We start from the raw sequence: 57,671 nt of genomic DNA, 5'->3' as shown, positions 1-57,671 counted from the left end.
TTTTAACTTAGCTTCTTTGTCCGAACCGGTCTTTTCTTTCATTTTTCTTCTGTGTTTATATGATTTACCAATTATATACTGGCGTAGATTTTTTTAGTGTTCGTAAAAATACTCCTTTTTTTTGAAGTCGCAATAGTTGATTTTTTAACAAAATGGGTTTTAGTATGGTGGTGTGATATCCTCTCAATGTTTCTTGTATAACGTTGTTAGCATAGGTTTTTATTTACAAATACATTTTTTAAAAAGATGTAAAGACGCAAAGCTGTAAACGAATATTTTTGCGCTCTTGCGTCTTTGTGTGAATGAACTAAAATTTAATTTAATGACATTGGCTTCTTTCACCTAGAAAATCATTTTGGAAATTCATGTTTATTAAGAGAACTTATTGTATTGAATTTTTTATTCTAATATATAAGTATACCCAATGCTTTCTATTTATAATTAATCAACAAATAAAGCTTTGAGTTCTGTTGCTTCATGTGGATTCATTTTTCCAGCCAGTACTAAACTCAATTGTTTTCTTCTCAAAGCAGCAGCATATCGGAGTTTCTCTAATTCGGTTTGAGGTTCGATCGGCGGAACATCTACAGGTCTTCCAGTGTCATCTACTGCTACAAATGTATAGATAGCTTCGTTGGCCTTAGTTCTATTTCCGGATTGTCTGTCTTCCACCCAGACGTCCAGATAAATTTCCATGGAACTCTTAAATGCCCGGGACACTTTTGCTTCTATAATTACAACGCTTCCAAGAGGAATAGATTTGTTGAAAGCAACATGGTTTACAGATGCTGTTACTCCTATGCGGCGCGAATGCCTTCCTGCAGCAATACTCGCTGCGCGGTCCATTCTGGCTAATAGTTCCCCACCGAATAAGTTATTCAAAGGATTGGTTTCGCTCGGTAAAACCAAATCGGTTAATATAGTTAAGGATTCAGAAGGGTGTTTTGCCGTCATATTTTATTTTAGATAATTAGTAAGCGATTTTTGTTTGTATTATATTTTTAGTTGAGTTATTTTTTACAGTTGACATTGCTATTGTAATTGTCATTGAATTTTGAAATTGTCTTAGTTCAGCCAATAAACTGCCATAACCGTAGGTATAAAATATAGGACAATAGTTCTGGCGCCATCATAATCTTTTGCCAGACGCTGTCCAAAAAGTAACATAATAAGAGTGATGCTGGAAAAAATTGCTCCGTATAAACCATATACTCTGCCGCTGTTAACAGCAAGTTCTATGGCTCCAACTGTGCATAAGACACCAGAAATTAATTCCAATATCAGAACATTCAGTAAAGCAAGTGGCACTTGATTACGTAAAGGAGTTTCTGCAAAATGTTCTTTGAGCCAGTCTAAATTTTCTTTCCAATGAAATAATTTGTCTTGGGAAGATTGTAAAAAAGTGATGGCTAAAAAAACTAATAATAAGATTGAGGCAATATTATTCATATGTAGATATTTATTGTTTTTTAATTGGTCGTATGTAATTTGAATAGCTGTTATTGGTCTTTCTTGCCAATTTTGTTCATGCCCATTTCATGGAGCTTTATTTTTTATGAATTAAACGTGTAAGTTTTATAGATAAATCTGTTAAAATTATTTTCGCATTTCCATTGCGTTCGATATGATACATAGCATCTGATATTTCTTTAAAAATGTCATTAATGTTATTGCCGTTTACAAAAGGAGCAAAATTTTCCAACTTGAATTTTGCAGCTTTGGTTTCTATATAGACAAGTTCTTTGGCTTCATAATTAAGCAGCAGAGCCTGACGGAACATTTCAATACAGAACTGCAAAAACTTTTTTTGAGTCTCTCTTCCTAGTGCGGCTATCTGTTCACTCCATTCGATCAAGTCCTGTATGGCAGCGGCATTTCCTTTGGCTTTGAATGCAGCCCGAACCCAGGTGACAAACCATTGTTCAAAAGGCGAAGCTTCATCATCTGCATTTAATAAGTGAAGTGCTTTGTTATAATTTCCCTGTGCCTGGTGCGCAATTTTTTGAGCAGTTTTTGGGTCTAATTCTTTTTTTTCGACAAGAGTATTTGCAATTAGCTGCTCGCTTAAACCATTAAAATGTGTTATCTGGCAGCGGGAACGAATTGTCTGAATTATATCTTCTTCATTTTCAGAAATGAGAAGAAAAACTGTTTTCTCTGGTGGTTCTTCTAATAATTTGAGGAGTTTATTGGATGCGGCGATATTCATTTTATCGGCCATCCAGATAATCATTATTTTATAACCGCCTTCATAGGATTTTAAGGACAGGGACTTTAAAATTTCCTGCGCATCGTCTACACGAATTTCGCCCTGCTTATTTTGAACACCTAATTTGTCATACCAATCAAATAAGCCGCCGTAAGGATTTTCTAAAATAAATTCCCTCCAATCCGAAATGAAATCGATACTTTTTGGTTTTTGTTTAACCTCTTCAGTAGTAACTGTAGGATAAATAAAATGCAGATCTGGATGGGTAATTTTTTCAAATTTGACTATACAGGATTCATTCGGACCTTGCTGGGAATTACATAATACATATTGAGCATATGCGATTGCCATTGGTAAAGTACCGCTGCCTTCGGGGCCAACAAACAATTGAGCATGAGGAATTCTGCCTGCATCGACACTTTTGATTAAGTGATTTTTAATGTATTCCTGTCCTAAAATTTTAGAGAATTGCATGTAGCAAAGATAAAAGAAAATGATAGTTTCAAAAATTTTCTATTACAAAGTTTAGAACTTGTTATTGCATAAATTATAAGTCTGTTTGAATTTTTTATATAATTGAAACGTATTCACGATGTGTTTTTTCAACTAATATTTGTTGATAACTTTTGAATTTCTTTTTTTCGAAATAATTAATTATGATTTCTTTAATTGTTTTAATAAGTAAAAACGTTCTTTTTGTTTTAAATTTTACTATTTTTAATTTTTTTAAATATCCAATATTTTCCGATAAAGTGCTGGTTATATAGGATATAATGTAAAAAACAGGTTGATTTTACATTAAAATATTCTAGATTTTATTTTTCAGGACTTGCAAATTCAATTTAATTGTATATTTTTGTTTTATTAATTAAAAAACCAAGATATGAAAGGGAAAATTATTTTTTTCAGTATTTTTATGTTAGCAGTAAGCTCATCAAAATGTATTGCACAGGCAAAACCTAACTTGCCTCAAAGTATTATTAGTACAAGTGCATCGATACGTACTTACAATGATGATAAAACATTGAAAGCGTTGTCAAAAGGTGAATTGGTAGAATTATACATTGAGCGTATGAAAGTGATTGTGAGAATACTGCCTAAAATTGGCTTAGCAACTAAGCCAGGTGTAACTATGACAGATTTAGGTATTCCAGATACAGCTGACAACAAAAAAGCTTTAGATTTAGATAAAGAAGCAACACAGACTTATTTAGATATTTCCGTTGATTATCTAAGAAAAATGCTCCCTTTTTGTGATAAAGGACAGCTAGTTAATGCAATTTTGTTCTATGAACAGACATTAAAATCATTACGAGATTTAGAAGGACAATAAAATATAAATTTTTAGAAAATTTATATTTTCTAAGTTCGATCTCAAACTCTTTTATGAGTAAATAATCTCTCCTACAGAGAAAAAATATTAATATCCCCCAAGCCTATGAAAACTAAATTTTTACTTATTTGGGTTTTTTTTACAGTTGTTAGCAATGTAAATGCTCAACAAGAAAAAGGAATTTTTGGATCAAGCAATTGGTTAAATAACTGGACAGAATTCAAACCTGCAAAAGCTGATTATGGTGAGGCAACTCAAATCCTTGCTGGTAATATTACAGTAAATACAAGATTAACAAAAAAGGATGTATACATTATCCAAGGTAATGTATATGTTACAAATAATGCTGTACTTACTATAGATCCGGGTACTATAATTATTGGTGATTCTGATTCTAGAGGAACTTTGATTATTACTAAAGGTTCTCAAATTGTTGCAGAAGGTCTAGAAACAGATCCTATTGTTTTTACTTCTAACAAAACTGCTAAAAAAGCAGGGGACTGGGGAGGTATCGTTATTCTTGGCGATGCCCCAATTAATAAATTCGGACTTTATTCTTCAATAAACTATGATGATTTAGATCCTGCATTGACAACTTATGGCGGTAGTAATCCTGCAAGTTCGTCAGGAGTATTGAAATTTGTCAGAGTAGAATATGCTGGAAAAAAAGCTAGAGGTGCTGAAAACTTTGATGCAATTTTGCTTGGAGGTATTGGAAATAAAACAATCTTGGAAAACATTATGGTAAGTTATGCTGCTGGTGAAGCTTTTGATGTATTAGGCGGCGAGCCTGCAATGTCTAAATTGGTTTCATACAGATGCAACGGTTCTGATTTTAAATTTTCACTAGGAACACAGGCTAAGATTGACAATTCATTAGCTATAAGATCTTCTTATGTAAGTAATAGCGGCGGCTCACGCTGTTTAGATATTTCTTCGTATGTTAAAAAAGAAGATGCCGATTTTACTAAAAAACAAACATCAGTTACTGCTACAAACCTTACTTTAGCAAATGATAGTGATGATATTGATACAGACGTAAAAGCAGGATTAGTAAAAGAAGCTGTTTTAGTAGCTGAGAATACTACACTGGTTTTAAGAAAAAGCGTAATATCTGGTTTTAAACCGGCTATAATATTGGATTCTAAAATCGATATTAATGAAAAAAATCTTAAAAAGATTAGAATCGAAGAAATGTATTTTAATTTCTGCAGCGGAAATATATTTTCAGCAGGCTCTTTAAATAATGAAGATTTGGAGAGTTATTATGGAGCTAATGCTTTCTTTAATTTGTATTCTAAAACTTCTAATATTGAAACATTTAATGATTTTGCAAATCCTAGAAGACCAGATTTTAGACTAGCACTTACTAAGTTTACTGCTTCTACAAAATAAAACTAAACTTCGTATTAAATATAAAAATGAAAGTTAGACCTCAAATAATTATAGGTTTAGCTTTCATTTTATTACATAAATAAATCATTTCAATTGTTTGCAGATCCTATTATATAGAATAAACAAATTGGTTGATCTCTTTTTATTACTGAGTAGAAAATTGGATTTTATCCCCAATGAAATGCAATAAATATCGACCTATGAATAGAAAACCTACTTTTTTATTTTTTTCTAATATATTTTTATTTTTTTTAATGTTGATGGCAGTTCCTTCAACACTAGGATTATTTGCACAAACAATTTCTCCTCAAAAATTGCCTTTTGATAAAATTTGTGCTGGAGGTCCTCATCCGACAGACCCAGCTAAGGTGTTTAATGAATATCAGGCACAATTCAAAATTGCTGGTTTTGATCCAAGTGAAACTTTTGCCGTTGAGTTATCAGATCAAAACGGTTCATTTGCAACTCCTACAGCTACTATTCCCTTGGAATCTTTAGCAGGAACTCCTCCTGATACTTCAACGGATAAAACATTGACTTTTGCTATTCCTACTAATTTATCTGGGTCTGATAAATATCAGCTAAGAATTAAGAGCAGTTCAGGTGTAGTAAGTACTAGTTTTACAATATATGGTACTGTCAGCACCAAATCATTTTCTGCCTATTTTAAATCTTATAACGGAGCTTTTTTTATCAATGACAAGAAAAATTCTGTTAGTTTCTGCAGCGGCGGAAGTGTTACATTAACAGTTTATAATCCGGATCCAAGTACTCCGAGTTCATCACCTGCTAATTATCAGCATTTAAAATACAACTGGTATAAAGATGATGTTTTGATTCCAGGCCAATCGTCCAGTTCAATAATTGTAAATGGACCTGGTCTTTATTTTGCAAAATTAAATTATGGCCCATGTTCTGACGATAATTACAGATCACAGGGTATTAATGTTATAAGTTCTGCTGGAAGTGGCGGTGCTTTAATCTCATCAAGTAAAGGAAACCCTTTCTGTTCTTCCGAGACTACAATTTTAATCGCCTCTTATGGTAATTCTTATGTTTGGAGAAAAGATGGTGTCGTTATTCCTGGTGCTGCAGATCAAACATATACGACGAATGTTCCTGGAATATATACTTGCGATATTGATTTTGGAGGCTGTAATGATACCGCTAAAATCGATTTAAAAGCAGTTGGTGCAATTAATGCCAATAGTAGTATTGTTGCTGAAGGAGAAACATTGTCTGTTGATCAGGGAAATACATTAATAGTGACAACTACAACTAATGTTTCAAATCCGGTTTATCAATGGTATTTTAATGACAGTCCTATTCCTGGTGCTGTGCAAAGTGCTTTGGATATAACTCTTGCTGGAAATTATAAATTGACCTTATCTGGATGTGTATTCTCTTTTAAAGTAAAATATAGTTCTGTAATAAATTATAATGTGCCTAAGATTTCAAATGTTGTTAGTCCTAATAATGACGGTAATAATGATAGTTGGATTGTACCAGATATTTATAGCAATACAAATACCCATGTAACGATTTTGAGTTCTTTGGGCGAAATTGTATTTGAAACCGATAACTACGATAATTATAACGGCTGGCCTCAATCTGATATTGAATTCAAGAATTTCAATCCTGTTTTTTATTATATAATTGCTCCAAATGGCGATTCAGCCAAAAAGGGTTCGATAACTCTTCTTAAATAATATGAAAAAAATTTTACTAAGCGTTTTCTTTTTTTGCTGTTCTATTCATGTTTTCTATGCACAACAAGAAGACGGTGTTGTATCTTATGTTATTCCACCAGGAAACTCTTTAAAATTTAATTCGTTCATAATTAATCCGACTTTTAGTTTTGTAAGACAGCAGAGTACCTACATTACTTTGTTTAACAAAACCCAGTGGGCTGGATTTGAAAATGCGCCCAAAACGTATCTGCTTAATTATTCTGGACGTTTCAGTGAGAATCAAGGAGTTGGATTAGGAATTTTTCAGCAGTCTCAAGGAGTACTTAGCACTACAGGTCTTGTTGCCAATTTTGCACAAAATATACTTTTGCAGGAAGATAGTAATTTGACTTTTGGTATTAATTTGAGTGCTTATAAAAGCGGTTTAGACAAAGGAAAAGTTATCTCTAATTTTGCAGATCCTTCTTTAGATAATATTCCTTCCAATACTTTATTGACCATTAATCCGGGGATAAATTATGGTTCTACATTTTTTGATTTTGGAGTTTCATTTACCAATTTGGTTACTTATAATTTTAAGTCTGGTATTTTAAAAGACGATCCAAACAAAGGCGTTGAAGGACATGTGATGTATACCGGTTACCTTGATTCTTACGGTTTTTTTGACAAAAGTAAATTTTCGGCCTTAATCAAGACTGAAGTTAATAAAGAAAAAACAGTCTTTTCTGGTTCAGCTATGTTTACCATTCCAAGAGGAATTTGGGCTCAGGCAGGTTATAATTCTGTATTAGGAGCGACTGCTGGAGTTGGGCTTAATATTACCTCAAAAATAGCTCTTGAATATTCGTACGGTATGGGTCTAGGAGATATTTCACAATTAGGAGGTTCTCATATTATTGTCCTAGCTTATAAATTCAAGAATAAGAATTTTGATTATGGTGATGATGAAGAAGAAAGCGGTTTAATTGAACCAGCTCCTGTTCAAAAGAAGATTGCTGCTGCACCAACTACAAATACGAAAACAGCTGCTAATGCTAAAGCAGCTCAGCAGGCTAAAATCGCCGCAGCAAATAAAGCTAAATTAGATGCTGCTGCAAAAGCTAAGGCTGATGCAGCAACGCTGGCAAAAGCTAAATCTGATGCTCTGGCTCTGCAGCGTAAAGCTAAATTAGATGCAGATGCCAAAGCCAAAGCTGATGCGGCGGCATTGGCAGTTAAGAAACCAGAACTTACAGCTAAGGAAAAACTAGATGCTAATAATAAAGCGAAAGCAGATGCAGCGGTAAAAGCGGCAGCTGAAAACAAAGCCAAATTAGCTGCTGAAACTAAAGTAAAAGCCGATGCAGATGCAGCTGCAAAACTTGCAGCTGATAATAAAGCTAAAGCAGCAACCAAATTAGCTGCTGAAACTAAAGTAAAAGCGGATGCTGATGCAGCGGCAAAAGTGGCAGCAGAGAAAAAAGCGAAAGCCGATGCAGCTAAAATTGCTGCAGATGCAAAAGCGAAAGCTGATGCTGCAGTTAAGCTTGCTACAGAGAATAAAGCCAAAGAAGAGGCGGCTGCCAAATTAGCTGCTGATACTAAAATAAAAGCGGATGCTGATGTCGCAGCTGCTAAACTTGCCGCAGATAATAAAGCCAAAGCCGATGCTGCCGCTTCCAAATTAGCTGCAGAAGTAAAAGCGAAAGCTGATGCCGAAGCTGCTGCTAAACTTGCCGCAGATAATAAAGCCAAAGCCGATGCTGTCGCTGCCAAATTAGCTGCAGAAGTAAAAGCGAAAGCTGATGCCGAAGCTGCTGCTAAACTTGCCGCAGATAATAAAGCCAAAGCCGATGCTGTCGCTGCCAAATTAGCTGCAGAAGTAAAAGCGAAAGCTGATGCCGAAGCTGCTGCTAAACTTGCCGCAGATAATAAAGCCAAAGCCGATGCTGCCGCTGCCAAATTAGCTGCAGAAGTAAAAGCGAAAGCTGATGCCGAAGCTGTTGCTAAACTTGCCGCAGATAATAAAGCCAAAGCCGATGCTGTCGCTGCCAAATTAGCTGCAGAAGCAAAAGCGAAAGCTGATGCCGAAGCTGCTAAACTTGCTGCAGATAATAAAGCCAAAGCCGATGCAGAAACTGCCAAATTAGCTGCAGAAGCAAAAGCGAAAGCTGATGCCGAAGCTGCTAAACTTGCCGCAGATAATAAAGCCAAAGCCGACGCAGAAGCTTCCAAATTAGCTGCAGAAGCAAAAGCAAAAGCTGATGCCGAAGCTGCTGCTAAACTTGCCGCAGATAATAAAGCCAAAGCCGATGCTGCCGCTGCCAAATTAGCTGCAGAAGCAAAAGCGAAAGCCGATGCCGAAGCTGCTGCTAAACTTGCCGCAGATAATAAAGCCAAAGCCGACGCAGAAGCTTCCAAATTAGCTGCAGAAGCAAAAGCAAAAGCTGATGCCGAAGCTGCTGCTAAACTTGCCGCAGATAATAAAGCCAAAGCCGATGCTGTCGCTGCCAAATTAGCTGCAGAAGCAAAAGCGAAAGCCGATGCCGAAGCTGCTGCTAAACTTGCCGCAGATAATAAAGCCAAAGCCGATGCAGAAACTGCCAAATTAGCTGCAGAAGCAAAAGCAAAAGCTGATGCCGAAGCTGCTGCTAAACTTGCCGCAGATAATAAAGCCAAAGCCGAAGCTGCCGCTGCCAAATTAGCTGCAGAAGCAAAAGCAAAAGCTGATGCCGAAGCTGCTGCTAAACTTGCCGCAGATAATAAAGCCAAAGCCGATGCTGCCGCTGCCAAATTAGCTGCAGAAGCAAAAGCGAAAGCCGATGCCGAAGCTGCTGCTAAACTTGTCGCAGATAATAAAGCCAAAGCCGACGCAGAAGCTGCCAAATTAGCTGCAGAAGCAAAAGCGAAAGCTGATGCCGAAGCTGCTGCTAAACTTGCCGCAGATAATAAAGCCAAAGCCGATGCTGCCGCTGCCAAATTAGCTGCAGAAGTAAAAGCGAAAGCCGATGCCGATGCCGCCGCTGCTAAACTTGCTGCTGACGCCAAGGCTAAAGTGATTGCTGACGCCGCCGCCGCCAAATTAGCTGCAGAGAATAAAGCCAAAGCCGATGCTCAGGCTGAGCAGGAAAAAGCTGAAGCTGCTGCTGCTGCAAAACTTGCAGTTGAGGCATTAGCAAAAGCTAAGGCAGATGCTATGCCTAAAGATGAATATGGTAAATCAATGGATTATCTGGCAACTACTCTTGAAGATTCGAAAAGGAAACAGCAGCAATTGCTGAGCCGTTTGGACGCATCTGTAGTCAACAAAGAAAAAGCATTGAAGGATATGAGAGAGGAAAACGATTTAAGTGATAAAGGAATCGTTAAAACAGCTGTTGAGTTCAAAAGTACAGCTGGTGAAAATGCTGAGTTGGAATCCATTAAATCTCAAATTGCGGAATTGAATAAAGTGCGGGTTGATAATTTGGCTGAGTTCAATAGACTTTACAATGAAAGACTTAAAAAGACATCTAAAAATGATCTTATTAATCAAAATTATTTGAAGACTATCGAAAATTTAAAGGCCGAACAAGTTAAGGCGGAACAGTCTAATGCAGCTTTAATTTCCACATTAGAAAAAATTAAAGTGGAAACTGAAATTGAGAAAAAACGTAGAATCAAACGTGCGATTACTACAAATGATCAGGATCGTTTAGCTCAGGATATAGCTACTTTGAAACAGATAAAAGCGACTACTAAAGTAAGCAGTGTTCCGTTGAAAGCTGAAGATTTTGATTTTGGAGATAATCAGGCAAATATGCAGATTATTAAAAACAATAAAAATTTGGAAAGCGGTTATTATATGATATTAGCTGTACATGGAGATGTCGCAAAAAGAGATGCATTTGTCACCAAGACTGTTGCAGCTGGACAGTCAAATGTGAACTTCTTCTATGATGTAAATACCAGCAGATATTTTATATACACCGACAAGTTTGATAATATTCAAGAAGCAACGGAAGCATTGGGTGCAAAAGGTAATAAACCATACAATGGAAAAATGGTAATTGTTAAAATTGAAAAATAATTTTATCAAGATTTATTTGGGATAAAATAATTAACTTTTCTATTTGATTTTATTTTAAAATGTTTACTTTTATTTTTTTTAAGACAGTATTTGTAATATAAATCACAAAAAAACTGTTGTATTAAAAAGTAAAAAAAATTTAAATTTGCTTAAATTAATGATATTGCACCTGTTTTTTATTACAAAACAATGTAAAATCATAAAAATTTAGTTAAAAAACAACATTTAATTGAAATTTTCTAAGCATCATTTTTTATTCAACTGCCCTATTGAATTTGAATTGATGCTTAGAGATAAATTTACATAAACATGAAAAAACCTACTTTTTCTGAAATTGGTCATTGGTTGTTATCATTGATTAAAAATTTGTTTTATAGTAGTTCTTTTAGAAACTCTTCTAAAGATAATGACTTGTTTTATTTGAGGATTTTTACTCCTCTAGAGATCGCATTTTTAGCTCGAAAAAAAATCATAGTAGGTTTGATTTTTTTTATTTTTTTACAGACTTCAAATGTTTTTGCACAAAATCTTAAATCCTTTACTCCTCCCAGGTTTGATAAAAAATTAAAGGGAGATATGTTGCTTATTGGAAATAATATATTGAATAGAAACGAAAGAAGAGGAGAAAGACCTAATAATTCTTATAATGGAAGTGGTTATAATTCCGATTTCAGCATGGAGTATGTCAATGTTGATACTGACGGAGGAAAAAATTTTAGTTCAAGTACTGCAAAATTGACAATACCTAAACCTGATTGTTATAAAATAGTATACGCTGGTTTATATTGGGGTGCGGTTTTGCAACAAAATGACCGAAGCAATATTGAAAAGGTCAGACTTAAATTACCAAATGCAACTACTTATAATGAGATTACAGGCAGTATAGTTTATGATGCAAATACTACCCCTATCGGTGGAGATAATAATAAACCTTATGCATGTTATGCAGATATTACGAGTTTAATTACGAGTTTGACTAATGCTCAAGGAGATTATACAGTTGCGAATGTTATTTCAAGTACAGGCGGGAATGGTGGTACTGGTCTTTCTGCAGGTTGGTCGATTTTTGTAGTTTATGAAGATCCAACATTACCATCTAAATATATAACTACTTTCGATGGGTTTAGCGGTATTGGAGGTGCAACAACCTTAGATATTCCAATTTCGGGTTTTAAAACGATTCCTACTGGACCTGTAAAAGTTAAGTTTGCTTTTGCTGCTCTTGAAGGGGATCAACCAATTGCCGGTGATTATTTAAAGATTAATGGGACTTCAATTAATGCTGTTAATTCTGCGAATACTGAGATTCGTTCTGCAACAAATTTTTTTAACAGTAGTGTTACTTATATAAATCCTTCCACAGGAATAACCGAAAATTTTCTTGACAGAACACCCACAAGTACTAATACTTTAGGATATGATGCAGGTATTTTAAATATTAATAACCCTAGTAATGTTATTATAGCCAATAATGCAACTAATGCGACTATAACACTTGGAAGTACTCAAGATGTTTATTTTTATTATTTCAATGCTTTTGCAGTCGATATAATTGAACCAAAAATTGTATTAACTAAAGAAGTTTTTGATAATTCTTCTCCTCGTAAGAATGTCGGGAATCAGAATGTTACTTTAGGACAGCAATTAAATTATGTTATAGGTTTCCAAAATATTGGTAATGATCCTGCTCAAAATTTTACAATTAAGGATGTTCTCCCAATTAATATTAATTTTAATTATCCGACAGATATAGTTTCTTTACCGCCTGATATTGTTGTTGGCGGTATTACATATAAAGTAACTCATACTTATAATGCGGCTACTCGTACGATTATATTTACTGTACCAAAACAGTATGTTGAAATAAGTGACCCTCGTTATACAATAGAATTAAAAGTTAAAGTAGTTAATTCTTGTAATGAGTTGAGTGATGCTTGTTCAAATATTGTTAAAAACTCTGCTTATGCAACTTATACAGGAAAAGACAATCCATCTCAAATTACAGATGACCCTAGTTTATCTTCTTTCACAACCTGTAATATAGGATTGCCTGAAGCAACAAATTTTTTAGTCGGAGTAGATGCTTGTAAATTTACTAAGAGTGAAATTTTGTGTGGTAATAGTGTTGATATTAAAGCGGCCAGTGGGTATACTAGCTATAAGTGGTCAACTAGTCCATTTGATAATAATGGTGTTACAACTGGTACTATTTTGGGCAACAGCCAAACGCTTACAGTTACTAATCCAGGCAAATATTATGTATATGATACCGCTGCGGCCCCATGTTTGTCAATAACAGAGGAAGTAACTGTTTCTCGTTTTGGGACAATAGCAACCAATCCTGTAATTCCGTTTGCAGATGAAATTGTTACTTGTGTAAGCGGAGGTGCTGGAAAACAATTGCCAAATATATTTTTGTGCGGTGCCAATGCTACTAGAGCAATTAATACAAATATTTCAGATGGTTCAACAATTGTCTGGGAGAAATTAGACGAAACAAGCTGTACGGCAGTAACTGATAAGAATTGTGCTAACGAAAGCAGTACTTGTAAATGGGACTCAGTTGGAACAGGACCTAGTTATACTGCAAATGCTTCAGGTCAATTTAGATTAACTCTAAGTTATCCGGGAAATTGTTTCAACCGTTTTTATTTTAATGTTTATAAAAATGCATTGAATCCTACTGAAACGCATTCGGATATTATTTGTAATACCAAAGGGAACATTACAATAGGAGGTATTCCGCTCACGGATTATGAATATAGTATTAGCAGTGCTAATGGTACGACAGCTTCTATTCCTTACCAAAGCGGTAATAGCTTTACCATAAATACTGCAGGATTGTATACTGTTTTTATTAGACAAAAAGGAGTAACTTCAAATCCTTGTATTTTTGAGATAAAAAATATTCAAATCAGACAAAGGAATTTTACTGTAGATCAGTTTGTAAATAGTCCTTTATGTTATGGTGAGAAAGGAAGTATAAAGGTAGCTGCAAATGACGTAAGAGGACCCTATACCTATGAGATTTTTAAAAATGGAACTTCATTAAATAAAGTAACTACTGCAAATTCTGATTTTACTTTCACAGGTTTAGACTCAGGCGCATATTCATATACTGTTACAACGGCTGATGGCTGTACATATACTCAATATTATGTCGCAGTCGCAGAATCTGCTGGTGAGATGAAAGCTACTCCGTCTATAAAAATTCCTTTAACAGACTGTAACAATGGGGTTATTAAGATTGATGCGCAACAAGATAGAAATTACTCTAATACCTTTTCTTATTTTGTAAACGGTTCTGCAGCTTTTCAAACTTCAAATGAAATTCAAGTTACTTCTCCGGGTTTATATAAAATTCGAGTAGTAGGGCTAAATAACTGTGAAATAACAGTAACGCAACAAGTTGATTTATTGAAAAAGCCAACTTATACTGTTACGAATACGAATACAAATTGTTATGACGATAAAGCTAAAATCAGCATTGCTTTAAATGGCAGCAGTGCTGGTTATAAAGTAGAATATAGTATAGATAATGGAGCTACTTATGTTCAAGGAACTGCTACTGGTATTGAGTTCCTAAATTTATATGCTGGACAGTATAAGGTTCTGGTTCGTTTTAGTGTTACGTATCCAATATCAAATTATCCATATACTGAAACTGTTGTTTGCCCTCTTGATCCAGTTCAGACAATTAATATTAGTGGTCCGACTTCGGCTGTTACTGCTTCTGCTGGTGTTGGTGAATTGGCTGGTTGCGGTTCTTTAGTAGGTGGTCAGCCAACAGGACTTTTACGTATTACTAACGTAGAAGGAGGTACTGCTCCTTATCAGTATAGTTATGACGGAGGGAACACTTGGGAAAATGTAAGTCAGAAATATGTTATAGCCGGTACATATAATTTAGCAGTCAAAGATGCTTTAGGATGTGTATTTAAAATACCATATTCAGTAACTCTTGATCCAAAACCAGCCGATCCGGATATTCAAAATAATATTGACACTATCTATAATTGCGATGGCAGTGCTACAGCTACTGTAATTGTAAATAATCCGACTGTATCAGGAGGAACTACATATACTTATGAGTATTATTTGAAAACTGGAACAAACCCGCCGGTACCTAATTCACCGTTAAACAATAATGTTTTTACAAATGTACCTTCTGGTGATCATACCGTAATTGTAAAATATAATGTTCAGACAGTATCCAGTTACAGTAATCTGTTACAGGAGGATTTCGGTAAAGGGGATGATACAACATCGCCAGGAATAAATGGCGCTTATTGCTGGGAAAAGCAGGACGGTAACACAATCGCCTTTGCTGATTGCAGACGTACACCTGAAGATTGGAATCCTTGGTTATTGAACGATGGAGATTATGTTGTTACAAAAGCTTTACTGCCAGATCATGCTAATGATTTCAATTGGTATTTGCCAAAAGACCATACAGCTGTATTAAATAATACTCCAGCTATTACAGATGGAAGATTTTTAGCCGTTAATATTGGTAAAACTATTCCTCTTGGAGCTGTTTTATATCAAAAAACAATTAACGACATTATACCAAATCAAGAGATTAACGTGTCATTGTACATGACTAATTTATTGAAAATTACTAATGATCTGCCTTCACCTCAATTGAGAGTTCAATTGGTAAAAGGAACAACTGTAATTGCTTCTCAAGCTATGCCAAGTATCCCAAGAGATGAAATCTGGCATTCGAGTACAGATTTGGCTGGAGGGTCTATTTTGACATTAAATCCTGGTAATAATACTTCTTTAGAATTTCAAATTATTTCCAATAGTCAGGTTGTTGATGGAAATGATTTAGCTGTTGACGATATTCATGTATATCAAGTTCCAAAAGCATGCGGAAATGAAAGATCAGTTCCAGTTAAAGTTGATGGTGGTAAAGCGTTTAAAGCTTCGTTACCAACTTTTACTGATGCAATATGTTTTGGGCAGGCTAATGGAACAATCACTCTTGCTGCCGAAAATTTCAGTGCATCAGGATATCAATATTCAGTTGATGGAGCTGCTTTTCAGTCAACTGCTCTTTCTTCTTTAGTATTAACTGGATTTGGCGTTGGCACGCATACAATTGTTGTTCGTAATGATGCTACAGGTACTTGCCAGTATACTTTAAAACAAGATATTAAAGCACCAACTAGCGTAACAGTAACAGCATCTGTTACTAAAGCACCAACCTGTACTACAGGAGCAACAATAACTGCTGTAGCAGCAGGCGGAAACCCAGGATATGAATATGAACTGCGTGCTTCTAATGGAACTACTGTAATAACTGCTTTTAGCAGCAGTGCACAGTTCGCAAATGTTTCGGCAGGAAATTATACTGTATTTGCAAGGGATGTTAATTCTTGTGTCAGTCCTATTGGTGCTGTTGTAAGTTTTACAGCCCCTTCAGGTTTTACGGCTAGTCTGAACGCCTCATCGGATTTTTGTTATGATACCGTAAATCAGGCTTCATTAGTAGTTACTGTTTCAGGAGGGTTAAGTCCGTTTGCATATAGTTTAGACGGTGGTGCTTCTCAAGGAAGTAATACTTTTAATTCAGTAGGAGTTGGTACTCATACTATTGTAGTAACAGACAGTAATAATTGTACTTACACAATTAATAATATTAAGATTGAGCCACAATTAACTTTAACAGCACAGTTAGATCAAGATTTAACCTGTTTAGTAAATGCTTCTATTAGCGCTACCGTTACAGGTGGTTATGGCGGACCTTATACTTATACTGTTTCCCGTAATAGTGATACCCCTGTTTCTTTAACATTTCCATATACAGCCACACTTGCTGGAAACTATGTCTTTACTGTAAAAGACAGCAAAGACTGTCCAGCAGTGAGTAATACTATTACAGTTACTGCGAAAACAACGCCAACATTAACTGGTATTTCAACCGACATTACTTGTAATAATTTAAATGATGGTACTATTACAGTAACTGCGGCTAATGGTGCAACTGCTGCTTATACGTATGCAATTAAATTAAATAGTGCAGCAACTTATACTACTCAGGCTGCTAATCAATTTACAGGTTTAGCTGCAGGTACTTATAATATTAAGGTTATTGACAGCAAAGGATGTGAATCTGCAGTTAGTAATTTTACAATATTAAATCCAGCTGTTGTTGGTGGAACAATTAGTGCAACCGAATTGGGCTGCAGCAGTACAGGGACTATTGATGCTATAGTGACTGTTAATGGTTCTGGAGGTACAGCGCCTTATAAGTATAGTTTTAACGGAACTTCTAATTTTACTTCTGTAAATACTTTTTCTACTGGTACAGATCAAACAGTAACCGCTTATGTCCAAGATGCTAATGGATGTCAATTTGGTCCTTTATCAGTTGTGATTGCTCCTAAGTCTCTTATTACTGGTATTGATGTAATTTTTGATACAGGTTTAGAATGTCCAGCTTATGAAGCACATGTTAAATTTCAAGCAGTAGGCGGAACATCGCCTATCAATTACCAAATTGTTTCTGGTCCTGCTGGGTATAGTTCTGTAGTAGTTCAAAATGGCGAATTTACAAATCTTAAGCCGGGTGATTATGTTTTCAGAGCAACAGATAAAAATGGATGTAGTTTTGATTTAAATTATAAGATTAAAAGTGTGCCAGATATCGTGGCTGGAGGTTCAGTAATTACTCCAATCAAATGTTTTGGCGACACTGGGGCAATTGATTTTACAGTTAGTGGATTGAATAGCCATAACTATGATTATGCTGTCACCAATACTTTGGGTACAACGATTGACAGTAAGAATAATCAATCTGCAGCTACTATTAGTTTAAGTAATTTAGCAGCTAGTAATTATACTATTGAAGTTAAAGATAGGACTACGGGCTGTAAAGTAACTTATGCTGTTAATTTAACCCAGCCAGCTGCTTTATCAATTACAAGTGCTACACCAACGAAAGTAAACTGTAATAATGATAATTCACAGATTACAATTGCAGCAACAGGCGGAACTACTAATTATTCATATGCTTACGCTAAAAACCCATCAGCAGGTCCAACATCTGCTTATGATTCTAGTGCTGTTCAGACAGTAGATACTAATTCAGGAGCAGATTTAATTTGGGATGTTTATGTTAAAGACGCTAACGGCTGTCCTGCAAAACAGATAGTTACTATTGTTCCAGAAGACGGTCCAACGATTGATCCTCAGACACCTCCATGTTATACAGGAACGGCAGTCAGTGTTACTATTACCGGAACTTCTACAGGAGGAGCCACGTATAGTAAAGACGGAATTAATTTTCAGGCTAGCCCGACCTTCAGTTTAACACCGGATAATTACATCCTTACCATAAAAGACGGATTTGGATGTGTTAAGTCTATTCCTTATACAGTTGCACCGCAATTGACCCTTACTGCCTCCCCGGCAGCGGATACCGCCTGTACTCCAAATACGACTATTAATTTATCAGCCAACGGGGGTACTGGCGCTTATACGTATGCAGTTTCTTCAAATGGCGGAGTTAGTTATACTACAGGAATATCTAATCCATACATTACATCTGCAGCAGGAACCTATAGATTTAGAGTTACTGACTCAGCATCACCAGCGTGTCAGGCAGTTTCAGCAGATGTAATTGTAAATACAAAAGCAACTGTCTTAACCTTAAGCACTAATAAAGAAGATGTTAAATGTAAAGGAGATGCCACAGGAAGCATCACAATTACACCGACATCAGGCAAAGCGCCGTATACGTACAGCGTTACTAAAGGAGGTACAGCAGTTTCAGCCACAGCAGTGACTGCAGGACTTACGGCAGGGACTTATGATATCGTAATTACCGATGCACTGGGCTGTACATCAGCATCCACAGCAGTTGTTATAAACGAGCCAGCCGCCGCCTTATCGGCTTCAGCTGCAGCACCGGCTACAACCACCTGCAGCACGTCTGCTGTTGTAACAGTAAGCGCATCAGGGGGAACAGGAGCTTATACCTACAGTTTTAATGGAGGCGGCTTTACCTCAGTAAACACTTATACAGTAAATGACAACGGAACATCCGACCAGGTAATCGCTTACCAGGTAAAAGATGCTAACGACTGTACAACAGTATCCCAAAACATTACCGTTAAGAAATTAAACCCGCCTACAGGAATTACTTTCACAGGCCTTACTCCGATTACGTGTAATTCGACAACAACGGGCATTACCCTTACATCAGTTGGAGGAGCAGCTCCGATTGCTTACACGATAGTTTCAGGAACCACGGTCAATGCAACAGGCGCATCGAGCGGAATCTTTACAGGACTTCTTCCAGGGAACTATGTATTTGAAGTAAAAGATGCCAACGGCTGTACCAAGCAGGCATCAAAAACGATAGATCCGTCACCTGCAGTTGCAGTATCAGGAGTTAAAACAGATGAAAAATGTTTTGGCACAGCAGACGGTACGGCAGTATTTACAGTAACAGGCGCGAGCAGTACAGGAAACTACACTTATGTATTATCGCCATCAGTTGCTGCCTCACAGATAACAAAATCAGGAAATACAGTAACGGTAACAGGTCTGTCATCTAACAGCTATACCCTTACAGTTACCGATAGCACAACAGGCTGCAGTGCATCCTCAAATACAGTAACAGTAGGAGCAGCAACAGCTATAACCTTTAATGTTTCAGGAACAAAAACTAATTGCAGCACAACTGTTTCAACACTGTCCATTACAGCAATAACCGGCGGATCACCAGGCTATACTTATGCCTATGCTGCAAGCGGTTCAACAGTGCTAACAGCATATGGAACAGGCACTACAGTAGACACAGCAGTCTTGACCAGCAGTATTGATGTCTATGTAAAAGACGCCAACGGCTGTGAAGTTAAGCAGACTGTTAGTATCGGATCAGAGAACCTTCCTGTGATTAACACACCTGCCTCACAATGTTATACTGGAACAGCGGTTTCAGTTACCGTTAGCGGAACAGGGACAGGGACACTGAGCTACAGTAAAGACGGAATCACTTATCAGCCGAGCCCGACATTCAGCTTAACACCCGGCAGTTATACTTTATACGTAAAAGACGGATTTGGCTGTGTGGATTTCAAGCCTTATACAGTTGCACCGCAATTGACCCTTACTGCCTCCCCGGCAGCGGATACCGCCTGTACTCCAAATACGACTATTAATTTATCAGCCAACGGTGGTACTGGGGCTTATACGTATGCAGTTTCTTCAAATGGCGGCGTTAGTTATACTACAGGAATATCAAACCCATATGTAACAGCAGCAGCAGGAACCTATAGATTTAGAGTTACTGACTCAGCATCACCAGCGTGCCAGGCAGTTTCAGCAGATGTTATTGTCAGCACAAAAGCAACTGTTTTAACCTTAAGCACTACAAAAGAAGATGTTAAATGTAAAGGAGACGCTACAGGAAGCATCACAATTACACCGACATCAGGCAAAGCGCCGTATACTTACAGCGTTAGCAAAGGAGGGACAGCAGTTTCAGCCACAGCAGTGACTGCAGGACTTACGGCAGGGACTTATGATATCGTAATTACCGATGCACTGGGCTGTACATCAGCATCCACAGCAGTTGTTATAAACGAGCCATCCACAGCTTTATCGGCTTCAGCTGCAGCACCGGCTACAACCACCTGCAGCACGTCTGCTGTTGTAACAGTAAGCGCATCAGGGGGAACAGGAGCTTATACCTACAGTTTTAATGGAGGCGGCTTTACCTCAGTAAACACTTATACAGTAAATGACAACGGAACATCCGACCAGGTAATCGCTTACCAGGTAAAAGATGCTAACGGGTGTACAACAGTATCCCAAAACATTACCGTTAAGAAATTAAACCCGCCTACAGGAATTACTTTCACAGGCCTTACTCCGATTACGTGTAATTCGACAACAACGGGCATTACCCTTACATCAGTTGGAGGAGCAGCTCCGATTGCTTACACGATAGTTTCAGGAACCACGGTCAATGCAACAGGCGCATCGAGCGGAATCTTTACAGGACTTCTTCCAGGGAACTATGTATTTGAAGTAAAAGATGCCAACGGCTGTACCAAGCAGGCATCAAAAACGATAGATCCGTCACCTGCAGTTGCAGTATCAGGAGTTAAAACAGATGAAAAATGTTTTGGCACAGCAGACGGTACGGCAGTATTTACAGTAACAGGCGCGAGCAGTACAGGAAACTACACTTATGTATTATCGCCATCAGTTGCTGCCTCACAGATAACAAAATCAGGAAATACAGTAACGGTAACAGGTCTGTCATCTAACAGCTATATCCTTACAGTTACCGATAGCACAACAGGCTGCAGTGCATCCTCAAATACAGTAACAGTAGGAGCAGCAACAGCTATAACCTTTAATGTTTCAGGAACAAAAACTAATTGCAGCACAACTGTTTCAACACTGTCCATTACAGCAATAACCGGCGGATCACCAGGCTATACTTATGCCTATGCTGCAAGCGGTTCAACAGTGCTAACAGCATATGGAACAGGCACTACAGTAGACACAGCAGTCTTGACCAGCAGTATTGATGTCTATGTAAAAGACGCCAATGGCTGTGAAGTTAAGCAGACTGTTAGTATCGGATCAGAGAACCTTCCTGTGATTAACACACCTGCCTCACAATGTTATACTGGAACAGCGGTTTCAGTTACCGTTAGCGGAACAGGGACAGGGACACTGAGCTACAGTAAAGACGGAATCACTTATCAGCCGAGCCCGACATTCAGCTTAACACCCGGCAGTTATACTTTATACGTAAAAGACGGATTTGGCTGTGTGGATTTCAAGCCTTATACAGTTGCACCGCAATTGACCCTTACTGCCTCCCCGGCAGCGGATACCGCCTGTACTCCAAATACGACTATTAATTTATCAGCCAACGGGGGTACTGGCGCTTATACGTATGCAGTTTCCTCAAATGGCGGAGTTAGTTATACTACAGGAATATCTAATCCATACATTACATCTGCAGCAGGAACCTATAGATTTAGAGTTACTGACTCAGCATCACCAGCGTGTCAGGCAGTTTCAGCAGATGTAATTGTAAATACAAAAGCAACTGTCTTAACCTTAAGCACTAATAAAGAAGATGTTAAATGTAAAGGAGATGCCACAGGAAGCATCACAATTACACCGACATCAGGCAAAGCGCCGTATACGTACAGCGTTACTAAAGGAGGGACAGCAGTTTCAGCCACAGCAGTGACTGCAGGACTTACGGCAGGGACTTATGATATCGTAATTACCGATGCACTGGGCTGTACATCAGCATCCACAGCAGTTGTTATAAACGAGCCAGCCGCGCCTTATCGGCTTCAGCTGCAGCACCGGCTACAACCACCTGCAGCACGTCTGCTGTTGTAACAGTAAGCGCATCAGGGGGAACAGGAGCTTATACCTACAGTTTTAATGGAGGCGGCTTTACCTCAGTAAACACTTATACAGTAAATGACAACGGAACATCCGACCAGGTAATCGCTTACCAGGTAAAAGATGCTAACGACTGTACAACAGTATCCCAAAACATTACCGTTAAGAAATTAAACCCGCCTACAGGAATTACTTTCACAGGCCTTACTCCGATTACGTGTAATTCGACAACAACGGGTATTACCCTTACATCAGTTGGAGGAGCAGCTCCGATTGCTTACACGATAGTTTCAGGAACCACGGTCAATGCAACAGGCGCATCGAGCGGAATCTTTACAGGACTTCTTCCAGGGAACTATGTATTTGAAGTAAAAGATGCCAACGGCTGTACCAAGCAGGCATCAAAAACGATAGATCCGTCACCTGCAGTTGCAGTATCAGGAGTTAAAACAGATGAAAAATGTTTTGGCACAGCAGACGGTACGGCAGTATTTACAGTAACAGGCGCGAGCAGTACAGGAAACTACACTTATGTATTATCGCCATCAGTTGCTGCCTCACAGATAACAAAATCAGGAAATACAGTAACGGTAACAGGTCTGTCATCTAACAGCTATACCCTTACAGTTACCGATAGCACAACAGGCTGCAGTGCATCCTCAAATACAGTAACAGTAGGAGCAGCAACAGCTATAACCTTTAATGTTTCAGGAACAAAAACTAATTGCAGCACAACTGTTTCAACACTGTCCATTACAGCAATAACCGGCGGATCACCAGGCTATACTTATGCCTATGCTGCAAGCGGTTCAACAGTGCTAACAGCATATGGAACAGGCACTACAGTAGACACAGCAGTCTTGACCAGCAGTATTGATGTCTATGTAAAAGACGCCAACGGCTGTGAAGTTAAGCAGACTGTTAGTATCGGATCAGAGAACCTTCCTGTGATTAACACACCTGCCTCACAATGTTATACTGGAACAGCGGTTTCAGTTACCGTTAGCGGAACAGGGACAGGGACACTGAGCTACAGTAAAGACGGAATCACTTATCAGCCGAGCCCGACATTCAGCTTAACACCCGGCAGTTATACTTTATACGTAAAAGACGGATTTGGCTGTGTGGATTTCAAGCCTTATACAGTTGCACCGCAATTGACCCTTACTGCCTCCCCGGCAGCGGATACCGCCTGTACTCCAAATACGACTATTAATTTATCAGCCAACGGTGGTACTGGTGCTTATACGTATGCAGTTTCCTCAAATGGCGGAGTTAGTTATACTACAGGAATATCAAACCCATATGTAACATCTGCAGCAGGAACCTATAGATTTAGAGTTACTGACTCAGCATCACCAGCGTGCCAGGCAGTTTCAGCAGATGTAATTGTAAATACAAAAGCAACTGTCTTAACCTTAAGCACTAATAAAGAAGATGTTAAATGTAAAGGAGATGCCACAGGAAGCATCACAATTACACCGACATCAGGCAAAGCGCCGTATACGTACAGCGTTACTAAAGGAGGTACAGCAGTTTCAGCCACAGCAGTGACTGCAGGACTTACGGCAGGGACTTATGATATCGTAATTACCGATGCACTGGGCTGTACATCAGCATCCACAGCAGTTGTTATAAACGAGCCAGCACGCCTTATCGGCTTCAGCTGCAGCACCGGCTACAACCACCTGCAGCACGTCTGCTGTTGTAACAGTAAGCGCATCAGGGGGAACAGGAGCTTATACCTACAGTTTTAATGGAGGCGGCTTTACCTCAGTAAACACTTATACAGTAAATGACAACGGAACATCCGACCAGGTAATCGCTTACCAGGTAAAAGATGCTAACGGGTGTACAACAGTATCCCAAAACATTACCGTTAAGAAATTAAACCCGCCTACAGGAATTACTTTCACAGGCCTTACTCCGATTACGTGTAATTCGACAACAACGGGCATTACCCTTACATCAGTTGGAGGAGCAGCTCCGATTGCTTACACGATAGTTTCAGGAACCACGGTCAATGCAACAGGCGCATCGAGCGGAATCTTTACAGGACTTCTTCCAGGGAACTATGTATTTGAAGTAAAAGATGCCAACGGCTGTACCAAGCAGGCATCAAAAACGATAGATCCGTCACCTGCAGTTGCAGTATCAGGAGTTAAAACAGATGAAAAATGTTTTGGCACAGCAGACGGTACGGCAGTATTTACAGTAACAGGCGCGAGCAGTACAGGAAACTACACTTATGTATTATCGCCATCAGTTGCTGCCTCACAGATAACAAAATCAGGAAATACAGTAACGGTAACAGGTCTGTCATCTAACAGCTATACCCTTACAGTTACCGATAGCACAACAGGCTGCAGTGCATCCTCAAATACAGTAACAGTAGGAGCAGCAACAGCTATAACCTTTAATGTTTCAGGAACAAAAACTAATTGCAGCACAACTGTTTCAACACTGTCCATTACAGCAATAACCGGCGGATCACCAGGCTATACTTATGCCTATGCTGCAAGCGGTTCAACAGTGCTAACAGCATATGGAACAGGCACTACAGTAGACACAGCAGTCTTGACCAGCAGTATTGATGTCTATGTAAAAGACGCCAACGGCTGTGAAGTTAAGCAGACTGTTAGTATCGGATCAGAGAACCTTCCTGTGATTAACACACCTGCCTCACAATGTTATACTGGAACAGCGGTTTCAGTTACCGTTAGCGGAACAGGGACAGGGACACTGAGCTACAGTAAAGACGGAATCACTTATCAGCCGAGCCCGACATTCAGCTTAACACCCGGCAGTTATACTTTATACGTAAAAGACGGATTTGGCTGTGTGGATTTCAAGCCTTATACAGTTGCACCGCAATTGACCCTTACTGCCTCCCCGGCAGCGGATACCGCCTGTACTCCAAATACGACTATTAATTTATCAGCCAACGGTGGTACTGGGGCTTATACGTATGCAGTTTCTTCAAATGGCGGAGTTAGTTATACTACAGGAATATCAAACCCATATGTAACAGCAGCAGCAGGAACCTATAGATTTAGAGTTACTGACTCAGCATCACCAGCGTGCCAGGCAGTTTCAGCAGATGTTATTGTCAGCACAAAAGCAACTGTTTTAACCTTAAGCACTACAAAAGAAGATGTTAAATGTAAAGGAGACGCTACAGGAAGCATCACAATTACACCGACATCAGGCAAAGCGCCGTATACTTACAGCGTTAGCAAAGGAGGGACAGCAGTTTCAGCCACAGCAGTGACTGCAGGACTTACGGCAGGGACTTATGATATCGTAATTACCGATGCACTGGGCTGTACATCAGCATCCACAGCAGTTGTTATAAACGAGCCATCCACAGCTTTATCGGCTTCAGCTGCAGCACCGGCTACAACCACCTGCAGCACGTCAGCTGTTGTAACAGTAAGCGCATCAGGGGGAACAGGAGCTTATACCTACAGTTTTAATGGAGGCGGCTTTACCTCAGTAAACACTTATACAGTAAATGACAACGGAACATCCGACCAGGTAATCGCTTACCAGGTAAAAGATGCTAACGGGTGTACAACAGTATCCCAAAACATTACCGTTAAGAAATTAAACCCGCCTACAGGAATTACTTTCACAGGCCTTACTCCGATTACGTGTAATTCGACAACAACGGGTATTACCCTTACATCAGTTGGAGGAGCAGCTCCGATTGCTTACACGATAGTTTCAGGAACCACGGTCAATGCAACAGGCGCATCGAGCGGAATCTTTACAGGACTTCTTCCAGGGAACTATGTATTTGAAGTAAAAGATGCCAACGGCTGTACCAAGCAGGCATCAAAAACGATAGATCCGTCACCTGCAGTTGCAGTATCAGGAGTTAAAACAGATGAAAAATGTTTTGGCACAGCAGACGGTACGGCAGTATTTACAGTAACAGGCGCGAGCAGTACAGGAAACTACACTTATGTATTATCGCCATCAGTTGCTGCCTCACAGATAACAAAATCAGGAAATACAGTAACGGTAACAGGTCTGTCATCTAACAGCTATACCCTTACAGTTACCGATAGCACAACAGGCTGCAGTGCATCCTCAAATACAGTAACAGTAGGAGCAGCAACAGCTATAACCTTTAATGTTTCAGGAACAAAAACTAATTGCAGCACAACTGTTTCAACACTGTCCATTACAGCAATAACCGGCGGATCACCAGGCTATACTTATGCCTATGCTGCAAGCGGTTCAACAGTGCTAACAGCATATGGAACAGGCACTACAGTAGACACAGCAGTCTTGACCAGCAGTATTGATGTCTATGTAAAAGACGCCAACGGCTGTGAAGTTAAGCAGACTGTTAGTATCGGATCAGAGAACCTTCCTGTGATTAACACACCTGCCTCACAATGTTATACTGGAACAGCGGTTTCAGTTACCGTTAGCGGAACAGGGACAGGGACACTGAGCTACAGTAAAGACGGAATCACTTATCAGCCGAGCCCGACATTCAGCTTAACACCCGGCAGTTATACTTTATACGTAAAAGACGGATTTGGCTGTGTGGATTTCAAGCCTTATACAGTTGCACCGCAATTGACCCTTACTGCCTCCCCGGCAGCGGATACCGCCTGTACTCCAAATACGACTATTAATTTATCAGCCAACGGGGGTACTGGTGCTTATACGTATGCAGTTTCCTCAAATGGCGGAGTTAGTTATACTACAGGAATATCAAACCCATATGTAACATCTGCAGCAGGAACCTATAGATTTAGAGTTACTGACTCAGCATCACCAGCGTGCCAGGCAGTTTCAGCAGATGTTATTGTCAGCACAAAAGCAACTGTTTTAACCTTAAGCACTACAAAAGAAGATGTTAAATGTAAAGGAGACGCTACAGGAAGCATCACAATTACACCGACATCAGGCAAAGCGCCGTATACTTACAGCGTTAGCAAAGGAGGGACAGCAGTTTCAGCCACAGCAGTGACTGCAGGACTTACGGCAGGGACTTATGATATCGTAATTACCGATGCACTGGGCTGTACATCAGCATCCACAGCAGTTGTTATAAACGAGCCATCCACAGCTTTATCGGCTTCAGCTGCAGCACCGGCTACAACCACCTGCAGCACGTCAGCTGTTGTAACAGTAAGCGCATCAGGGGGAACAGGAGCTTATACCTACAGTTTTAATGGAGGCGGCTTTACCTCAGTAAACACTTATACAGTAAATGACAACGGAACATCCGACCAGGTAATCGCTTACCAGGTAAAAGATGCTAACGGGTGTACAACAGTATCCCAAAACATTACCGTTAAGAAATTAAACCCGCCTACAGGAATTACTTTCACAGGCCTTACTCCGATTACGTGTAATTCGACAACAACGGGTATTACCCTTACATCAGTTGGAGGAGCAGCTCCGATTGCTTACACGATAGTTTCAGGAACCACGGTCAATGCAACAGGCGCATCGAGCGGAATCTTTACAGGACTTCTTCCAGGGAACTATGTATTTGAAGTAAAAGATGCCAACGGCTGTACCAAGCAGGCATCAAAAACGATAGATCCGTCACCTGCAGTTGCAGTATCAGGAGTTAAAACAGATGAAAAATGTTTTGGCACAGCAGACGGTACGGCAGTATTTACAGTAACAGGCGCGAGCAGTACAGGAAACTACACTTATGTATTATCGCCATCAGTTGCTGCCTCACAGATAACAAAATCAGGAAATACAGTAACGGTAACAGGTCTGTCATCTAACAGCTATACCCTTACAGTTACCGATAGCACAACAGGCTGCAGTGCATCCTCAAATACAGTAACAGTAGGAGCAGCAACAGCTATAACCTTTAATGTTTCAGGAACAAAAACTAATTGCAGCACAACTGTTTCAACACTGTCCATTACAGCAATAACCGGCGGATCACCAGGCTATACTTATGCCTATGCTGCAAGCGGTTCAACAGTGCTAACAGCATATGGAACAGGCACTACAGTAGACACAGCAGTCTTGACCAGCAGTATTGATGTCTATGTAAAAGACGCCAACGGCTGTGAAGTTAAGCAGACTGTTAGTATCGGATCAGAGAACCTTCCTGTGATTAACACACCTGCCTCACAATGTTATACTGGAACAGCGGTTTCAGTTACCGTTAGCGGAACAGGGACAGGGACACTGAGCTACAGTAAAGACGGAATCACTTATCAGCCGAGCCCGACATTCAGCTTAACACCCGGCAGTTATACTTTATACGTAAAAGACGGATTTGGCTGTGTGGATTTCAAGCCTTATACAGTTGCACCGCAATTGACCCTTACTGCCTCCCCGGCAGCGGATACCGCCTGTACTCCAAATACGACTATTAATTTATCAGCCAACGGGGGTACTGGTGCTTATACGTATGCAGTTTCCTCAAATGGCGGAGTTAGTTATACTACAGGAATATCAAACCCATATGTAACATCTGCAGCAGGAACCTATAGATTTAGAGTTACTGACTCAGCATCACCAGCGTGCCAGGCAGTTTCAGCAGATGTAATTGTAAATACAAAAGCAACTGTCTTAACCTTAAGCACTAATAAAGAAGATGTTAAATGTAAAGGAGATGCCACAGGAAGCATCACAATTACACCGACATCAGGCAAAGCGCCGTATACGTACAGCGTTACTAAAGGAGGTACAGCAGTTTCAGCCACAGCAGTGACTGCAGGACTTACGGCAGGGACTTATGATATCGTAATTACCGATGCACTGGGCTGTACATCAGCATCCACAGCAGTTGTTATAAACGAGCCAGCCGCCGCCTTATCGGCTTCAGCTGCAGCACCGGCTACAACCACCTGCAGCACGTCTGCTGTTGTAACAGTAAGCGCATCAGGGGGAACAGGAGCTTATACCTACAGTTTTAATGGAGGCGGCTTTACCTCAGTAAACACTTATACAGTAAATGACAACGGAACATCCGACCAGGTAATCGCTTACCAGGTAAAAGATGCTAACGGGTGTACAACAGTATCCCAAAACATTACCGTTAAGAAATTAAACCCGCCTACAGGAATTACTTTCACAGGCCTTACTCCGATTACGTGTAATTCGACAACAACGGGCATTACCCTTACATCAGTTGGAGGAGCAGCTCCGATTGCTTACACGATAGTTTCAGGAACCACGGTCAATGCAACAGGCGCATCGAGCGGAATCTTTACAGGACTTCTTCCAGGGAACTATGTATTTGAAGTAAAAGATGCCAACGGCTGTACCAAGCAGGCATCAAAAACGATAGATCCGTCACCTGCAGTTGCAGTATCAGGAGTTAAAACAGATGAAAAATGTTTTGGCACAGCAGACGGTACGGCAGTATTTACAGTAACAGGCGCGAGCAGTACAGGAAACTACACTTATGTATTATCGCCATCAGTTGCTGCCTCACAGATAACAAAATCAGGAAATACAGTAACGGTAACAGGTCTGTCATCTAACGCTATACCCTTACAGTTACCGATAGCACAACAGGCTGCAGTGCATCCTCAAATACAGTAACAGTAGGAGCAGCAACAGCTATAACCTTTAATGTTTCAGGAACAAAAACTAATTGCAGCACAACTGTTTCAACACTGTCCATTACAGCAATAACCGGCGGATCACCAGGCTATACTTATGCCTATGCTGCAAGCGGTTCAACAGTGCTAACAGCATATGGAACAGGCACTACAGTAGACACAGCAGTCTTGACCAGCAGTATTGATGTCTATGTAAAAGACGCCAACGGCTGTGAAGTTAAGCAGACTGTTAGTATCGGATCAGAGAACCTTCCTGTGATTAACACACCTGCCTCACAATGTTATACTGGAACAGCGGTTTCAGTTACCGTTAGCGGAACAGGGACAGGGACACTGAGCTACAGTAAAGACGGAATCACTTATCAGCCGAGCCCGACATTCAGCTTAACACCCGGCAGTTATACTTTATACGTAAAAGACGGATTTGGCTGTGTGGATTTCAAGCCTTATACAGTTGCACCGCAATTGACCCTTACTGCCTCCCCGGCAGCGGATACCGCCTGTACTCCAAATACGACTATTAATTTATCAGCCAACGGGGGTACTGGCGCTTATACGTATGCAGTTTCCTCAAATGGCGGAGTTAGTTATACTACAGGAATATCTAATCCATACATTACATCTGCAGCAGGAACCTATAGATTTAGAGTTACTGACTCAGCATCACCAGCGTGTCAGGCAGTTTCAGCAGATGTAATTGTAAATACAAAAGCAACTGTCTTAACCTTAAGCACTAATAAAGAAGATGTTAAATGTAAAGGAGATGCCACAGGAAGCATCACAATTACACCGACATCAGGCAAAGCGCCGTATACGTACAGCGTTACTAAAGGAGGTACAGCAGTTTCAGCCACAGCAGTGACTGCAGGACTTACGGCAGGGACTTATGATATCGTAATTACCGATGCACTGGGCTGTACATCAGCATCCACAGCAGTTGTTATAAACGAGCCAGCCACCGCCTTATCGGCTTCAGCTGCAGCACCGGCTACAACCACCTGCAGCACGTCTGCTGTTGTAACAGTAAGCGCATCAGGGGGAACAGGAGCTTATACCTACAGTTTTAATGGAGGCGGCTTTACCTCAGTAAACACTTATACAGTAAATGACAACGGAACATCCGACCAGGTAATCGCTTACCAGGTAAAAGATGCTAACGACTGTACAACAGTATCCCAAAACATTACCGTTAAGAAATTAAACCCGCCTACAGGAATTACTTTCACAGGCCTTACTCCGATTACGTGTAATTCGACAACAACGGGCATTACCCTTACATCAGTTGGAGGAGCAGCTCCGATTGCTTACACGATAGTTTCAGGAACCACGGTCAATGCAACAGGCGCATCGAGCGGAATCTTTACAGGACTTCTTCCAGGGAACTATGTATTTGAAGTAAAAGATGCCAACGGCTGTACCAAGCAGGCATCAAAAACGATAGATCCGTCACCTGCAGTTGCAGTATCAGGAGTTAAAACAGATGAAAAATGTTTTGGCACAGCAGACGGTACGGCAGTATTTACAGTAACAGGCGCGAGCAGTACAGGAAACTACACTTATGTATTATCGCCATCAGTTGCTGCCTCACAGATAACAAAATCAGGAAATACAGTAACGGTAACAGGTCTGTCATCTAACAGCTATACCCTTACAGTTACCGATAGCACAACAGGCTGCAGTGCATCCTCAAATACAGTAACAGTAGGAGCAGCAACAGCTATAACCTTTAATGTTTCAGGAACAAAAACTAATTGCAGCACAACTGTTTCAACACTGTCCATTACAGCAATAACCGGCGGATCACCAGGCTATACTTATGCCTATGCTGCAAGCGGTTCAACAGTGCTAACAGCATATGGAACAGGCACTACAGTAGACACAGCAGTCTTGACCAGCAGTATTGATGTCTATGTAAAAGACGCCAACGGCTGTGAAGTTAAGCAGACTGTTAGTATCGGATCAGAGAACCTTCCTGTGATTAACACACCTGCCTCACAATGTTATACTGGAACAGCGGTTTCAGTTACCGTTAGCGGAACAGGGACAGGGACACTGAGCTACAGTAAAGACGGAATCACTTATCAGCCGAGCCCGACATTCAGCTTAACACCCGGCAGTTATACTTTATACGTAAAAGACGGATTTGGCTGTGTGGATTGGCTGTATTTCTGCCAAAGTTACCGTACCGGTTACATTCGATGCAACACCGTCGATTACTGCACCGGCAGGACAGTGTTTTGCAGGCACGCCATTGACAGCAGATTTAAGTTTAGTGTCTGGTTCTTACAACGGTACAAAATCCTATACTGTAAACGGCTTTGCCATTGCAGGTTCTACAGCTGTATTTAACGCACCGGGCACTTATGTGTTAGGGGTTAAAGACGATAACGGCTGTGAGGCATTTGTCAACTATACAATAGAGAAACAGTTACTTGCAGTGGCTTCACTGACCAAAGACCTGTACTGTACTGCACCGGTTAACGCGGTGATTAATGTTACTATAACAGACGGAGTTGCACCTTATTCATACCAGATGTACAACGGCGCATCGGCAGTAGGATCACTAGTTACAGGAGTATCAGGACCAGGCTTCACGGCTTCAGCAGCAGCAGCAGGTACGTATCATTTTGTAATCACGGATGCTAACGGAGCTTCCTGTACGGTAACTACTAATACAGTAGAGGTAACAGATCCATCATTGGCACCGCCAGCATTCACAACGGCTCAGACCAATGTAAGCTGTGCTGGAAGCAGTGACGCAAGCATTAGGGTAACACCGTCTTCAGGAACAGCGCCATATGCATTTGCATTGGCAGGAACAGGAGCAAATCATACGGGAGACACAACAGGAATCTATACAGGATTACAGGCAGGTTCTTACACCATAACAGTAACCGATGCTAAAGGCTGTACCTCAGGAGTTACAGCAGCAGTTGTAATTACAGAGCCAGTGGTATTGACAGCTACGGCTACGGCTTCAGTAAATACTACGTGCAGCACAGCTGCAGTTATTACCGTAACAGGTCATGACGGTACGCAGACCGGAACGGGAACTGGATACTATTACAGTTTCGATAACGGTGTAACTTATGACGTATCTGATACGTTCACAGTAAATGACAATGGAACAATCCAGACGATCATGTATGCGGTAAAAGATGCTAACGGATGTACAACAGCGCCACAGCCTATAGTTGTGAACCCGCTGAACAAACCGACCGATTTAGCCTTTGCCGTTACAACAGCACCGACATGTGCGGCACCTGCATCTACAGTAACTCTTACAGCTTCAAACGGTGTGGGAACATTACAGTATGAGACAATTGCTCCGTCGGCTATGATTATCGGCAAACAGACATCAGCTGTTTTTGCAGGTCTGACTGCCGGAGATTACACGTTCCAGGTAACAGATGCCAACGGCTGTACGTACCAGGAAGTATACACTGTTAAAGCTGTTACACCTATTGTAATAGCAGGATCAGTAGCGGTTAATGTTTCGTGTAACGCATTAAACGGAACCGACAATAATGGTTCTGCCTCATTCACAGTAACAGGCTTCAGTGCTGCAGGCAACTATACAGTGGCTGTTTCGCCAGCGCTTCTTGCTTCTCAGATCACCAGTTCAGGCGATGTAATTACCTTAACGGGTCTTACGGCAGGAACCTATACAGTAACGGTAACCGATAATACAACAGGCTGTTCCGACAGTGATGCGGTAATGCTTGCAGCACCTGCAGCGATTACTTTCACGGCTAATGCGAGCAAAGTATACTGTTCACAGGATATTACGCAGATCACAGTAAGCGCAGTAACAGGGGGAACAGGCGTTTACACTTACGCAGCTGTAAAAGCAGGCCTTCCAGCGCCATTGGCAGGAGCTTACAGCACTAACGCTGTACTTTCTGCAGATACTGATCTTGCAGATTTATCATGGGATGTTTATGTAAAAGACGCTAACGGCTGTATTTCTGCCAAAGTTACCGTACCGGTTACATTCGATGCAGCACCGTCGATTACTGCACCGGCAGGACAGTGTTTTGCAGGCACGCCATTGACAGCAGATTTAAGTTTAGTGTCTGGTTCTTACAACGGTACAAAATCCTATACTGTAAACGGCTTTGCCATTGCAGGTTCTACAGCTGTATTTAACGCACCGGGCACTTATGTGTTAGGGGTTAAAGACGATAACGGCTGTGAGGCATTTGTCAACTATACAATAGAGAAACAGTTACTTGCAGTGGCTTCACTGACCAAAGACCTGTACTGTACTGCACCGGTTAACGCGGTGATTAATGTTACTATAACAGACGGAGTTGCACCTTATTCATACCAGATGTACAACGGCGCATCGGCAGTAGGATCACTAGTTACAGGAGTATCAGGACCAGGCTTCACGGCTTCAGCAGCAGCAGCAGGTACGTATCATTTTGTAATCACGGATGCTAACGGAGCTTCCTGTACGGTAACTACTAATACAGTAGAGGTAACAGATCCATCATTGGCACCGCCAGCATTCACAACGGCTCAGACCAATGTAAGCTGTGCTGGAAGCAGTGACGCAAGCATTAGGGTAACACCGTCTTCAGGAACAGCGCCATATGCATTTGCATTGGCAGGAACAGGAGCAAATCATACGGGAGACACAACAGGAATCTATACAGGATTACAGGCAGGTTCTTACACCATAACAGTAACCGATGCTAAAGGCTGTACCTCAGGAGTTACAGCAGCAGTTGTAATTACAGAGCCAGTGGTATTGACAGCTACGGCTACGGCTTCAGTAAATACTACGTGCAGCACAGCTGCAGTTATTACCGTAACAGGTCATGACGGTACGCAGACCGGAACGGGAACTGGATACTATTACAGTTTCGATAACGGTGTAACTTATGACGTATCTGATACGTTCACAGTAAATGACAATGGAACAATCCAGACGATCATGTATGCGGTAAAAGATGCTAACGGATGTACAACAGCGCCACAGCCTATAGTTGTGAACCCGCTGAACAAACCGACCGATTTAGCCTTTGCCGTTACAACAGCACCGACATGTGCGGCACCTGCATCTACAGTAACTCTTACAGCTTCAAACGGTGTGGGAACATTACAGTATGAGACAATTGCTCCGTCGGCTATGATTATCGGCAAACAGACATCAGCTGTTTTTGCAGGTCTGACTGCCGGAGATTACACGTTCCAGGTAACAGATGCCAACGGCTGTACGTACCAGGAAGTATACACTGTTAAAGCTGTTACACCTATTGTAATAGCAGGATCAGTAGCGGTTAATGTTTCGTGTAACGCATTAAACGGAACCGACAATAATGGTTCTGCCTCATTCACAGTAACAGGCTTCAGTGCTGCAGGCAACTATACAGTGGCTGTTTCGCCAGCGCTTCTTGCTTCTCAGATCACCAGTTCAGGCGATGTAATTACCTTAACGGGTCTTACGGCAGGAACCTATACAGTAACGGTAACCGATAATACAACAGGCTGTTCCGACAGTGATGCGGTAATGCTTGCAGCACCTGCAGCGATTACTTTCACGGCTAATGCGAGCAAAGTATACTGTTCACAGGATATTACGCAGATCACAGTAAGCGCAGTAACAGGGGGAACAGGCGTTTACACTTACGCAGCTGTAAAAGCAGGTACTTTCCAGTGCCATTGGCAGGAGCTTACAGCACTAACGCTGTACTTTCTGCAGATACTGATCTTGCAGATTTATCATGGGATGTTTATGTAAAAGACGCTAACGGCTGTATTTCTGCCAAAGTTACCGTACCGGTTACATTCGATGCAGCACCGTCGATTACTGCACCGGCAGGACAGTGTTTTGCAGGCACGCCATTGACAGCAGATTTAAGTTTAGTGTCTGGTTCTTACAACGGTACAAAATCCTATACTGTAAACGGCTTTGCCATTGCAGGTTCTACAGCTGTATTTAACGCACCGGGCACTTATGTGTTAGGGGTTAAAGACGATAACGGCTGTGAGGCATTTGTCAACTATACAATAGAGAAACAGTTACTTGCAGTGGCTTCACTGACCAAAGACCTGTACTGTACTGCACCGGTTAACGCGGTGATTAATGTTACTATAACAGACGGAGTTGCACCTTATTCATACCAGATGTACAACGGCGCATCGGCAGTAGGATCACTAGTTACAGGAGTATCAGGACCAGGCTTCACGGCTTCAGCAGCAGCAGCAGGTACGTATCATTTTGTAATCACGGATGCTAACGGAGCTTCCTGTACGGTAACTACTAATACAGTAGAGGTAACAGATCCATCATTGGCACCGCCAGCATTCACAACGGCTCAGACCAATGTAAGCTGTGCTGGAAGCAGTGACGCAAGCATTAGGGTAACACCGTCTTCAGGAACAGCGCCATATGCATTTGCATTGGCAGGAACAGGAGCAAATCATACGGGAGACACAACAGGAATCTATACAGGATTACAGGCAGGTTCTTACACCATAACAGTAACCGATGCTAAAGGCTGTACCTCAGGAGTTACAGCAGCAGTTGTAATTACAGAGCCAGTGGTATTGACAGCTACGGCTACGGCTTCAGTAAATACTACGTGCAGCACAGCTGCAGTTATTACCGTAACAGGTCATGACGGTACGCAGACCGGAACGGGAACTGGATACTATTACAGTTTCGATAACGGTGTAACTTATGACGTATCTGATACGTTCACAGTAAATGACAATGGAACAATCCAGACGATCATGTATGCGGTAAAAGATGCTAACGGATGTACAACAGCGCCACAGCCTATAGTTGTGAACCCGCTGAACAAACCGACCGATTTAGCCTTTGCCGTTACAACAGCACCGACATGTGCGGCACCTGCATCTACAGTAACTCTTACAGCTTCAAACGGTGTGGGAACATTACAGTATGAGACAATTGCTCCGTCGGCTATGATTATCGGCAAACAGACATCAGCTGTTTTTGCAGGTCTGACTGCCGGAGATTACACGTTCCAGGTAACAGATGCCAACGGCTGTACGTACCAGGAAGTATACACTGTTAAAGCTGTTACACCTATTGTAATAGCAGGATCAGTAGCGGTTAATGTTTCGTGTAACGCATTAAACGGAACCGACAATAATGGTTCTGCCTCATTCACAGTAACAGGCTTCAGTGCTGCAGGCAACTATACAGTGGCTGTTTCGCCAGCGCTTCTTGCTTCTCAGATCACCAGTTCAGGCGATGTAATTACCTTAACGGGTCTTACGGCAGGAACCTATACAGTAACGGTAACCGATAATACAACAGGCTGTTCCGACAGTGATGCGGTAATGCTTGCAGCACCTGCAGCGATTACTTTCACGGCTAATGCGAGCAAAGTATACTGTTCACAGGATATTACGCAGATCACAGTAAGCGCAGTAACAGGGGGAACAGGCGTTTACACTTACGCAGCTGTAAAAGCAGGCCTTCCAGTGCCATTGGCAGGAGCTTACAGCACTAACGCTGTACTTTCTGCAGATACTGATCTTGCAGATTTATCATGGGATGTTTATGTAAAAGACGCTAACGGCTGTATTTCTGCCAAAGTTACCGTACCGGTTACATTCGATGCAGCACCGTCGATTACTGCACCGGCAGGACAGTGTTTTGCAGGCACGCCATTGACAGCAGATTTAAGTTTAGTGTCTGGTTCTTACAACGGTACAAAATCCTATACTGTAAACGGCTTTGCCATTGCAGGTTCTACAGCTGTATTTAACGCACCGGGCACTTATGTGTTAGGGGTTAAAGACGATAACGGCTGTGAGGCATTTGTCAACTATACAATAGAGAAACAGTTACTTGCAGTGGCTTCACTGACCAAAGACCTGTACTGTACTGCACCGGTTAACGCGGTGATTAATGTTACTATAACAGACGGAGTTGCACCTTATTCATACCAGATGTACAACGGCGCATCGGCAGTAGGATCACTAGTTACAGGAGTATCAGGACCAGGCTTCACGGCTTCAGCAGCAGCAGCAGGTACGTATCATTTTGTAATCACGGATGCTAACGGAGCTTCCTGTACGGTAACTACTAATACAGTAGAGGTAACAGATCCATCATTGGCACCGCCAGCATTCACAACGGCTCAGACCAATGTAAGCTGTGCTGGAAGCAGTGACGCAAGCATTAGGGTAACACCGTCTTCAGGAACAGCGCCATATGCATTTGCATTGGCAGGAACAGGAGCAAATCATACGGGAGACACAACAGGAATCTATACAGGATTACAGGCAGGTTCTTACACCATAACAGTAACCGATGCTAAAGGCTGTACCTCAGGAGTTACAGCAGCAGTTGTAATTACAGAGCCAGTGGTATTGACAGCTACGGCTACGGCTTCAGTAAATACTACGTGCAGCACAGCTGCAGTTATTACCGTAACAGGTCATGACGGTACGCAGACCGGAACGGGAACTGGATACTATTACAGTTTCGATAACGGTGTAACTTATGACGTATCTGATACGTTCACAGTAAATGACAATGGAACAATCCAGACGATCATGTATGCGGTAAAAGATGCTAACGGATGTACAACAGCGCCACAGCCTATAGTTGTGAACCCGCTGAACAAACCGACCGATTTAGCCTTTGCCGTTACAACAGCACCGACATGTGCGGCACCTGCATCTACAGTAACTCTTACAGCTTCAAACGGTGTGGGAACATTACAGTATGAGACAATTGCTCCGTCGGCTATGATTATCGGCAAACAGACATCAGCTGTTTTTGCAGGTCTGACTGCCGGAGATTACACGTTCCAGGTAACAGATGCCAACGGCTGTACGTACCAGGAAGTATACACTGTTAAAGCTGTTACACCTATTGTAATAGCAGGATCAGTAGCGGTTAATGTTTCGTGTAACGCATTAAACGGAACCGACAATAATGGTTCTGCCTCATTCACAGTAACAGGCTTCAGTGCTGCAGGCAACTATACAGTGGCTGTTTCGCCAGCGCTTCTTGCTTCTCAGATCACCAGTTCAGGCGATGTAATTACCTTAACGGGTCTTACGGCAGGAACCTATACAGTAACGGTAACCGATAATACAACAGGCTGTTCCGACAGTGATGCGGTAATGCTTGCAGCACCTGCAGCGATTACTTTCACGGCTAATGCGAGCAAAGTATACTGTTCACAGGATATTACGCAGATCACAGTAAGCGCAGTAACAGGGGGAACAGGCGTTTACACTTACGCAGCTGTAAAAGCAGGCTCTTCCAGCGCCATTGGCAGGAGCTTACAGCACTAACGCTGTACTTTCTGCAGATACTGATCTTGCAGATTTATCATGGGATGTTTATGTAAAAGACGCTAACGGCTGTATTTCTGCCAAAGTTACCGTACCGGTTACATTCGATGCAGCACCGTCGATTACTGCACCGGCAGGACAGTGTTTTGCAGGCACGCCATTGACAGCAGATTTAAGTTTAGTGTCTGGTTCTTACAACGGTACAAAATCCTATACTGTAAACGGCTTTGCCATTGCAGGTTCTACAGCTGTATTTAACGCACCGGGCACTTATGTGTTAGGGGTTAAAGACGATAACGGCTGTGAGGCATTTGTCAACTATACAATAGAGAAACAGTTACTTGCAGTGGCTTCACTGACCAAAGACCTGTACTGTACTGCACCGGTTAACGCGGTGATTAATGTTACTATAACAGACGGAGTTGCACCTTATTCATACCAGATGTACAACGGCGCATCGGCAGTAGGATCACTAGTTACAGGAGTATCAGGACCAGGCTTCACGGCTTCAGCAGCAGCAGGTACGTATCATTTTGTAATCACGGATGCTAACGGAGCTTCCTGTACGGTAACTACTAATACAGTAGAGGTAACAGATCCATCATTGGCACCGCCAGCATTCACAACGGCTCAGACCAATGTAAGCTGTGCTGGAAGCAGTGACGCAAGCATTAGGGTAACACCGTCTTCAGGAACAGCGCCATATGCATTTGCATTGGCAGGAACAGGAGCAAATCATACGGGAGACACAACAGGAATCTATACAGGATTACAGGCAGGTTCTTACACCATAACAGTAACCGATGCTAAAGGCTGTACCTCAGGAGTTACAGCAGCAGTTGTAATTACAGAGCCAGTGGTATTGACAGCTACGGCTACGGCTTCAGTAAATACTACGTGCAGCACAGCTGCAGTTATTACCGTAACAGGTCATGACGGTACGCAGACCGGAACGGGAACTGGATACTATTACAGTTTCGATAACGGTGTAACTTATGACGTATCTGATACGTTCACAGTAAATGACAATGGAACAATCCAGACGATCATGTATGCGGTAAAAGATGCTAACGGATGTACAACAGCGCCACAGCCTATAGTTGTGAACCCGCTGAACAAACCGACCGATTTAGCCTTTGCCGTTACAACAGCACCGACATGTGCGGCACCTGCATCTACAGTAACTCTTACAGCTTCAAACGGTGTGGGAACATTACAGTATGAGACAATTGCTCCGTCGGCTATGATTATCGGCAAACAGACATCAGCTGTTTTTGCAGGTCTGACTGCCGGAGATTACACGTTCCAGGTAACAGATGCCAACGGCTGTACGTACCAGGAAGTATACACTGTTAAAGCTGTTACACCTATTGTAATAGCAGGATCAGTAGCGGTTAATGTTTCGTGTAACGCATTAAACGGAACCGACAATAATGGTTCTGCCTCATTCACAGTAACAGGCTTCAGTGCTGCAGGCAACTATACAGTGGCTGTTTCGCCAGCGCTTCTTGCTTCTCAGATCACCAGTTCAGGCGATGTAATTACCTTAACGGGTCTTACGGCAGGAACCTATACAGTAACGGTAACCGATAATACAACAGGCTGTTCCGACAGTGATGCGGTAATGCTTGCAGCACCTGCAGCGATTACTTTCACGGCTAATGCGAGCAAAGTATACTGTTCACAGGATATTACGCAGATCACAGTAAGCGCAGTAACAGGGGGAACAGGCGTTTACACTTACGCAGCTGTAAAAGCAGGCTCTTCCAGCGCCATTGGCAGGAGCTTACAGCACTAACGCTGTACTTTCTGCAGATACTGATCTTGCAGATTTATCATGGGATGTTTATGTAAAAGACGCTAACGGCTGTATTTCTGCCAAAGTTACCGTACCGGTTACATTCGATGCAGCACCGTCGATTACTGCACCGGCAGGACAGTGTTTTGCAGGCACGCCATTGACAGCAGATTTAAGTTTAGTGTCTGGTTCTTACAACGGTACAAAATCCTATACTGTAAACGGCTTTGCCATTGCAGGTTCTACAGCTGTATTTAACGCACCGGGCACTTATGTGTTAGGGGTTAAAGACGATAACGGCTGTGAGGCATTTGTCAACTATACAATAGAGAAACAGTTACTTGCAGTGGCTTCACTGACCAAAGACCTGTACTGTACTGCACCGGTTAACGCGGTGATTAATGTTACTATAACAGACGGAGTTGCACCTTATTCATACCAGATGTACAACGGCGCATCGGCAGTAGGATCACTAGTTACAGGAGTATCAGGACCAGGCTTCACGGCTTCAGCAGCAGCAGCAGGTACGTATCATTTTGTAATCACGGATGCTAACGGAGCTTCCTGTACGGTAACTACTAATACAGTAGAGGTAACAGATCCATCATTGGCACCGCCAGCATTCACAACGGCTCAGACCAATGTAAGCTGTGCTGGAAGCAGTGACGCAAGCATTAGGGTAACACCGTCTTCAGGAACAGCGCCATATGCATTTGCATTGGCAGGAACAGGAGCAAATCATACGGGAGACACAACAGGAATCTATACAGGATTACAGGCAGGTTCTTACACCATAACAGTAACCGATGCTAAAGGCTGTACCTCAGGAGTTACAGCAGCAGTTGTAATTACAGAGCCAGTGGTATTGACAGCTACGGCTACGGCTTCAGTAAATACTACGTGCAGCACAGCTGCAGTTATTACCGTAACAGGTCATGACGGTACGCAGACCGGAACGGGAACTGGATACTATTACAGTTTCGATAACGGTGTAACTTATGACGTATCTGATACGTTCACAGTAAATGACAATGGAACAATCCAGACGATCATGTATGCGGTAAAAGATGCTAACGGATGTACAACAGCGCCACAGCCTATAGTTGTGAACCCGCTGAACAAACCGACCGATTTAGCCTTTGCCGTTACAACAGCACCGACATGTGCGGCACCTGCATCTACAGTAACTCTTACAGCTTCAAACGGTGTGGGAACATTACAGTATGAGACAATTGCTCCGTCGGCTATGATTATCGGCAAACAGACATCAGCTGTTTTTGCAGGTCTGACTGCCGGAGATTACACGTTCCAGGTAACAGATGCCAACGGCTGTACGTACCAGGAAGTATACACTGTTAAAGCTGTTACACCTATTGTAATAGCAGGATCAGTAGCGGTTAATGTTTCGTGTAACGCATTAAACGGAACCGACAATAATGGTTCTGCCTCATTCACAGTAACAGGCTTCAGTGCTGCAGGCAACTATACAGTGGCTGTTTCGCCAGCGCTTCTTGCTTCTCAGATCACCAGTTCAGGCGATGTAATTACCTTAACGGGTCTTACGGCAGGAACCTATACAGTAACGGTAACCGATAATACAACAGGCTGTTCCGACAGTGATGCGGTAATGCTTGCAGCACCTGCAGCGATTACTTTCACGGCTAATGCGAGCAAAGTATACTGTTCACAGGATATTACGCAGATCACAGTAAGCGCAGTAACAGGGGGAACAGGCGTTTACACTTACGCAGCTGTAAAAGCAGGCCTTCCAGCGCCATTGGCAGGAGCTTACAGCACTAACGCTGTACTTTCTGCAGATACTGATCTTGCAGATTTATCATGGGATGTTTATGTAAAAGACGCTAACGGCTGTATTTCTGCCAAAGTTACCGTACCGGTTACATTCGATGCAGCACCGTCGATTACTGCACCGGCAGGACAGTGTTTTGCAGGCACGCCATTGACAGCAGATTTAAGTTTAGTGTCTGGTTCTTACAACGGTACAAAATCCTATACTGTAAACGGCTTTGCCATTGCAGGTTCTACAGCTGTATTTAACGCACCGGGCACTTATGTGTTAGGGGTTAAAGACGATAACGGCTGTGAGGCATTTGTCAACTATACAATAGAGAAACAGTTACTTGCAGTGGCTTCACTGACCAAAGACCTGTACTGTACTGCACCGGTTAACGCGGTGATTAATGTTACTATAACAGACGGAGTTGCACCTTATTCATACCAGATGTACAACGGCGCATCGGCAGTAGGATCACTAGTTACAGGAGTATCAGGACCAGGCTTCACGGCTTCAGCAGCAGCAGCAGGTACGTATCATTTTGTAATCACGGATGCTAACGGAGCTTCCTGTACGGTAACTACCAATACAGTAGAGGTAACAGATCCATCATTGGCACCGCCAGCATTCACAACGGCTCAGACCAATGTAAGCTGTGCTGGAAGCAGTGACGCAAGCATTAGGGTAACACCGTCTTCAGGAACAGCGCCATATGCATTTGCATTGGCAGGAACAGGAGCAAATCATACGGGAGACACAACAGGAATCTATACAGGATTACAGGCAGGTTCTTACACCATAACAGTAACCGATGCTAAAGGCTGTACCTCAGGAGTTACAGCAGCAGTTGTAATTACAGAGCCAGTGGTATTGACAGCTACGGCTGTTGTAACACCATTTGGCTGTTCAGGAACTAACACACCTCAGGATGCAGTAGTTACTATTAATGCAAGTAATGGTTCAGCTCCGTACAGTTATAGTTTTGACAATGGCTTGACTTTCCAATCAGCACCGGCATTTACTGTTAATAGTCCGCAGACTATTAAATATGTAGTTCTTGATGCTAATGGATGTAAATTTATTGGTTCTGAAGATGTATTACCATACACACCGCCAACGGATATGAATCTAGTTGCATCACCAGTTTATTGTAACGCTCCATTAGCAAGTGTGACAGTAAATTCTGTAACAGGAGGTGTTTCTGCATATACATATAACATTGACGGAGGTTCTTACCAAGCTTCTAACATATTTAACAACTTACTTCCAAAAATCTATGTCTTTGGAGTGAAAGATGCAAATGGCTGTGTTATAACAAAATCATTTGAAGTAAAAGAGGCTTCTAAAGTTACAGCTTCAGCTCAATTACTAAGTGATGTATTATGCAAAGGCGGAGCTACTGGATCAGTTGCTTTAACAGTTGCTAATTATATAGTTCCAGCTAATTATACAGTTCTATTAACGCCAAATACAGGAGTTAAATCTCAAAGCGGCGATATTATTACTTATACAGGCTTGGCAGCAGGTTCTTATACATTTACTGTTACTGATAATACATCAGGATGTGTTGCAACAGTAGCTAACTTTAAAGTTGATGAGCCTGTTGATGCAGTAACTTTCACTAGTACAGCATCTCACATTAATTGTAATAATGATACAGCTGTGATTACAGTGACAGCGTCAGGCGGTACAGCACCATATAAATATGCTGCTGTAAGAGCTGCTGTTCCTGCTCCTGCATTATCAAGTTTTATTTCAGGTAATCAATTGGTTGTAGATACTAATAACGGTACCGATATGAATTGGATTGTTTATGTGGCAGATGCAAATGGCTGTACAATAAATAAACCGCAGTCAATTATTTTAGATGCGGCGCCAAGCATTATTAGTGCAGTTCCTACACATTGTCCAAGTACAGCAGGTACATATGATATTACGGTTACAGCTGCAGGATTCAGCACTGCTTTAGAGTATAGTCTGGATGGAATTAGTTTCCAAACCAGCAATATCATCACGGTAAATGCGGCAGGAAATTATAATGTAACAGTAAAAGATGCTAACGGATGTATCTCAGCTGCAGTTCCAGTTACTATTTTGCAGCCTCTTAGCTTAACAGCTGTGGTTACTAAAGCTCCATCTTGTGCAGACAATGACGGAATAGTGAATGTATCGGCTACAGGTGGTTCTTCTAATTACGTGTATAACATTGACGGCGGTGCATTTACTGCAGCAGTTTCATTTACTGGTGTGACAGGAACAAGCCATACAATGGGTGTTCGTGATACTACTACTTTATGCGAGTTTTATGTTCCAGTTAGTTTAACAAAAGCGACTTCAGTTACAGGATTTGCTTTGAGTATGACTCCAGTTACTTGTAACGGAGGTGCAGACGGAACAATTACTGTTACTATAGATGCTCCGGCTGCTGGTATCAATGATAATCCAGTTTACATGTATAGTTTGAATGGAGGTACTCCTCAAATATCTAATGTATTTGCAGGTTTAACTGCTGCTAACGGATACGTAGTAACGGTAACTTCAGGCAGAGGCTGTAAAGCAACAGCTAGTATTGATGTACCTCAGCCAGCTGTTATCAATGTACCAGCCCCAGCTGTTGTTCAGTTTGGCTGTACTGCAGGCTCAAACAGCACTAATCATGCTTCAATCACAGTAAACAGTGTTAGTGGCGGTTCAGGAACATATACAGTTTATGAATTTGTTAAAAACGGTGTAACTGTTGTTCAGCGCGGTACAAGTAATTCTTATACTGAATCTGATGTTGCAGGAGGCAGTTATGTTGTTAATGTATATGATAATAGAGGATGTATCGGAAGTACTTCAGCACCAGTTGTAATCAGTCAGTTTATTAAATTAAATTCTATAACTGTTGATGTTACTGCTCCTATTACATGTACTCATGATGAGGAAATATTGGTGAAAGCAGCAACTACTGGAGGTACTCCGGCAGCAGGGCAGTTAGTATATAGAGTTTCTGGTATAAACGGAACAGTTTACAACAGTACAAATACTAATGGTGCCTTCACAGGTTTAGTAATTGGCGACTATTTAGTTTCTATTACAAATACAATGACTGGATGTACAATTGAAAAAGTTCATTTTGTAAACAATCCGAATACATTCGAATTGAAAGCTGTGAAAATTAAAGATGTGATTTGTTTCGGATCTAATGATGGAGAAGTTGAATTGACAATTGTTGATACACAATTAGTTCCTACAAATGATGCAGGTATTTTCAATTATGTGGTAACAGGGCCAACAGCAAGTTCAGGTACTTCTGTATCTGCAGGACCTTTAAAACTTTCAGGATTGAAAGCAGGTTATTATACTGTAACTGCTAGTTTGAAAAACAGCCCAGAGTGTTCAGTAACGGCTAGTTTTAGTATTGATCAGCCATCTGCTGTTTTAGCAGTTTCTGAAACACATACTGAGATTACTTGTGCTGCAGGAAACAACGACGGAATGATTTCAGTTTCTGCTTCTGGCGGATGGGCAGGAAATTATCTATATGAATTAGTAGGACCTGTGAATGCGGCTTATGGAACAAATTCAGTTTTCACTAATTTAACTGCAGGAAATTATACTGTAAATGTGAAAGACAGTAAAGGCTGTATTGCTTCAGTACCAGTTGTTTTAAATAATCCTAAACCAATTATTGTTACGGCTGTATCAAGCGTTGCTGAAGTTTCATGTTTTAATGATAAATCAGCTGTAATAACAGCAGTTGTTTTACCAGGAGGCGGACAGGGAAGTAATTATTTATATACTTTGAATTATGAATCGATGTCTCCGGTTATCAGTTCTGGTCCTCAAAGCTCTGGAGTATTTGCAGGATTAGGAGCAGGTAAATACAGTGTTACTGTTACTGACGGATGGGGCTGTACAGCTACTTCAGCATCAGTTACAATTACTGAGCCTGCAAAAGTGGGAGCTAGTTTAGTTATGGCTGCTCAGCAATCATGTCTTGTTCAAGCTAGATTGACGCTCACAGCTACTGGCGGAAAAGCGCCTTACAGCTATAGTGATACACCAAATTTTGCAGCTTCTATACCAATGGCTGGTAATTCAGTTACTTTCTCAGTGGGCAATGGTACCTTCCGTTATTATGTTCGTGATGCTAACGGCTGTATTAGTACCGTTTCTAACGATATTCAAAATGATCCGTTAGAGCCATTAGCTATGGAGTTAGATATTAGAAATGCTGTAATTAATTGCCAAGGTGATCTGACAGGATTTGTTGTTGCAGTTGGTAAAGGAGGTTTAGGCGGCTATACCTACTCACTGCTTGACGGATCAGGAAATACTATTGCTAGTGCAGTTCAAGCTACACCAGGCAGCTTCACTCAATTAGGAGCAGGTACTTATTTTGTTAAAGTTACTAGTGGAGACTGTGAGGTTACTTCCGATCCGGTTGTAATTAAAGAGCCTGCTTTAGCATTAACAGCAACTCCTACAGCAGTAGATGTTACTTGTAATGGTAATGGAGATGGTAAAATAATTATCAATGCAGCTGGCGGAACAGGAACTATTCAGTATGCTATAGAGCCTGATATGAATAAATTCGTAGATTCAAATACTTTCGAGAATTTGAAACCAGGTTTCTATGATGTTATTGTTCAAGATCAAAATGGATGTTTCATTCTATTCAAAGATATTGAGATTAAAGAGCCAGTAGCTATAACAACATCAGTAGTTGCAGGTTCTATAACTCAAGAGTATTGTACAGGTGACAAAACGGGTGGATTTAGTATTACTATAGCTGGAGGTGTAGGTCCTTATAGCACTAGTTTAGATAATGTTGATGGTCCTTATGTTCAGAATAAAGTTAACTTTAGCGGATTGTCTGGAGGTTCTCATACCGTTTATATTAAAGATATGAATACTTGTATCTATGAATTGGTTGTAACATTAGACCCTTCAGTTACTTTGGATCCATCTGCTGCTGTTTCTTATGACTGTGTGAACGATTTACCAGCCAATAAAGTTATTGTGACTATTGATCCAAGTAATAAGCCGGCAGATGTTGAATATTCATTGGATAGTAACTCTGCAACACAGACAAGTAATGTGTTTACAAATCTTGCTTCTGGTGATCATTTTATAATGGTTCATCATAAAAACGGCTGCGTAGATGCTACTCCAGTTTTCCATATCAATCAAGTTGATCCTTTGGGAATGACTTTAGATCTTGGAGGATTAAATGAAATTGTAGCTACTGCAACTGGTGGTTCAGGAGTGTATCATTATTCTGTAAATGGAGAGGATATAGGATCAAGTAATAAATATATTTATTATCATAGTGGTGATTATACATTTACAGTAACAGACACTAATGGATGTTCATTGACAGTTACGAAACATTTTGATTTTGTTGATATCAAAATACCAAATGTCTTTACGCCAAACGGCAATGGTAAAAACGATCATTGGGAGCCTACTAATACAATTAACTATCCAGATATTAAGTTTGTAGTTTATGATCGTTATGGTCGTGAGGTAGGAAGTTTTGGAGCAGGAGAATCTTGGGATGGTAAGTACAAAGGTGCTGAATTGCCAATGGGTGATTACTGGTACATACTGAAATTAAGAAATTCTCAAGATGACCGTGAATTTATTGGACACTTTACCTTATACAGATAACAGGAACAGGATGCGAAAAGTTATCTCAAAATAAAAAAAATGAAAATGAAAATGAAAAAGATCTTAATCAGCATTTTGCTTTTCACTGTAGCCAGCAGCTACAGTCAAGAGTTAAATGTTCCCGTAGCTACTCAGTATTTAGCTGACAATCCATATGTACTTTCACCTACTTATGCAGGAATCGGCGATAATTTTAGAATTAACCTGAACGGTTATAAACAATGGGTTGGCGTTACAGATGCACCTCAGAGTCAGGCACTGTATGCTGATTTTAGGATTTTGGATCAATCAGGTTTGGGATTAAGCATCTATAATGACTCTAACGGATATACTAAACAGGCGGGTGGAAAGCTGACATTTGCCCACCACATCATTTTAGGTTATTATTCTAAAGAATATCTTTCCTTTGGTATTTCTTATATTTACAATTCATTTCGATTAGACTGGTCGAAGTTTAATCCAACGGATCCTGATCCAGATATTACTGATAACCGTTCAACAAACAATAACAACTTTGAGGTTGGTCTTCTATATCGGAACAAAGGGTTTTATGCTAGTGTTACAGCTACTAATATTTTGCAGAAAAACATTGATTTAGCTACTGCTTATGAGCCTAACAGACTTACCAATTATCAGTTATACACTGGTTATGTGATGAATATTGGTGACAGAACCGAATTAGAACCTTCAGCTTTTTATCAGTATTATCAAAGTGACGGCCGTTCGGTAACGGATTTGAACATTAAATACAGAAAGTTTAACCGATATGAAGATTACTATTGGGTAGGTGCTTCTTATCGTTTCCTGAATGATCAAATTGGGAAACCATTAGCGGTCGGACCTATTGTAGGATTTTTAAAAGGGTATGTTTCTGTTGGTTATTCGTATCAAATTACATTAAATGATTTAGCTGCTTATAATTCGGGAACACATTCTTTAACGATTGGATTTAGATTCCTTCAGGGATTAAGTAACTGTCCTTGTACTCAAAGTCCGGTTCACGATTAATAAGCGGTTATATAAAATTAAAAGTTCCTATCGATTCTTGTACATAGAATCAATAGGAGCTTTTTTTTACTGCGAAGTTTGAATATCTATAAGGTGTTTTATTTTTAGCAATTTGTCAAATAGGTTGTGTTTATTTTGTATTTACATCGATTTCGTTAGTAATTTCATATTTTTTTTAGAATTATAAAATTTAATACTTATTTAAAAGTTATATCTTTGCTTTTCTTTCAAAAAACAATTAAAAAAAGAACCATGAAGACTTTAAATAATTTTGATTTCAATAATAAAAAGGCAATAATAAGAGTTGATTTTAATGTTCCTTTAGACGAAAACTTTAATGTAACAGATACTACCCGTATCGAAGCAGCAAAACCAACAATAGACTATATTTTATCTAATGGCGGAAGCGTTATTTTGATGTCCCACCTTGGTAGACCAAAAGGAGCTCAGGATAAATATTCGTTAAAGCATATTCTAAAAACGACTTCAGATATTTTAGGAGTTACAGTTCAGTTTGCTTCAAACTGTGTTGGGGCAGAAGCTCAAGAGGCTGCTAAAAACTTGAAACCAGGAGAAGTATTGTTATTAGAAAATTTACGTTTTCATGATGAAGAAGAGGCAGGAGATGTTGCATTTGCTAAAGAATTAGCTTCACTTGGTGATATCTATGTAAATGATGCTTTTGGTACAGCACACAGAGCACACGCTTCAACTACAATTATCGCTCAGTTTTTTGCTGATAACAAATGTTTTGGAACGTTATTGGCTAAAGAAATCGAAAGCTTAAATAAAGTTTTGAAAAACAGTGAAAAACCAGTTACAGCTGTACTTGGTGGCTCTAAAGTTTCTTCTAAAATTACAGTTATCGAAAACATTCTTGACAAAGTAGATCACATGATTATTGGCGGCGGAATGACATTTACTTTCATAAAAGCTCAGGGCGGAAATGTAGGTGATTCTATCTGTGAACTTGATAAATTGGATTTAGCTCTTGAAATTTTAAGATTGGCTAAAGAAAAAGGAGTTCAGATTCATATACCTGTTGATGTAGTTGCTGCTAATGACTTTTCTAATACTGCAGATACTCAAGTGGTTGATGTAAGAGAAATTCCTGAAGGATGGCAGGGACTTGATGCAGGTCCAAAATCATTGGCAAACTTCGAAAAAGTAATCTTAGAATCTAAAACAATTCTTTGGAATGGACCTTTAGGAGTTTTTGAAATGGAAACATTTGCAAAAGGAACTATTGCATTAGGAAATTATATCGCGGCTTCTACTCAAAACGGAGCATTCTCTCTTGTAGGAGGTGGTGATTCTGTAGCAGCAGTAAAACAATTCGGTTTTGAAGAAAAAATGAGTTATGTTTCTACTGGAGGAGGAGCAATGCTGGAAATGCTTGAAGGCAGAACACTTCCTGGAATCGCAGCTATATTAGACTAAATATTTTGCTATAACAGAAATGTTAACTTTTTAAAGTTAATTATATTCTTAAAGAATAATTAAAACCTTAAGATGCTTTTGTTGCATTTTAAGGTTTTTTTTTATCTGCTGTTTTGAATCAGCTGTTATCTAAGAAGCTATTTGCTCAGAATAAAAACCACAGACTTTTCTGAAGATTGCTTTTTTTATAAAATTGACAATTTTGTTTTTTTTGAAATTAATCCCTCACAAATCATCAAAAAATAACCGAAATGTGCTTTTTTTATGTATATTTAACAGATTTTAAGATTCTTAATTAGAAAATACATTCTATGTTTGCAGAAGTTTATTTGTAATCGTTTGAATAATAGCAAATTAAAATACTGTTATGACAATAAAAAATACCACCCTTTCATTTTTCTTAATGCTTACAGCTTCTGTATTTTCTCAGAGTAATCTGGGAAATTCTGGAATAGAAAACAATCCAAAACAAGTTACCTTTTTAGATTCCATTAAAAATTCTTTCGTAAAATATGACCGTACTGTAAAAACAGACAGTTTATGGATGAACCAGATAGGTAATTCTCTCGATATTTATAATGATTTAGCTGCTGAAATAAATACTGTTAACGTTGATAAAGATATAGATGCAGAGCTTCCGACTGAACTGCTGAAACAAAGACTTGCAGTGATGGATGCTAAATCTCCATTTAACATAGAATACAATCAGGGGTTAGAGAATTTAATTAAGTCATTTCTCAAAAACAGAAAAAAGGCTTTCGCCAACCAAATGGCAGTCGCCCAATATTATTTTCCAATTTTCGAAGAGGCTCTGGCTAAACAAAATGTTCCTTTAGAAATCAAATACTTAGCAGTTGTAGAATCGGCATTAAATCCGAAGGCAGTATCAAGAGTCGGTGCAACAGGATTGTGGCAGTTTATGTATAATACTGGTAAACAATATAATTTAAACATTGATTCTTATATTGACGAACGTTCAGATCCTTTGAAAGCTTCAGCCGCTGCGGCACAATATATGACCAATATGTTTGCTATTTTCAATGACTGGGATTTGGTTTTAGCTTCTTATAATTCAGGACCCGGAAATGTAACTAAGGCAATCAGGCGTTCAGGCGGACAGCAGAATTTTTGGAACATCAAAAAACATTTACCGCAGGAAACCCAAGGATATGTTCCCGCTTTTCTTGCTACAATGTACATTTATGAATACCATAAAGAGCATGGCATAAATCCTAAAAAAGCTTTGGTGAGGCATTTTGCAACGGATACCGTAATGGTTAAAAAGGAAATGTCTTTTGCTCAGATTTCAAATCTGCTGGATATTCCAATTGAACAGCTGCAGGCATTAAATCCATCATACAAACGAAATGTGATTCCTAACTATGCCGGCACAAGTCATTATCTGACACTGCCTTCCTGCAAAGTGGGGGTTTTTACTTCAAATGAAGATAAAATTTATGCTTATGTTCAATATGAAATGGATAAAAGAGAAAAAATTAATCAAGGCAGGAAAGCTGCTTTTATCAAAGATTCTACTGCTTTAGCCTCATCTGACTCTAAAATAAAATACTACAAAGTAAAAAAGGGTGATAATTTAGGTGAAATTGCTAAAAATAATAATGTAGCTGTTTCTGATTTGAAAAAATGGAATCATATTAAAGGAAATGCAGTTGCTTCTGGAAAGTCTTTAAAAATTATCATTGAAAAAGATATAGATACTAATACAGCTTTGGCTTCCAATATTGATAAAAATAAAGCAATTATTGTAAAAGATAATACGAATGCAGTAACAGCCGAATCTAAAACAGCAGTTGATAAAAAGGACTCACTGGTTACTGGTGCTACTAATTTTTATGTAGTTCAAAAAGGTGATAATTTAAACACTATCGCCAAAAAATACAATACTACAGTTGCCGAAATTAAAGAGTGGAATCATTTAAGTTCTACAAATTTAAAATTAGGTTCTTCTATTCAAGTAAGCAATGCTGCTGCTGAAACCAATGAAGCTGTTGCCGTAACAGCTGCTCCCGAATTGAGAGATATTAGATATGAAGTTCAGAAAGGTGATAATCTTGGAAGTATTGCCAAAAAATTTGGTTCGTCAGTTGTTGATTTAAAAAACTGGAACGGTCTTCACTCGAATAATTTAGCTCTTGGCAATGTTTTAATTGTTGCTAAAAATGAAGTGGTTATAAATACGAATAATGCTACTGCAGATTCATTTAAGAAAAAAGAAATGTCTTCTTCTTTAAAAAATGATGAAATCAATTATTTAGTGCAAAAAGGAGATTCTTTATTTAGTATTTCAAAAAAATATCCTGGAGTTACAGTATCTGATTTAAAAAAATGGAACAATATTTCTGGCGATGATTTAAAACCGGGTATGGGTTTAAAAATAAAAGGATAGACTTCGTTTAAAATTTCACTTTAATGTTTAAAAATTTCACTTTTGCTTTTGCACTTGTTCTGCTGTTAAATTCGTGTGCTGTTCAAGATAAAAATTTCTCAGAGAATGACTGGTATGCTTTTACTAAAACAAGCAGCCAAAGGATTAAAGCTTCAGATGTCTATGAGTTTGCTGACGGAATGATTCGTATGCATGGAGATAAAATTGGTTATCTGATGACGAATAAAAGTTATAAAAACTTTGAGCTGGCTTTAGAATTCAGATGGAATATTGAAGAAAAATTTAATAAAAGCAAAGCCAAAAAAAATAGTGGTGTAATGTATAACATCCCTATAGATTCACCTGATAATATATGGCCAAAAGGAATTCAATTTCAAATGAAAGAGAATACTACCGGCGACTTCATTTTTTTGGACAATATAACCGCAGTAGTAAACGGGAAATTAGTTGAACCTGGAGCTAGTGTTACTTCGCCTAAATTCAGCGATAATGAAAAACCTTACGGAGAATGGAATCAGGTTTTGATTCGCTCATTCAACGGAAAAATCACCCAATATTTGAATGGAAAATTAGTAAACCAATGTGTGGAAGCTTCTTCCAAAGAAGGTAAAATTTCTTTGAATTATGAAGGTTCGCCTATCGATTTTAAAAATATTCGATTAAAAAATATTTCTAAAGAAGAAAACTAAATTTTTCGAAAGGCTTTTTTTATTTTTGATAATTAATTGCCCTATCAATGAATAAAAACCTTTTTCTGTTTTTTTATTTTCTTACGCTTTTGTTCTTTTCCTGCAAAAAGCAAGATGACGATGTGCCAAGAAAATCGACTGGTAAAATCAATACAATTTCGGTGGTTATTGATGATCAGCTGTGGAATGGCATTATTGGTGACAGCATTCGAAATAAATTTGCAAGTCCAGTAGAAGGTTTATCTACCGAAGAACCCCAATTTGATATTAACCAGTATCCTATCAATGTGATGGAAGGTTTTGTGACCAAAAGCAGAACGATTATTGTCATTAAGCAGGGGGAAGAGAATAATTTTACCATTAAAAAAAATCAGTACGCAGCTCCTCAGAATGTTATCCACATTACTGGCAAAACCCTTTCGGATTTATTGAGCATTATAGAGAAAAGATCACCGCAGATTATTAAAATCATTCAAGATGGCGAAATAAAGGCACATCAGCTTTTGTTAAATGACTCTTTAGTGGATCCGACAGCAATTCAACAACAGTTTAATCTTTTATTAAAAATTCCCAAAAAGTATTCTTATGTCCTTAAGAATAAGAGTTTTGTTTGGCTTAAAAGCGAATTTTCCAGCGGAAGCACCAGTTTACTGATTACGCAGCTGCCTATTAACACCATTAATGCACAGGACAATGTGCTAAATAAAGTAGTAAAAGTGCATGATTCCATAGGTGATTTGTATATTAGAGGCAAAGAGCCGGCTTCTAGTCTGTATATAGATAAATCATATCCTTTTTATCTGTCGAAGATTACCCTTGACGGGAAACCAGCTTATGAAACCAAAGGAACATGGAGGTTAAAAGACAGTTTCATGTTTGGTGCGTTTGTAAATTATCTGATAATTGATTCAAAAAATAACAGAATCATTTACCTAGACGGATTTTGTTATGTCCCTTCACGGGAAAAACGGAATCACATGCACGAATTGGAATCGATTATTAAAGGCGTCAAGATAAATTGATTTTTATTTTCAGAGAGATACCCAAAGAAAAGCAGTAAAATAGATTGAAGATTTTTGATTTCAGATGGAAATAACTATTAAATCAGCTAAATAGATATTTACCAACACCAAATCTGAAATCAAAAATCGTTAATCTTCATTCAAAAATCTCTTAATTTAATTACATCGAGTGTAATCCTTCGTGCATCTCTGCGAAATAGCTTTTCAATCTCATAATCCATAATTTGTGGAAATTTGCGTAATTTGTGGCTGATTTTTTTCTCAACTTAAAAATAAATATTACCCCATGTCTATAGAATGGAAAATAAAGCCCTTTGAGGCATTAACTGTAACCGAGTTGTATGATATACTCCAATTGCGAAGCAGGATCTTTGTAGTGGAGCAGAACTGCGTCTATTTGGATATTGATGGCAAAGACAAACTAGCTCTGCATCTTTTCGGAATTTATGAAGATAAAATTATTGCACACGCTAGGCTTTTCAAATCAGGAATTACTTTTGATAACGCTTCTATTGGAAGAGTTGTAGTTGATCGGGATTACAGAGACCGAAAATGGGGGCATGATTTGATGCAAAATGCAATTGCAGGTATTTTGGAACATTTTGGTGAAAGCCAAATCACCATTGGAGCTCAATTGTATCTGAAGAAATTCTATGAAAATCATGGTTTTGTACAGTCAAGCGAAATGTATCTCGAAGATGATATTCCGCATATTGAAATGATTAAGAGCTGATTTAATTTATATTCGAGTTAATCCACAACTATGATTTTTGACTTAAAACCAATAGAAGATTCAATACTGATGACACTGCCTGAGCGACAGTATAAATTTGTATTGATTTTTTGTAATTCAGGTGAAGTGAAAATTGAAATCGACAATCAGCTTTATGAAATTAACGAGGGTCTTTTTTTGACTATTACTCCAAAACAATATTATCAGTTTATAGAAATTAACAATTGCGAAGGCAGTATTTTAGAATTTACTTATGACTTCTTCTGTAAAGATGAAAAGGCTGTTGAACTTATTTACCATAACGGATTATACTGTCATTTTGGATTAAACGAACTCATTAAAATATCCGATGAAAACAGTTTAAAAAGGGTTACGGATTATTATGATTCATTGAAAAGTGAATTAATCAACAAACCATTTGAATACGAAACAAGTCTGCATTCCATTTTGAAACTGCTGATTATTGAAGTAAGCAGATGCAAGATAATGCAGCAGGAAAGACCGCTTTATAAACCGGATGCACTGTTTCTGCAGTTTTTAAATTTAATCAGAGACAGCTTTGAAAAACGTCTCACTGTAAAAGAGTATGCTCAATTACTGCATATTTCGGAACAAAAATTGAATGAGCTTACTAAGAAAAACACCAACGAAACGACTCAGCAGCTCATTAATGATTTAATTATTCTGGAAGCCAAGCGTTTATTTAATTATGAAAACCTGAATGTAAAACAAGTTGCCTTTAAGTTAGGGTTTGACGACAGCCATTATTTTTCGAGGTTTTTCAAAAAACAGACTGCCACTCGTGCAAAAGACCATTTGCGTTCTCTCTTGACAGAATAGTAAAGTCCACCATTTTTAAAGTTTTGTCCATTTTTTAGCGAAAGCCATCCTCATAGTTTTGTATTATAATTTAAATCAAACAAAAATGCAGACACAAAGAATTGACATCAACACAGTAACGTCAGGTGCTTACCAATCACTTATTCAATTGGACAAATATGTTACCGAAACAAATCTGCCAAAATCACTCTGCCATCTTATCAAAGTAAGAGCCTCATTAATCCTTGTGCATACAGTCACACAGTAATGATGCACTGGCAGGCGGCGAAACGTCCAAGAGACTTTTGGCTTTGAATGCCTGGGCAGATTCTCCTTATTTTACGAATGAAGAAAGAGCTGTTTTAACCTTGACAGATGAAACTACTCTTATTTCAGAAAACGGGGTTTCAAACGAAACTTTTAACGAAGCAGTTCAAGTTTTGGGCGAAGAGAAAGTTTCGCATGCGATTATGGCAATTGCCTGTATTAATGCTTGGAACAGAATAGGAAGAGCCACTTTATTAATTCTACAATAACAAAATGATTGAAATTAAAACAGCAGTTACTGATCAAGACATAGCTTTCTGCTGGGAGGCTATGTCCCTTTTGCGCCCTATGCTAAAGGAGAATGAATTTGTAAATCAAATTAAGGAAATGCAAAAAGAAGGCTATACACTTCTATATATTTCCGATGATGATAAGGCCGTTTCATTAGCGGGTTACCGATTTTGGACGATGCTGTATTGCAGCAAACTGTTATACATAGACGATCTTTCGACTCTCGAAAAATATCGAGGCAAAGGATATGCATCGGCATTACTTAATCATATTTATGGTATTGCCAAAGAACAGAATTGTAAATCGGTGCAGCTGGACAGCGGTCCCGCACGAACTGATGCGCACAAGCTTTACTTCAAAGAAAATTTTACAATAAACGCATATCACTTTAATAAGCAGTTATGAAACAAGAGAAAATAATTGAATGGTTTTTGAGAATTTCACTAAGTGCTGGATTTTTATCAGCAACTGCAGACCGTTTCGGGTTATGGAGCAAAGAATTGTCTGCTTGGGGAAATTGGGGAGCTTTTGCAAAATATACAAATACACTTATGCCTTTTTGAATTATAATTTAGCTTCTATTGCTGGCGGAATAGCTGCTTTTCTTGAAATCGCTTTTGCAATTGCGCTGCTGACTAATTTCAAAAGTGAGCTGATTGCCAAATGCACCGGTGTTTTACTGCTTCTTTTTGGGTTATCTATGGTAATAGCTGTCAATTGTAAAGCACCGCTTGACTATTCTGTTTTTAAAGCTTCTGCGGGGGCATTTATTGTCGATGGAGAGATACAGTTTCATTCAGGCTGACAGTGGT

Annotated in this window: 30 protein-coding genes (1 of these 30 cut by a window edge); 24 read left to right on the top strand and 6 right to left on the bottom strand. The window is 39.9% G+C overall.

Annotated features, from left to right (window positions below):
• The 4 genes from recA to OZP07_RS21800 all read right to left on the bottom strand — a co-directional run.
• Positions 1–42 carry the start of a recombinase RecA gene (gene recA / locus OZP07_RS21815; RefSeq protein ID WP_194643926.1) on the bottom strand. It extends 978 nt beyond the left edge of the window, so the window shows 42 of its 1,020 coding nt (coding positions 1–42); it begins with the start codon at positions 40–42; its stop codon lies beyond the left edge, outside the window.
• Positions 43–441: 399 nt separating this feature from the next.
• Positions 442–954 (bottom strand): acyl-CoA thioesterase, encoded by a 513-nt coding sequence (locus OZP07_RS21810; RefSeq protein ID WP_194643924.1) that lies wholly within the window; start codon positions 952–954, stop codon positions 442–444.
• A gap of 111 nt (positions 955–1,065) precedes the next feature.
• Entirely contained in the window at positions 1,066–1,449 is a 384-nt protein-coding gene (locus OZP07_RS21805) for a DoxX family protein (RefSeq protein WP_281636766.1), read from the bottom strand.
• A 97-nt stretch (positions 1,450–1,546) separates the two neighbouring features.
• Positions 1,547–2,683 (bottom strand): DNA polymerase III subunit, encoded by a 1,137-nt coding sequence (locus tag OZP07_RS21800; RefSeq protein ID WP_281636765.1) that lies wholly within the window; start codon positions 2,681–2,683, stop codon positions 1,547–1,549.
• Positions 2,684–3,092: 409 nt separating this feature from the next.
• Here OZP07_RS21800 and OZP07_RS21795 point away from each other — a divergent pair, with 409 nt between their 5' ends.
• The 5 genes from OZP07_RS21795 (at position 3,093) to OZP07_RS21775 (ending at position 22,067) form a co-directional block, all read left to right on the top strand.
• Positions 3,093–3,542 (top strand): hypothetical protein, encoded by a 450-nt coding sequence (locus OZP07_RS21795; RefSeq protein ID WP_281636764.1) that lies wholly within the window; start codon positions 3,093–3,095, stop codon positions 3,540–3,542.
• A gap of 105 nt (positions 3,543–3,647) precedes the next feature.
• Positions 3,648–4,937 carry a hypothetical protein gene (locus OZP07_RS21790; protein WP_194643917.1) on the top strand — a complete coding sequence of 430 codons (1,290 nt, stop codon included), beginning with the start codon at positions 3,648–3,650 and terminating at the stop codon, positions 4,935–4,937.
• Between the two features lie 260 nt (positions 4,938–5,197).
• On the top strand, positions 5,198–6,646 hold the full coding sequence (locus OZP07_RS21785; protein WP_281636763.1) for a T9SS type B sorting domain-containing protein: 1,449 nt from the start codon (positions 5,198–5,200) through the stop codon (positions 6,644–6,646).
• A 1-nt stretch (position 6,647) separates the two neighbouring features.
• Positions 6,648–10,676 carry a PorP/SprF family type IX secretion system membrane protein gene (locus OZP07_RS21780; RefSeq protein ID WP_281636762.1) on the top strand — a complete coding sequence of 1,343 codons (4,029 nt, stop codon included), beginning with the start codon at positions 6,648–6,650 and terminating at the stop codon, positions 10,674–10,676.
• 309 nt (positions 10,677–10,985) lie between these two features.
• Positions 10,986–22,067, top strand: a complete 11,082-nt coding sequence (locus OZP07_RS21775; protein WP_281636761.1) for a SprB repeat-containing protein — start codon at positions 10,986–10,988, stop codon at positions 22,065–22,067.
• A 619-nt stretch (positions 22,068–22,686) separates the two neighbouring features.
• Here OZP07_RS21775 and OZP07_RS21770 read toward each other — a convergent pair.
• Complete coding sequence (locus OZP07_RS21770; protein WP_281636759.1) at positions 22,687–22,827, bottom strand: hypothetical protein; 141 nt, start codon at positions 22,825–22,827, stop codon at positions 22,687–22,689.
• 61 nt (positions 22,828–22,888) lie between these two features.
• On the opposite strand from OZP07_RS21770, the gene OZP07_RS21765 reads away from it, so the two are divergent.
• Positions 22,889–23,830 carry a SprB repeat-containing protein gene (locus tag OZP07_RS21765; RefSeq protein WP_281636760.1) on the top strand — a complete coding sequence of 314 codons (942 nt, stop codon included), beginning with the start codon at positions 22,889–22,891 and terminating at the stop codon, positions 23,828–23,830.
• A gap of 573 nt (positions 23,831–24,403) precedes the next feature.
• On the opposite strand, the gene OZP07_RS21760 is transcribed toward OZP07_RS21765, so the two are convergent.
• The gene (locus OZP07_RS21760; protein ID WP_281636759.1) at positions 24,404–24,544 is read right to left on the bottom strand and encodes a hypothetical protein; all 141 of its coding nucleotides are present in this window, start codon (positions 24,542–24,544) and stop codon (positions 24,404–24,406) included.
• 61 nt (positions 24,545–24,605) lie between these two features.
• Here OZP07_RS21760 and OZP07_RS21755 point away from each other — a divergent pair, with 61 nt between their 5' ends.
• The 18 genes from OZP07_RS21755 (at position 24,606) to OZP07_RS21670 (ending at position 57,664) form a co-directional block, all read left to right on the top strand.
• A complete protein-coding gene (locus OZP07_RS21755; protein ID WP_281636758.1) occupies positions 24,606–29,618 on the top strand; it encodes a beta strand repeat-containing protein in 5,013 nt (1,670 codons plus the stop codon).
• A 143-nt stretch (positions 29,619–29,761) separates the two neighbouring features.
• Entirely contained in the window at positions 29,762–31,987 is a 2,226-nt protein-coding gene (locus OZP07_RS21750) for a SprB repeat-containing protein (protein ID WP_281636757.1), read from the top strand.
• Positions 31,911–35,387, top strand: coding sequence for a beta strand repeat-containing protein (locus OZP07_RS21745; protein ID WP_349293674.1), 3,477 nt, complete (start codon positions 31,911–31,913; stop codon positions 35,385–35,387). Before OZP07_RS21750 ends, OZP07_RS21745 begins: the two co-directional genes overlap by 77 nt.
• Entirely contained in the window at positions 35,303–38,932 is a 3,630-nt protein-coding gene (locus OZP07_RS21740) for a beta strand repeat-containing protein (protein WP_281636756.1), read from the top strand. Before OZP07_RS21745 ends, OZP07_RS21740 begins: the two co-directional genes overlap by 85 nt.
• Positions 38,910–40,730, top strand: coding sequence for a SprB repeat-containing protein (locus OZP07_RS21735; RefSeq protein ID WP_281636755.1), 1,821 nt, complete (start codon positions 38,910–38,912; stop codon positions 40,728–40,730). The genes OZP07_RS21740 and OZP07_RS21735 overlap by 23 nt, the downstream gene beginning before the upstream one ends.
• Positions 40,708–48,183: a T9SS type B sorting domain-containing protein gene (locus OZP07_RS21730; protein ID WP_281636754.1), complete on the top strand. Its 7,476-nt coding sequence runs from the start codon at positions 40,708–40,710 to the stop codon at positions 48,181–48,183. The genes OZP07_RS21735 and OZP07_RS21730 overlap by 23 nt, the downstream gene beginning before the upstream one ends.
• A gap of 51 nt (positions 48,184–48,234) precedes the next feature.
• Positions 48,235–49,191, top strand: a complete 957-nt coding sequence (locus OZP07_RS21725; RefSeq protein WP_281636753.1) for a PorP/SprF family type IX secretion system membrane protein — start codon at positions 48,235–48,237, stop codon at positions 49,189–49,191.
• A 252-nt stretch (positions 49,192–49,443) separates the two neighbouring features.
• Positions 49,444–50,631 carry a phosphoglycerate kinase gene (locus OZP07_RS21720; RefSeq protein WP_281636752.1) on the top strand — a complete coding sequence of 396 codons (1,188 nt, stop codon included), beginning with the start codon at positions 49,444–49,446 and terminating at the stop codon, positions 50,629–50,631.
• Positions 50,632–50,998: 367 nt separating this feature from the next.
• Positions 50,999–53,038 (top strand): LysM peptidoglycan-binding domain-containing protein, encoded by a 2,040-nt coding sequence (locus OZP07_RS21715; protein WP_281636751.1) that lies wholly within the window; start codon positions 50,999–51,001, stop codon positions 53,036–53,038.
• A 23-nt stretch (positions 53,039–53,061) separates the two neighbouring features.
• Positions 53,062–53,727: a 3-keto-disaccharide hydrolase gene (locus OZP07_RS21710; protein ID WP_281636750.1), complete on the top strand. Its 666-nt coding sequence runs from the start codon at positions 53,062–53,064 to the stop codon at positions 53,725–53,727.
• Between the two features lie 47 nt (positions 53,728–53,774).
• Positions 53,775–54,749, top strand: coding sequence for a DUF4837 family protein (locus tag OZP07_RS21705; protein ID WP_281636749.1), 975 nt, complete (start codon positions 53,775–53,777; stop codon positions 54,747–54,749).
• Positions 54,750–55,035: 286 nt separating this feature from the next.
• Positions 55,036–55,482 carry a GNAT family N-acetyltransferase gene (locus OZP07_RS21700; protein WP_281636748.1) on the top strand — a complete coding sequence of 149 codons (447 nt, stop codon included), beginning with the start codon at positions 55,036–55,038 and terminating at the stop codon, positions 55,480–55,482.
• A gap of 30 nt (positions 55,483–55,512) precedes the next feature.
• Positions 55,513–56,322 (top strand): helix-turn-helix domain-containing protein, encoded by an 810-nt coding sequence (locus tag OZP07_RS21695; protein WP_281636747.1) that lies wholly within the window; start codon positions 55,513–55,515, stop codon positions 56,320–56,322.
• An 85-nt stretch (positions 56,323–56,407) separates the two neighbouring features.
• Positions 56,408–56,569 carry a hypothetical protein gene (locus tag OZP07_RS21690; protein WP_281636746.1) on the top strand — a complete coding sequence of 54 codons (162 nt, stop codon included), beginning with the start codon at positions 56,408–56,410 and terminating at the stop codon, positions 56,567–56,569.
• Complete coding sequence (locus OZP07_RS21685) at positions 56,547–56,837, top strand: carboxymuconolactone decarboxylase family protein (RefSeq protein ID WP_281636745.1); 291 nt, start codon at positions 56,547–56,549, stop codon at positions 56,835–56,837. Before OZP07_RS21690 ends, OZP07_RS21685 begins: the two co-directional genes overlap by 23 nt.
• A gap of 4 nt (positions 56,838–56,841) precedes the next feature.
• A complete protein-coding gene (locus OZP07_RS21680) occupies positions 56,842–57,264 on the top strand; it encodes a GNAT family N-acetyltransferase (protein WP_281636744.1) in 423 nt (140 codons plus the stop codon).
• Positions 57,261–57,422, top strand: coding sequence for a hypothetical protein (locus tag OZP07_RS21675; protein WP_281636743.1), 162 nt, complete (start codon positions 57,261–57,263; stop codon positions 57,420–57,422). Before OZP07_RS21680 ends, OZP07_RS21675 begins: the two co-directional genes overlap by 4 nt.
• Positions 57,419–57,664: a hypothetical protein gene (locus tag OZP07_RS21670; RefSeq protein ID WP_281636742.1), complete on the top strand. Its 246-nt coding sequence runs from the start codon at positions 57,419–57,421 to the stop codon at positions 57,662–57,664. The genes OZP07_RS21675 and OZP07_RS21670 overlap by 4 nt, the downstream gene beginning before the upstream one ends.
• Positions 57,665–57,671: the final 7 nt, after the last annotated feature.

Origin of the sequence: Flavobacterium marginilacus (assembly GCF_026870155.1) — a bacterium.
GTDB classification, from domain to species: Bacteria; Bacteroidota; Bacteroidia; order Flavobacteriales; family Flavobacteriaceae; genus Flavobacterium; species Flavobacterium marginilacus.
This window is presented reverse-complemented; position numbering and strand designations above follow the sequence as displayed.

Bases quoted from the DNA above. Each gene is read 5' to 3' on its own strand.
- OZP07_RS21810 (WP_194643924.1), bottom strand. From the start codon at position 954: ATGACGGCAAAACACCCTTCTGAATCCTTAACTATATTAACCGATTTG.
- OZP07_RS21805 (WP_281636766.1), bottom strand. From the start codon at position 1,449: ATGAATAATATTGCCTCAATCTTATTATTAGTTTTTTTAGCCATCACT.
- OZP07_RS21800 (WP_281636765.1), bottom strand. From the start codon at position 2,683: ATGCAATTCTCTAAAATTTTAGGACAGGAATACATTAAAAATCACTTA.
- OZP07_RS21795 (WP_281636764.1), top strand. From the start codon at position 3,093: ATGAAAGGGAAAATTATTTTTTTCAGTATTTTTATGTTAGCAGTAAGC.
- OZP07_RS21790 (WP_194643917.1), top strand. From the start codon at position 3,648: ATGAAAACTAAATTTTTACTTATTTGGGTTTTTTTTACAGTTGTTAGC.
- OZP07_RS21785 (WP_281636763.1), top strand. From the start codon at position 5,198: ATGGCAGTTCCTTCAACACTAGGATTATTTGCACAAACAATTTCTCCT.
- OZP07_RS21780 (WP_281636762.1), top strand. From the start codon at position 6,648: ATGAAAAAAATTTTACTAAGCGTTTTCTTTTTTTGCTGTTCTATTCAT.
- OZP07_RS21775 (WP_281636761.1), top strand. From the start codon at position 10,986: ATGAAAAAACCTACTTTTTCTGAAATTGGTCATTGGTTGTTATCATTG.
- OZP07_RS21770 (WP_281636759.1), bottom strand. From the start codon at position 22,827: ATGGACAGTGTTGAAACAGTTGTGCTGCAATTAGTTTTTGTTCCTGAA.
- OZP07_RS21760 (WP_281636759.1), bottom strand. From the start codon at position 24,544: ATGGACAGTGTTGAAACAGTTGTGCTGCAATTAGTTTTTGTTCCTGAA.
- OZP07_RS21725 (WP_281636753.1), top strand. From the start codon at position 48,235: ATGAAAAAGATCTTAATCAGCATTTTGCTTTTCACTGTAGCCAGCAGC.
- OZP07_RS21720 (WP_281636752.1), top strand. From the start codon at position 49,444: ATGAAGACTTTAAATAATTTTGATTTCAATAATAAAAAGGCAATAATA.
- OZP07_RS21715 (WP_281636751.1), top strand. From the start codon at position 50,999: ATGACAATAAAAAATACCACCCTTTCATTTTTCTTAATGCTTACAGCT.
- OZP07_RS21710 (WP_281636750.1), top strand. From the start codon at position 53,062: ATGTTTAAAAATTTCACTTTTGCTTTTGCACTTGTTCTGCTGTTAAAT.
- OZP07_RS21705 (WP_281636749.1), top strand. From the start codon at position 53,775: ATGAATAAAAACCTTTTTCTGTTTTTTTATTTTCTTACGCTTTTGTTC.
- OZP07_RS21700 (WP_281636748.1), top strand. From the start codon at position 55,036: ATGTCTATAGAATGGAAAATAAAGCCCTTTGAGGCATTAACTGTAACC.
- OZP07_RS21695 (WP_281636747.1), top strand. From the start codon at position 55,513: ATGATTTTTGACTTAAAACCAATAGAAGATTCAATACTGATGACACTG.
- OZP07_RS21690 (WP_281636746.1), top strand. From the start codon at position 56,408: ATGCAGACACAAAGAATTGACATCAACACAGTAACGTCAGGTGCTTAC.
- OZP07_RS21680 (WP_281636744.1), top strand. From the start codon at position 56,842: ATGATTGAAATTAAAACAGCAGTTACTGATCAAGACATAGCTTTCTGC.
- OZP07_RS21675 (WP_281636743.1), top strand. From the start codon at position 57,261: ATGAAACAAGAGAAAATAATTGAATGGTTTTTGAGAATTTCACTAAGT.